This is a genomic window from Neobacillus sp. GCM10027624 (genome assembly GCF_042675345.1).
Lineage (GTDB): Bacteria > Bacillota > Bacilli > Bacillales > Cytobacillaceae > Neobacillus > Neobacillus cucumis_D.
The window spans coordinates 3736-56342 of record NZ_JBHTHD010000020.1 but is presented as its reverse complement, the minus strand read 5'-3'; the positions used below and the strand labels follow the sequence as shown (position 1 = coordinate 56342).

Genomic DNA, 52607 nt, shown 5'->3' with positions numbered 1-52607 from the left:
ATTAGGCACGCCGCCAGCGTTCGTCCTGAGCCAGGATCAAACTCTCCAAGAAAGTTGATATAGCTCATTTGTTACGTTGGCTCGTGTTCTCTATATTAATAGAAGAAACACGATAATTATTGTTTGTTGACGTTTTTGTCTGTTTAGTTTTCAAAGAACAATCTTGTTTCAGCTTCTAAAATCTCTTTCGGAAGCAACTCTATTAGAATATCATCCCATTAATGATTTGTCAACATTTATTTTTAAATCATTATTATCATTTTGTTGTTGACTCGTCATTAACGACTGCTTAAATATATTACCACCATTTCTATTGCTACGTCAACACTATTTTTCACTTTTTCAAATTAGAATTGGCTAGAATCCTTTTGAACCTTTTCTCCTACTTATATGGATTCGTTTTAAAAATATTTTTGGTAAAACCAAAATTTCGTCCCTAAACAAATAGAAGCCAATTTACGCGCCAGCGCTCCTGAATTCCACGTTCCATAATTATTAGACAAAACGATAACGGTAACCCTGTCCTTAATAAAATCCACTATTTCACATTTGAAACCAGGCAAACTGCCGTTATGCTCAATCATCGGTCTTCCAAAACTAATAAAGTTATTTGCTACTTTCCAACCGTAGCCATATTTAAAAACGCCCAATTTAGAGGTATCGATATAGCCTGTCTCCATTTTTTCAATCTCATTTGGCGAAAGGATTTTGAAATCATGGATCGCATTATTGTATCTCATCATGTCTCCGACTGTTGAAATAATATCACCCGCTCCTGCGAGCTGACTTTCATCATCACTTTCTACCGCTCTCTGCATGTTCCTATATCCGATTGCAAAATCCTTTGCATCCACCTTTCTAAAATAGGTATGATCCATACCAACAGGTTTAAAGATATTGTCCCGAAAATAGGTCTGATAACTTTTTCCAGAAACCTTTTCAATAATATAAGCAAGCATCATATACCCTGTGTTAGAATACATATATTTTGTTCCGGGATTGAAAGTCAATGTTTGTTTCTTCATTAAATTAATAAATGCTGGCAGAGTGATTGGCTTAGTTGTATCTGTTAGTTTAGAATGGTCAGCAACCCCCGAGCTGTGGGTCAGCAAACTTTGAATGGTAATTTTATCGCCATCAGGAAAATGATCTATATACTTCGATATTGGATCAGAAGTTTTCAATTTCCCGTTCTTTTCAAGCTGAAGGATGGATACCGCTGTAAAGGATTTTGTTAGCGAAGCGATACGAAATTGGGTGTTTAGTCGATTAGGAACCCCGGTTTCCTTATTGGCAAACCCATAGCCTTTTTCAAATATCGCCTTTCCATCCTTGGCAACTAACACGACACCATTAAATTGACTATCTACAGCCTCTTTATCCATAAACACTTCGAGCCTATTCTTGAGGTTACCTTGCAATCCCGACTGGGTGTTACCATATACATTAAATGCCGCTATCGTAATAATCACAAAACAGAATAAAACACTAATTACCCACTTGACTGACTTTTTCATTTGCACAGGATTGCCGCCTCTCAATTTATCTGTCTTTGTAATCAATTATACGTTTATGATTCGTTATTTCAAAAATTCGATACTTATAAAACACAAAAACCGACCCCATTTAAAAGGTCGGCTCCGCATACTACTTATTTTGTAATTCTTACGATATCTGCTTGTTTCAAATCTACTCGGCCTTGTTTTTCAAGCACGACTTTTTCACCTTCTGCTAAGTTGGTGAAAACAATTGGAGTAATCGTAGAAGTCGCATGCTCTTTTACATAATCCAAATCGACCTTTAATAATGGCTGTCCTTTTACAATACGGTCATTTTCAGACACTAATGTTTCAAACCCTTGACCCTTCAAATTAACCGTGTCGATTCCCACGTGAATAAGGATTTCGCGACCACCGTCGGATAAGATTCCAATTGCATGTTTCGTTGGGAATAGGTTAACAATTTTTCCATCAACAGGTGATACAACCGTCCCCTCTGAAGGAACAATCGCAAAACCGTCTCCCATCATTTTTCCAGCAAAGACTTGGTCTGGAACTTCAGTGATCGGTTTGATTTCTCCTTTTAATGGAGCAACAATGATTTCTTTACTAGTATTCCCGGCTGGAACAGCTTGAAGCTTAGTTTCCTTTGGCGCCGCTGCAGCTCTTGGACGTTTTCCTTCCATAATATCTTTCATTTGTCCTTTAATGGTTTCAGAACGTGGTCCAAAGATGGCTTGGATGTTATTACCTACCTCAAGAACACCTGCAGCACCTAATTTTTTCAATTGGCTTTTGTCTACTTCTTTAATATCATTTACTGATACACGCAGGCGAGTAATACACGCATCTAAATGAGCAATGTTTTTCTGTCCACCCATTGCATCCAAAATATTTGCTGCAAGGTCACCTGATCCAGCTTTTCCTGTTGGAGCGTCATCTTCTTCTTCCTCTAATTCACGACCAGGAGTTTTGAGGTCAAACTTACGGATTGCGAAACGGAATCCGAAGTAGTAAATGACTGCGAAGACAAGGCCCACTGGAATAACAATCCATGCATGTGTTTGCGGGTTAATAAGCCCAAATAAAATGTAATCTATCAATCCTCCTGAGAAGGTCATTCCGATTTTTACATTTAAAAGATGCATGGTCATAAAGGATAGTCCGGCAAAAATGGCGTGAATACCGAATAATACTGGTGCTACAAACAAGAATGAGAATTCAATTGGTTCTGTAATACCTGTTAAAAATGATGTTAAACCAGCAGAAAACATAAGACCGCCGACAACAGCTTTCTTTTCCGGCTTTGCTTCATGATAAATCGCTAAAGCAGCAGCAGGAAGACCAAACATCATAAATGGATATTTACCAGTTGTGAATGTACCGGCAGTTAGGTGTTTTACACCATCTTTAATTTGCTCCATGAAAATATGCTGGTCACCGTGAACAATTTGACCCGCTTTATTTGTATAGCTCCCAAATTCAAACCAGAATGGCGCATAGAAGATATGATGCAATCCAAATGGAATAAGAGAACGTTCAATAACCCCGAAAATAAAGGCAGAAAGCGTTAAATTTGCGTCTACCATGTTCGTTGAGAATGCATTTAAGCCAGATTGAATTGGCGGCCAAATCACAATCATAATTAATCCTAAAATGACTGAACTTGCTGCCGTTATAATTGGTACGAACCGCTTACCCGCAAAGAATCCTAAATAAGATGGGAGTTCAATTTCAAAGAATTTATTGTACATTGTTGCTGCAATGATCCCGACAATAATACCGCCAAACACACCCGTTTGCAGAGTTGGAATCCCCAATACAGATGCATAGCTTTGCGGATGTTTCGTTAAAGCATCTGCATCAATGCCTAGTGCTGTACCCATCGTTGCGTTCATGATAAGGAAACCAACAATTGCCGCTAGACCCGCAACACCGTCTCCTCCGGCTAATCCAATTGCAACCCCGACTGCAAATAACAGAGCAAGATTCCCAAAAATAACGCTTCCTGCTTGTTCCATAACTTTTGCAACCATTGCTACACCATGGTTATCTAAAAATGGTGCAAGATCTAATAAGGTTGGGTTTTGAAGTGCATTACCAATCGCAAGTAAAATCCCAGCAGCCGGCAAAATTGCAACTGGCAGCATTAATGCTTTACCGACTTTTTGTAAGACGCCAAAGGCATTTTTAAACATGATATAACCCCCAATATTTTTAATTTAGCTCATTAAGCGTTTTCATTTATGGCATAAAACCAACAAAAAAAGGCATGAGTAAAAGTAAACTGAATAAAGGTATGGGTTTAGAATGCCCCCTACACTTTATTTCAATGAATACTTTTCACTCATGCCTGATCGAATCAGTAACACGTAAAAAATAATAGCTATTTAATTTTCTTTTGAAGCCTTTGCAAATGCATTGTTAAATAAACTGCTTCTGCATCATAGACTGTCAACCTTAATGTTTGCTGCATTACCTTAATGAGCTTCCAGGAAAGATTATAGCATACTGGATATTCTTCTTTCAATAGGGAAGCAATTTTTTCTGGTTCCTCTACCCGCTCCCCCTTCTGCACTCTTTCAATCGCAAATCGGAGATGACGAACAAGACGCATATAATCAATGCTTTCTTTATCAATTTCAATATCAAGCTGTTCTTCGACCATTTCAACCAGCCTGCTTATAAGCTGAGAATGACGGTTCACATCGGAGAGATTTTTATTTGTAATCGCACTATGAATATGCAGTGCAATAAAACCAATCTCACCATCTGGGAGGTTTATTCCCGTTTTCTCTCGAATGTATCGGACGACTTCTGCCGCTACTTCGTACTCATGCCGATACAACGCTTTTGTTTCCACTAAAAACGGGTTGGACATTTCCATCCCTTGTGATGCCCTTGTAATTGCAAACATTAAATGGTCCGTTAAAGCAACATGGATATGTTCATTGAGCTGTGAATTTGTTCTTTGCTTGATCAAATCTATGGCAGAAATAATCACTTCAAGAAAATCATTATCAATAAAAGGAAGCAGCTTAATATAACTTTCTTGTTCATTTTCATTTTTTAAAACAAAAAGCTTTTCAACTGTATCAGTCTCAATAAAATTCCCCTGTTTCCGATTGAAACCAATACCTTTTCCAATTAAGACAACTTCTTCATAGGAAGGGTGTTTAGCGATTAAAACATTGTTATTCAACACTTTATCAATCAATAATTTTGCCATACCCTTTTCTCCATTTCCCTTTTCCTTAGTATCATCATCGTAAAAGAGAGAATACAGGAAGTCAACGGCAATTTTCGACTATTTCCACGGAAATCATGACCAATAGTCGACAAAAAAGGAACCTCAATCCGGGAAAGAGGTTCCTTTTTCTCACTTATTTCAAAATAAAATATACAAGAAAGATTACAAAGAAGAGATACATAATAGGATTAACATCCTTGATTCTTCCTTTTACAATCATGGTAATTGGGTAGAAAATAAACCCAATTGCAATACCTGTTGCAATGCTATAAGAAAGCGGCATGGTAATCATCGTTAAGAAAGCCGGTACGGCAATCTCAAATTTTTTCCATTCAATATCGCCTAACGAAGAAACCATCAATACTCCGACAATAATCAGTGCAGGTGCGGTAACAGCTGTAGTAACTACTGATAATAACGGGAAGAAGAAGATTGCTAAAATAAAGAAGCCCGCTGTTACTAATGAAGCAAATCCTGTTCTAGCCCCTGAAGCTACTCCTGCAGTAGATTCAATATAAGAAGTAGTAGTAGAAGTTCCCAAAACAGCACCAACCATTGTTGCAATTGAGTCAGATAACAACGCTCTTCCTGCATTCGGAAGCTTGTTGTCTTTCATTAATCCCGCTTGGTTAGCAACTGCAACAAGCGTTCCTGCATTATCAAAGAAATCAACAAACAAGAATGTCAGGATAATTCCCACCATACTTGTTGACCAGAAAGAACTGTCACTAAAGGATGAAAATACAGCACCAAATGTTGGATCTAAACTTGGTACTTTTCCGACAACTTGATGAGGAACATCAATTAAGTTAAAAATCATTCCGACAATCGCCGTGATAATCATTCCAAAGAATACGGCTCCTTTTATTCCTCTGGTCATCATGATAACCGTAACTAAGATACCAAAAATCGTTAGCAAAGTATTCCCGTTTGATAAGTTGCCTAAGCCCACAAGAGTTGCATCATTTTTTACGATAATTCCTGATTCCTGAAGTCCAATAAAGGTGATAAACAAACCAATACCTGCCCCAACGGCATGTTTTAAATCGATTGGAATCGCATTAATAATTTTTTCACGAAGTCCAGTGAGTGTCAAAACGAAGAAGAACACACCAGAAATTAATACCGCACCTAACGCATGCTGCCAAGGGATTTTATCCCCCAATACTACGGTATAAGCAAAAAATGCATTTAACCCCATCCCCGGCGCAAGCGCAAGCGGGTATTTTCCAAGGAGTCCCATGACAATTGAACCGATAGCAGAAGCAATAGCCGTTGCCACAAATACTGCTCCATAATCCATTCTTAAAGCATCCGGGAACCCTTTAATACTTGCTAAAGATAAAGTTAGTGGGTTTACCACTAAAATATAAGCCATTGCTAAAAAAGTAGTCATACCGCCCATGAATTCTTGACGATAACTGGTACCGAACTTTGCAAACTCAAAATAGTTTTTCAACCTATTTACCCCCTAATTAATCCTTTATCTAATAAAATCACCAAAAAACGCTCCGGTATCCACCGAAGCGTTGACAAAAGGCATATGTAAATAACAAAAGGACAAAAATCCCCTATTAAAAACTCACCTCGTAGTCAAGCTATTTACGGTAGCTCGGTAGAAACTTCTGGGCCCTATCCCCAAGATTATACGACACAATATGACAATTATTTAGTACGTTAGTATCATATCAAGGAGGAGGTTTTCTGTCAATAAAAAATACGAACGTTTTTTATTATTAAAATAAAAACATTCGTATTTTCCAACATTTATTTAATTTTTGTACAACTAAAAATCAGTGGGGAAGCCCCCACTGATTAAAATTTCACCTTATTCCCACTCAATCGTAGCTGGCGGCTTGCTGGTAATATCATAAACCACCCGGTTTACATGAGCAACTTCATTGACGATTCGGGTTGAAATAACTTCAAGCACATCCCACGGAATCCGTGCCCAATCGGATGTCATCCCATCAATCGAGGTAACAGCACGAATACCAATCGTGTAATCATACGTTCTGGTATCGCCCATAACCCCAACACTGCGAATGTCAGGAAGGACAGTAAAGTATTGCCAAATTTCTCGGTCTAAGCCTGCCTTTTTAATTTCCTCACGTAAGATCCAATCGGATTCACGTACAATCTCTAATTTGTCATCTGAAATTGCACCTAGTACCCGAATACCAAGACCCGGTCCAGGGAATGGCTGGCGCCAAACAATATCATCCGGAATCCCAAGTTCAGTTCCAAGAGCACGGACCTCATCTTTAAAAAGGGTATTCAATGGCTCAATTAATGTAAACTGCATGTCTTCAGGCAGACCACCGACATTATGGTGGGATTTAATCGTTTGCGCCGTTGCCGTACCACTTTCAATAATATCGGTATAAAGCGTTCCTTGCGCTAAAAACTCAATTCCTTCAAGCTTCGCTGCTTCATCGTCAAATACATAGATAAATTCGTTACCGATGATTTTACGTTTTTTCTCCGGATCTGAAACACCCTCCAATTTGGAAAGGAAGCGATCCTTTGCGTCAACCTTGATAACGTTCATATGGAAACCTTCGGAGAAAGTTTTCATAACACTTTCTGCTTCGTTTTTACGAAGTAAACCGTGATCCACAAAAATACATGTCAGTTGGTCGCCAATCGCTTTATGGATTAGGACAGCTACAACAGATGAGTCTACACCGCCACTAAGGGCACAAAGGACTTTTTTGTCACCGACAGTCTGGCGAATCTTTTCCATTTCCATTTCGATAAAGTTTTCCATCGACCAATCGCCGCTGCAATCACAAACATTGAAAACAAAATTCTTCAGAAGGTCGTTTCCATAAACAGAATGGCGGACTTCCGGATGAAATTGTACTGCGTAAAGCTTTCTTGCTTCATCACTCATAGCTGCAATCGGACAGTGTGGATTCGTTCCAACTATTGTAAAACCTGCAGGTGCTTCAACAACCAAATCACCATGGCTCATCCAAACAACCTGCTCATTTGGAAGATCCTTAAATAAAGCAGATTGATTTTGTATGGTCATGGTTGCTTTTCCATATTCACGCTGCTTTGCTTTTTCGACTTTGCCGTCAAAATGAACGGTCATTAATTGCATCCCATAACAAATCCCCAGAATTGGCAGACCCATTTCAAAAATCCCTTCATCACAACGGAAGGAATTTTCATCATAAACACTGTTTGGACCACCCGAGAAAATAATCCCTTTTGGATTCAATTTTTTGATCTCTTCTACGGTAATTGTGTGGGGATGCAGCTCACTATACACACCAAATTCACGAATTCGGCGGGTAATAAGCTGGTTATACTGGCTTCCAAAATCTAAAACAACTATCATATCCTGTTTACCTGACAATGCGGCCACCTCTTTTTTTAATTTCATGCAATTTTAATTAGTTTTTACTACAAATGAAAAAAATAAATAAAAAAAGAAAACTAGCTTTCTCCAACCCAAAAAAAAATAGGAAGGCAGAATTCTAGTTTTCTCGCAAAATCGCTCAAAAAACTTTCTGCCTTCATAGTCGGGCCATTTACGGCAGCCCGGTAGAGACTCTCGAACCCTATCATCGAGGATATATGAAGGTAACGTAAAACGAACCTTATTGAATTAAAACTTATTGTAGCAATTTGTCGTTTTTTGTTCAAGCGATTGTCTTTTTAATTAAATTTTCCCACAATTCACAGGCTTCCTTCCAACTTCCTTCAGGCAGCTGATTATGATAGAGATACTGTTCATATCTTGAGGTCAAACGTGTCATTTCACTTGTTGAAAAAAATGAGTCAACATAACTGGCATAATTTCTTAAGGTTTGATTTTCCTTCCGAATAATCCCGTATCTCTCGAGCTGTTTTAATAAAATTAAGTAGGCATGACTAATATTTTCATCTTTTTTCCTAAAACGGAATCTTAGAAGGAGGAGATACGGATACCATTTTCCACGAATTCGATAAAGAATCCCTGAAACTCCTAAGGCAACCAACAGGATAAGCGCCAGCGGCTTCCAAAGCTTTATAAAAAATACTTTTATGTCCTTTAGAAAGCCCTTTTGATCTGTAGACTTTTCAGAACTCTTCAGATTTTCCTCTTCATTTAGCGGTTTCTTTACTGGTTTCATTGCAGGTATTTCCGTTTTTGAGGTACTGCTTAAGCTTGTTGATCCATCTAAATAGCTTATTGAAACATCATTTGAAAAACCCTTCGTCGGTTCAAACGGCACCCATCCTTGATCTGGTAAAAAAACCTCTACCCATGAATGGGCATTATTATTGGTAATTTCGTAAATCTGTTTAGAAGGATCTTGCTTACTATATTGTAAAAAATCCCCTCCTGTATACCCTTTTACCCAGCGTGTCGGGATCCCTAGTGTCCGCAGCATGACTGCCATAGAGGTGGAAAAATTATCGCAATAGCCTTTTTTCGTCTCAAATAAAAATTGATCGACATAATCATCACCTATCCCTGGAAAAGCGACATCCTTTTGTTCATAGGTGTATTCCATACGACTAAAATATTTCTCCACTGCTTTTGCCTTGTCAAACCAATTGGTTTCCTTCGATGTTATCTTCCTGGCTAATTGGGTAACCCTTTGAGGAAGCAGCTCCTCAGGCAGCTGCGTATATTTTTTGTAAAAGATAGGGTCGATCACTTTAGAATCAAATTTCTTTGTTTTCCTTAAATCTTTTGCCTGATATTTTGGAATGTCGAACACAATTGTATAAAGACTCGGGACAATCGGTTGGTCATAGCTAGAAACCGCAACAATTCGTTCCATTGTTGTATCCACATTAAGCGAAATTCCGCCCACGGGATTAGGATAGAAATTTAAAATTTTCTTAACCCCTGCAGGATAGATCACATGAGGATATTGGTAATCCTGAACCGGAAATACTCTCGCCTGTTCCTTCTCCGTTTTTACAGTCTTACCCAATGGATAAACGGGTACAAAATTCCCTTCCCTAAATGGAATGGTTTCAGATCCCGGTGATATCACCCAGCCTTTTCCCGTATAGGTATCCTTAGTCTCCACTTTCCAATAATTCTTCCCATTTGCTTCTATGCGAAAAACAGTTTTATTATCGCCCAAAAATGGGCCCCCTAGTTGGGCATCATTCGTTCCATAACCAATCCTCTGGATTCCCCCACCTTTGTCATCACTGTTGTATTTCTTATCTCCTTTTAAATACGGGACCGGGTCAGGCCAGATTGGAGCAGCCTTTGGTGCAGCAATCCCAACAAGGACACTAAAAGCAATCATCCCGGCAAGGGGTATCATCCACTTTCTTGGCGTAGCATATTTTTTATCGATTTTTTCTTTTGCAATCATCCGGTAAAAGGTGAGCATTCCCATTACAGTAAACCCAAGAACAACTGTTCGAACGATCGCCGCTTTTGCACTGTAGGGTGTAAAGGTATCCAAAACGGTAATGTAGATTAACGTCATGAAGAAAAAGATAAAAATTCTTTGACGTTTTAACAGCCAATAATGGAGTAAATACACCATTAACCACAATAGAATAAAAAACAAGAAGGAACGGAATTGGTCTGATAAGTTATTCCAATCTCTTGTAAAAAGCAAGGCAGTATTATTTTTCAAATCAGCCAAAAACGCAGCCAGCCAGCCAATGTCGAAAAAGCCTTCCTGGTAATATAGTCGATTGATTGAAAAGAACACATAGAATACTTTTATCAAAAACGACAATATCCATTTTATACGATAAAATGACATCACAATTGATAAAAGTAAGAACACTATAAAGATCCAAATATGGCTCGTATCGGTTAATTGTTCAATTGGCCGAAGCCACTCCCACAAAAGGAAAAAAACCAATGCATATAATAAAAGGGTTGAAATATCCCGACTTTTCAACGGAAACTCACCTCCGAGAAAGCTAGGCTGAAGTCCCCTTCATGGATCATAATAATCCGAACCCCGCGAGCATTTGCAATCACGATGAGCGACCGTTCATTTTCGGTTGGCGATTCTTTTTCAGCTTTGATAAGAAAAATGGTGGTTGAGCCCTTTCTTCGACCGAGAAAGCTTGCCTTTTCAATAAGCGGTTTGTTCAATTGTGCGGTTACCACCATAAACGATAGCGTTTGCTGAATAAGTAACCCATCCATTTCTAACACTTTTTCCAAAGAAGAAACGCTTTTGGCTTCAATTTTTGCAAGGTGATAAAAGAGCTGTTTGAGATGCGGTTCTCCCCCTCGAATGGGAAAAGAGGCTCTTTCCTGACTGATTGTTAATAGACCCGTTTGTGCTCCTTTTTTCAATACTGCCCTTAAAAGTGAAGCAGTAAAGGAAACAATCGCTTCGAAGCGTGGATCCGGTACACAATCCATCACCACAAACACATCGTGCGATTGCCGCTGCTCAAATTCCTTTGTCATGATTTCATTCCGTTTGGCGGATGCCTTCCAGTTAATCCAGGAAAACCGGTCCCCCGGCTGGTAGTCCCTTACTCCAATTGCCATGGAAGTATCGCGCTGTACCCGCTCCCTTGAAGCAGTCATCCCTTGATCATAGTGGTTTTCAAACGGACGGTACAGAAGCTCAGAATAGGCAGGGTAAACGATGATTTTATTTTCAACTGTAAAGACCTTTTCCTTTTCGATTAAACCAAGCGGATCGCCGATTCTTACCTTAATCGATTGAAAAAGATACTCACCTCTCGGTAGTTCATCAATGGTGTATTCGTAGGAAAGCTCTTTTTTCAAACCGGCAATGAGGAGTGCGTTTTGGTTTATTTGCAATGGGGAAAAGTTTTCTCTTAGTTGGTCGGCAGCCATCAGGTAGAACAATGAAAAAGAAGATCCCCTTCGGAGGGTGATTTTAACCTTTAATGGTTCACCGGCATTGTAATCAGATTTTGGAATTTCTCTAATTACCATCATGTCCTTTAAGGAGTAAAAGGATAAAACCAAGCAATAGAAGCCAAATGGCAAAAAGCTGTAAAATAAAAACCAGCTGACAAATCCACCTTGAAACATTGCGTAAGAAAAGGTTAAGAGAATCAAGAGTAATAAAACCGTAAACTTCCAAACCTTTTTAAAAAAAATGGCTATTTTCTTCATTTATTTCACAAACCTTTGAACCGGAACTGGAACTCTGCCAACGATCCCGCTAATAACCTCTTCTGCGGAAATCCCTTCGAATTTGGCTTCTGATTTTAAAATAATCCGATGGGATAGGACGAATGGAGCTAAATATTGAATATCATCAGGAAGAACAAAATCACGCCCGTACATAAAAGCATATGCCTGAGCAACTTTCATTAAGGCAATCGATCCCCTTGGACTTGCACCTAGATAAACACTGCCATGGCCTCTTGTTCGGCTGACCACTTCGACAATATACCGCTTCATCGTATCATCGACAAACACCTCTTTAATTTCCTGTTGCAATAAAAGCAGACCTGCGAGGTCAATTACCGGTTCTAGTTCATCAATTGGCGGAATCTTTTGCGCCCGGTTTAATACCTCTATCTCCTCCCCCAAGTCGGGGTAGCCCATTTTCATTTTTAGTAAAAAACGGTCAAGCTGTGCCTCCGGGAGCGGGTAGGTCCCTTCATATTCAATTGGATTCTGTGTTGCCATCACAAAAAACGGCTTTTGGAGCTTATGGGTCACGCCATCAATCGTTATACTTGCTTCCTCCATCCCTTCCAAAAGGGCAGATTGGGTTTTCGGTGATGTCCGGTTAATTTCATCTGCAAGGATAATATTTCCCATTAAAGGACCCGGACGGAATTGAAATTCCATTTCTTTTGGATTGTAAATCGAGACTCCCGTAACATCTGACGGTAATAAATCAGGGGTGAATTGTATTCTGCGAAACTTGGCGTCTACCGATTTAGCAAGCGCCCGCACCATCATCGTCTTCCCGACACCTGGTACATCTTCTAATAGGACATGACCTCCAGCTAATAGGGAAACAAGGCTAAGTTCTGCGACGTTTCGCTTTCCGATCATTACTTTTTCAATATTCGCAAGTATTCTTTCTATTGTTGGATTCATATTTTCAAGGGACATTTTAAATCCTCCTCCGTTGTTACACCAAATGTTTGCATCATTCTAATTAATTCTATAAATGAAAAATAAATCCTGTAATAATTTACAAATAATGCAAAAAGGACGCTTCCTTAAACGGAAACATCCTTTGCCTTAGTACTTATTCTTTCACTGGAATAATAGGTAAAATTAGATGAGAAGGATATAGTTCATTATGAAAAATGGTTTGCTTGGCTTTTATTGCCTGACTACTCTCAATTAATGATTTTCCGGTATTCGGATTGGGCAAATAGTGCGGAAAACTGCTTGAAGAAATTTCAAGCGTGATTCGATGCCCTGGGAGAAACACATTGCTTGTCGCCCAAAGATCGATTTCATACTCCACCACTTCCCCCGTCAATTCTTTCTCGGGATGAAAGCCATTCCGGTATTTTGCGTTAACAATTCCCTCCGTTAAAATCAAAGCCTTTCCATCAGGAGCCGTATCGACGAGTTTGGCAGTAAAATCCGTATCCTCAGCATCAGTTGAAGCCCACAGTTTCACCTTTACCGGACCTGTCACTTCTATTGCTTCAGTTAATGGCTCAGTCGAATAAACAAGCACATCTTCTCGTTCTTCTATTTCACATTGGTCAAATGGACCCATTGTCAGCGGACCGGCAAATAAGGTACTTCCACCTTTTGTTGGTACAGGGTTTTTTGGGTCGTAAAAATAGGAATCAAAGGCTTCATTCACAGGGCACATCAGCGAAAGCTCACCATCGCCATTTTTTGTATTTGCTTTTCCTCCGCTATGCAAATAGAAATTAGTATATTGGGTTCGTGCAAGCGGCCATTCCCATTCGTCCCGCCATTCATTGATGCCCATGACAAAAATTCTAACCGGCGGTTCCGCTTCCAAACCACTATCGATTCCCTTTAACCAATGATTAAACCAGCAAATATGGAGGTCTGTGATATTCCCACCTAAATCGATCCAATCACCCGAAGCGTGCACACCGAAGGAACATTCGCCTTGAATAGAAGCAAAATATCCATGCCCCCATGGTCCGACAATCAGTTTTTGGTGTTTTCCCGTTTTGGTCATCTCTGAGTAATTGGTTAAGGTCGGGCCAATAAAGCAATCATACCAGCCTCCTAAATGATAGGCCGGAATCTGCAAGTCTTCATACTTATCGATAATACTAGATTCCTTCCAATAATCTTCATCTTCAATCGGGTGTTCCAATTCTTCGAAAAAAAATTCAGCAACCTTAAGTTCCTTTAATGGCAACCATTGATTCACCGGGGCAAACTGGTATAGTTCGTCCAATTTATTAAGCTGATCAGCAAGAATTCTTAATGCATCTGCTCTTTTTTTCGGCTCTCCATACTTTCTCATAAGTAAATCAGGTGCAATGGATTCAAGCGTCCAGGTTTCCGTAAATCCCGGCTGGTAAACACCATTTCGGTAGGAAGCACCATTTCTTTGGTCATTCAACGTCATGGCGGGAAAGATAGCAGCCAAATGCGGCGGCTTCTTCGCCGCTGCCATCAACTGTGTATATCCATAATAGGACATGCCGAACATGCCAACCTTTCCAGTTGAAAATGGCAGCGATGCCGCCCATTCCACCGTATCATACCCATCATTCGCTTCCTGTCTAAAAGATTGGAATTCCCCCTCTGACTGATACCGCCCTCTCACATCTTGTATAATCACTACAAATCCATTTTCTACAAGACGGTTTGTATCTAAGTAACGATGTGAATAATGAGGTAAATCCTTACTATAAGGAAGTCTTGTTAACAGAACCGGAAAGGTCCCTTCCTCATTTGGACGATAAATATCTGCATAGAGGATTACACCATCTCTCATTTCACATGCGACATTTTTTTCAACTAGAATCTGAATTGGTTTCATTTTAAAAGACCTCATTTCCTTTCTAAATTACCCCTCAAAAAATACGATCCCATGAGTCACCAGACTTCATGGGATTGTCACACTTTTCCTATAGGTTACTCACTTGGCTGATCGGCTCTTCTTGGATAACAGCAACTTTTTTGGTAAATACGCTGACAGCAAGCATAACAACCGTATTGACTAAAATCGCAACGACCCCGATGTCTAAATCCTGAATGAAGTGTGGCGCACTTGGAAAAATCGTAGCCATTGTTGTGCCTTGAATCGTTTGGTAAGCGACAATTGCCACCCCAACAACCATTCCTATGGCAGCACCAACCTTACTGACCGGATTTTTCTTCATGAAGCTGAAAGCTAGCGACGGGAATAACTGTAGAACAAAGCTATATGCCATCGTCAGCAATGCAATCATCGTGTTGCCGCCATAGAATGTAAAAAACAAAGAAATTAACGCAAGGACCGGAACAAAAATACGTGTTAATTTTGCAAGCTTTTGCTCTGATGTATTCGGTTTAAAGTGTTTATAAATATTTTTTGAAAGAAGCGTTGATGCCGATAGAATAAGTAAGGAACACGGAATGAGAGCTGCAAGTAAGCCGGCTGCTCCTATTACGCCGATAAACCAAGGTGGCAGCGAGGCTTTAGCAATTTTGAACAAGGCTAAGTCCGAAGCTGTGCCTTCCAAATTAGGGATTTGCAATACCGCTGTAAATCCAATAAATAGAATAAAGACGAGAACGATTTGATACAAAGGTAAAATCGCCGTGTTTTTCCTTAAAGCTGCCTCACTTTTAGAGGATAAGCTGGCACCAAAACAGTGCGGCCACATATATTGACCTAACGCAATCGTCAAACAGATCGAAACATACCAAGAGATACTTAAGCCTTTGTCAGGCATTAAAAGGAATCCCGGTTTCGCTTTATCTAGCGTCTCAAACATTGGCTGGATTCCACCGTAGTAATGAAATGGTAAATAAAATCCTAAAAAGAGAATGACAGTAAGCATTAGAATATCTTTTAAGACAGCTGTCCATGCAGATCCGTGAATACCTGAGATATAAACGAAAATCGTCACCGCAATCAGGCCAATCCAAACCGCAATCTTTGGAGGAATTGCTCCGTAAGAAGCTTCAGAAACGATAATTTGAAAGCCTTTTAATTGTAAAACAATATATGGGATCATCGAAATTACACCGATCATCGCAACAAGTAACCCTAAATTCTTACTCTGATATTTTTTAGCAAAGAAGTCGGATTGAGTGATAAGATTGTGTTTTTTAGCGTAGCGCCAAATTGGAGGCAGGATCCAAAAAGGAATGACATAGGTAATGGCACAAAAAACATAAATCGTAGGACCTCCCATACGGTAGGCTCCTCCGCTTGCACCTAAGAAAATGAAGGTCGAAAACATTTCTCCAGCCATTAAAACAAACATAATGAGCGAACCAAAATTTCTCTCTGCAACGGCCCACTGTTCGAGCTTCATATCCCGCCCTTTTCTTGCTTTAATTCCAAGGTAAATCGCTAAGCATAATGTTAAACCAATAATAATAATGGAGCTGTTCATTTATTTTTGCTCCTTTCGATCATACATGATGTTACAAGCAATCAAACATACCGAAGTTAGAATTAGCCATAATGTAGACCAAAAAACAATAAACGGTAAGCCGAAAACATAAGGTTCAATTTTATTAACCACGGTTAATGATCCAATTGCAGGCAGGATGGTCAGAAAAGCAATCCATTTCTTCATAAGCAAAATTCCTCTCCAATGTGAATTTTCAAGAAAGTATCTATCTAAAAATCATGTAGACGTTTTCAATAAAATGAATAATGAATTTTTTATATTATCAGATAATTAACGATGAAAAAAGTCCCCCTTCTATATTCGAACGAGAATTAGAAGGGGATGAATGTTACTTTATTTTAACTATTCTCATAAAACTAGCAACCCTAATATTAAATTAAGCTTTTAATGAAACAAGTGATTGAATAATCTCCACTGCACGGTCTCCTACTTCTGATGTAGAAGCTTTTCCCTTCATATCAGGCGTCAACATTTTACCCTCAACAAGCAGCTGCTCAATTGCATCGAGAACTAATTTTCCGTACTGTTCATAACCTAAAAAGTCGAGCAGTTGGCTGGCGGACCAAATCGTTGCTAAAGGATTGGCAAGACCCTTTCCAGCAATATCCGGAGCAGACCCGTGAATCGGTTCAAACATCGATGGATACGTTCTTTCCGGATTGATATTCGCACCTGCTGCAAGCCCAATTCCCCCAGCCAAGGCTGCACCCAAATCGGTCAATATATCGCCAAATAAATTGGAAGTAACAACCACCTCAAAGCGCTTCGGATCGTGAATCATTAACATCGCTGCTGCATCAACGAGATAGGAAGCGGTTTTCACATCCGGATACTCTTTGCCTACTTCTTCAAAGACCTGGTCCCAGAAAACCATGGAATAGTTCAAAGCATTTCCCTTACTAATGCTCGTAAGCGATTTTCCTTCTTTTCTTGCTGTTTCAAACGCATAGCGAATGACGCGTTCCGTTCCTTTTCGAGAAAACACACCGGTTTGCAGGACCACTTCATTCTCTTGGCCTTTAAATAACCAATCTCCTGCCCCTGCATATTCACCCTCACTATTTTCGCGGATAAACAGCATGTCCACATCTTCCCGCTTAACATCCTTTAATGGACAGGTTGCACCTTTAATTAATTTAATGGGACGAATATTGATATATTGGTCAAAGCTTTTTCTAATTTTTAAAAGTAAATCCCATAAAGAGATATGGTCAGGGACACCTGGGTAACCGACAGCACCTAGAAAAATCGCATCAAAGCTTTGTAATTTTTCAATCCCATCTTCATCCATCATCACACCATGCTTCGTGTAATACTCACAGCCCCATGGAAAATACGTGTATTCAAATTGGAGAGAATCATCCAGTTCAGCAATTTTATTTAAAACCTTAATTCCCTCCTGGAGAACTTCAGGACCAATCCCATCTCCTGGGATAACGGCAATTTTATATTTGCTCATTACTTTTCGCCTCTGTTCCAAACAATTAATTTCATTTCAGTCATTTCTTCCACTGCATATTTGAGTCCTTCACGCCCTGTGCCACTCTCTTTTACACCGCCGTAAGGCATATTGTCTACCCGGAAGGTTGGGATATCATTGATCATGACAGCCCCTACCTCAAGTGCCTCACTTGCAAATAACGCATGATCGATATTTTTCGTATAAACACCGGCTTGCAGCCCGTATCTTGAATTATTTACGTAGCCAATTGCTTCTTCAACTGATTTTACTTTATTAACAATCACGACCGGCGCAAATACTTCTTGGCAGGAAACCTTCAACAGCGGATCAACATTCGCAATTACAGTTGGCTCTAAAATACCATCAGTTAGTTTACCTCCTGCTAGCACCACTGCACCGTTTTGTTTTGCTTCTTCAATCCAGTTTAATGCGCGTTCGGTTTCCTTTTTCGAAATTAATGAAGAAATATACGTTTCTGGATCTAACGGATGACCAACCTTTAATTGCTTCGCCGCTTCTACAAATTTTTCAACAAATTGATCATATACCTCTTCATGGGCGTAGACACGCTGAAGGGAGATACATACCTGTCCTTGATTCGAAAAGGCCCCCAAGATGCAGCGGTCAATGACCTGATCAATATTCGTATCTTTATCTAAAATGACTGCAGCATTTGATCCAAGTTCCAAAGTGGTTTTCTTCAAGCCAGCTTTATTGCGGATGCCGATTCCGACCGCTGGACTTCCTGTAAAGGTAATCATTTGTACACGGTCATCTTTTATAATCGCCTCACCCACTACTGAACCTGACCCAGTCACGACATTCAATACTCCGTCTGGCAAACCGGCTTCTTTGAAAAGTTCTGCGATGTATAGAGCAGATAAAGGAGTTTGCGAAGCAGGTTTTAATACGATTGAATTCCCCGAAGCAATCGCTGGTCCAACCTTATGGGCCACTAGATTCATAGGAAAGTTAAACGGTGTAATGGCCCCGATTACGCCAATTGGTTTACGAACGGTATAACCAATTCTTCCGACCCCGCCTGGTGCAGCATCAAAAGGGATTGTTTCCCCATGAATTCTTTTCGCTTCTTCTGCGGCAAACTTATACGTTTCAATTGTTCTGGAAACTTCACCTTTTGCAAAAGAAATAGGTTTTGCTGATTCAATAGCGATTACCTCAGCAGCTTCGTCCGCTCTTTCTTTCAATAATTCTACCACTTTTTCCAGAATAGCTGACCGCTCAAATGCTGCCATTTTCGAGATTACTTGAAACGCCTCCTGCGCTGCTGAAATGGCATCCTTTGTTAACTGCTCATCCGCCATGGCAATCTCGGCGATTACTTCATCAGAATAAGGAGAGTAGAGCGGTGCATATTTATCAACCTCTACATCTCGGCCATTAATAAATAAGTGTTTCTTTTCTACAACCTTTACATTTATCATCGTCCTAACGCCTCCAATACCATTTCGTGAAATTGAACAATTGCCTTTTCCGATTGGGAATATACTCCTTGGTTAAAGGCACGGGAACGGAATCCAATTTGCTCTAATTCTACTAAGTCAACATCTTCCTGTCTTACTTGCTCAGCAAATGTAACCAAATCTTTTTCTTCTTGTGTTAGGTTTTCATCTCTAAAGTAGTAAGTATAAACCGCTAATGTATTCTCATGATCAATTGGAATCATTTGAATCGTTGCCATATTTGCTGGTCCTGGATAAATGGTTACCATCAAGTTTGGCCATAACCAATAGAACTCTCCACCCTGCATTTCAGCTTCATTCAAATCTGTTGTTCCCATTGTTTTATCTGGCTTAATCACTGATCCTTGAACGGAGTAGTTTTGGCATGTAACAATTTGGTAGTTTTTCATATCCAAAGTGGCAACAAAACTTGGGTGGGCAACATGGCAGTGGTCACACTCTAAATAGTTATCAATGAACGCCTTCCAGTTCGCTTTGATTACACGTGTTTTTTGATTGATTCTTTTTAACTCTCCTAGGAATGGAAACTTGCTTAAGCGGTCAAAGAAATCACCGTATGTTTCTTGTAAAGTTTTTGCGTTATCATCAAGGTTAACGAATATTAATGACTCCAAGATTTCCATTCTTACAGATCTTAAGCAGCGGTCGCTGACACAATGGGCATCTTCTCCGGTAAAGTTAGGAGCTTTATTCAATTCTCCATTTAAACGGAATGTCCAGCCATGGTAGCCACATTGAAGAATCTTCTTTTGTCCCGCTTCATTTTTTTCTAGCTTTGTGGCACGGTGTGGACAAACATTATAAAAAGCGCGAATGACCTCGTCCATCCCACGTGTAACAATAATCGGCTCACCTGCAACATCAGTAGTAAAAAATTGCCCTGGTTTTTCTAACTGGCTCACATGGCCGACCAACTGCCATGATTTAGCAAATACATCATTCATTTCTTGTTCTAGCACGTTTGGATCTGTATATAAATCATAGGATAATGTTCTTTCAAACGTTCGATTTGCTTTGTTTTGTACTTCATTATAGGTTGCCATTTTAATTTTCCTCCTCTAATCATTCATCATTTTTTTGATAAAATTATGTTCCTAAGAAATATTTCAGGCTGTTTGAAGGCCATCTCCCCCTTCAAAATCAATTTTTAAAATGAGTCATTTTTAATTCACCTTTGAAATCCCTAAATACAACGTGACAATAGTAATAATTAAGCGTTTACAAGATAATGAAAATTTTGTTTAATTAATTCAATGAGATTTCTCATCCATGTCTAACGACACTCACTATTAATTAATGCAAGTAACGTGCCAAAACTATAACTAGTTGAATTACCTTGAAAACTGTCAATTTTCTTTCGAATTTTGTTCAAACTTTGTTCAAATTTGAGTTGTTTTCAACTCATTTGAATTATAATCAACTCATCTTGTAATGGAGGAATCTTGAATGGTTTCTGAAACACAAAGTCCGTTCGAAATCACTGTTGAAACACTCAAAAAAATACTTGATTATTCATCTGATGAAATCTTCGTGATTGATGCACAACAACGAATCATTTTCGTTAATAGTGCCTGCGAAAGACATTACGGGTTAAAACCTGATGATGTTGTGGGGAAATACAACATTGAATTATTTGAAAAAGGATACTGGAAACCTTCCATTGTCCCTTCAGTATTTAAGGAAAAGAAAACCGTTAGTATGAAACAGACAACCTATTTAGGAGCGGAGTTACTAACAACAGCCGTCCCTATTTTAAATGATCAAAATGAAATTGAATTCGTTGTGACGACATCTCAAGCGCTGCAAAACTATAAAACAATTAAAACGGAAAAAGAAGAAGTAATACCTTCCGGCAATCCTAACAGCGCTACCCCCATCACCAATTGTGAAAAAATGAAAGATATTTTAAAGGTGTGTGAAAAAATCGCTAAGGTCGATTCAACGATTTTAGTTCAAGGTGAATCGGGTACCGGTAAGGGGGTACTGGCTCATTACATCCATAACATCAGCAGACGAAGTGACAAAACCTTCTTAAAAATAAACTGTGCTGCTTTGCCAGAGGATTTACTTGAATCGGAGCTTTTTGGATATACCCAAGGGGCCTTTACTGGGGCAAGTAAGTACGGGAAAAAAGGCTTGCTTGAAATTGCAGATAAAGGCACATTATTCCTTGATGAAATAGGTGAAATGCCTTTATCTCTCCAAGCAAAGCTTCTCCAAGTCATTCAGGAAAAACAGTTCCTCCCAATTGGCGGACAGGAAATGAAAGAAGTAGATGTCCGGATTATCGCCGCAACTAACCGTGATTTAATTGACATGGTGCATAAAAACCAGTTTCGCGAGGACTTATTTTACCGCCTAAATATTATTGATATCCAGCTTCCGCCGCTAAGGGAACGAAGAGAAGATATTATTCCGTTAACCTATAATTTCTTATATAAATTTAATAAAAAATACGAAATGAATAAAATCATCTCGCAGGAATGCTTGGATCTATTTTTTTGGTATTCCTGGCCAGGTAATATCCGCCAGCTTGAAAATGTGATGGAGAGATTGGTCGTCACCAGTGATTCCATCATCCATACAAGCGAACTACCTGATTTAATCTTAAAAAACATAAAACCGCAAACGCAGCATATCCTGCCTGACAATCTTGATGATGCGATTGAGCATGTGAAGAAAACGCTTGTTGTACAATCCTATAAAAAACATAAAAGCTCAAGAAAAGTGGCTAAAGATTTAAATATCAGCCAAACGAGGGCTGTGAAGCTGATTAGTCAGTATTGCGGGGATGAGATTTTATAATCAAAGAAATTCTAGCTACTAAACTTAAAAAATGATAATTTTATCCCCTATAACCCTAAATTCAATCCTTTAAAAAAGTTCGAATATTTGTAACACCATTTATAGATGAGAGATGGCATAATCAAATACAGATATGACTAAAGGAAAATTTAGGAGGCGGTTTTAGTTGTTCAAGTTTATCGTTTTTGTAGTTTTAATCCCGATTACAATTTTTCTGTTGAGCGCTTTTATTAACGGATTGTTTGAGTTAAGTCATGAAGAAAAGGAAAACAGGAAAAGGCTCATTAGAGAAGGAATTGAGGGGTATCTTGATCAGACGTTTGGATATGGAACGGCTAAAATTTTCAAATCGATATTTGATGCCGAGGGTCTATTAAGCTATGTTATTTATTTGCCTCATTATGAGTGGCTTAAATCTACAAGATACCAATGGTTCGAAGTTTCACTTTCAGATAGAGGCTATACTCATAGAGAAATTAAAGCGTAATCCAATCATCTTCACACCCCAGAAAAGGGGTGTTTTTTATTTGTACGCTACAAAAAGTAATGTAGAATAAGGTGAGCGTGATTATGGGATTCTATACCAAATTACTATTCGTGTGATGGAATTGCGAGTGGGGTGTCGGACACTCCCCTTTTCCCTTCAACAGGAGGTCCTTACCAATGCTTTACCTTTTAGCCGAACAAGTGGAGCGTGTTGGTTTCCTTATTGCAATGGCCTTTTTGCTTTCAAGGCAGCAAAAGCTCCGCCATTTTATGCATTATCAGGGAGAAAAACAAAATATATGGTATTTCATCCTATTATTTAGCTTTTTCGCCATATTAGGCACCTATTCGGGACTACCGGTAACAGGGATTGGTTTTCATGAAACACCTTGGATTCATAAAATTTCAGGCTGGGAAGCTATTGCTACCGCAAGGACCATTGGGGTCGTGATTGCCGGATTATTCGGCGGGGTTCGAGCCGGGGTTTTTGTCGGTTTAATTGCCGGAATCCATCGTTATTTATTAGGTGGCTTTGTAGCCATACCTTGTATGATTGCTCCTATCCTTCAGGGGCTTTTTTCCGGACTGATGAAAAATTCGTTTAAAAAAAGATACCGACATATTTCTTCCATCCAAATGTCCTTTATGGTCGGCTTTATTGCCGAAACCTTACAAATGCTGTTGATCTTACTGCTTGCCCATCCATTTGATAAAGCACTTGCTTTGGTTATGTTAATTGGCATTCCCCAAATTCTTTCCAATAGTCTCGGGGTTGCGGCGTTTTTTGTAATCCTGATTCAGGTTGCTCTTGAAGAAGAAAGAATTGGGGCAGAGTATGCTCAAAAGGCGCTGCAAATTGCCGAAATGACCTTATCCTATTGGCGGAAACCCCTTCCTGAAGCAGTGAGAGAAATTAGCCAAGCCCTTATTCGGGAAACCGCGGCCATTGGTGTTGCCTTTCATCAAAAAGAGAAATTAATCTTTCAGCAAGGAGTAACTACTCCGTTTGAAGTCGATTTACCGATAGAATATAACACAAAAAAGATTGGTCTTTTCCGCATGTTTTATGAGAGGGAGCAAGACCACAAAACAGCTGAAGGAACTGCCATTTTAAAAGGATTAAGTCAATTGTTTAGCCAGCAGTACGCCCTCGCAGAAGCGGAGAGGCAGGCACATTTAGTGACCAATGCAGAGATTAAAGCACTACAGGCGCAAATGGACCCGCATTTTTTATTTAATGTATTGAACACAATTAAGTCCTTGATTCGAACCTCGCCTGATGATTCAAGAAAATTAATCACACAACTGGCAAAATACTTACGAAAGAATATGCAAAATAGGAATCAAGATTTAATCACGATAAAAGAGGAATTAGCCCACGTCGAAATCTACCTAAGCTTGGTTAAGGCACGATTTGGGGAAAGGTTTGAGGTTGAGTGGGAGCTCGATCAACAGGATTTGAACTACACGATTCCACCTTTAACGATACAACCATTAGTAGAAAATGCAGTCATACATGGAATTAGTGAAATAAGCGGTTATGGTTTAATTAAAATTAGCGTCAAAAAAAAAGCGAATGGGGTTCTGATTCAAGTGATTGATAACGGAAAAGGAATGGTCTCCCAAGTTGAAAATGGAGAACAAGAGGAACATCTGGGTGTTGCACTTGCCAATATCCAGCAGCGTCTGCTCTACCATTTTGGAGAAAACTCCAATTTCTCTATAGAGTCACATATAGGGAAAGGAACCAGTGTATCTTTTATTCGACCCATTGATGAAACAATCTAAATGCTAGAGGTGGTTTATGATGAAAGTACGTGTATTAATTGCGGATGATGAGCAGCCGGCACGGGAAGAGTTAGCCTATATGCTTGGTGAAATTTCGGGGATAGAACTCGTTGCTGAGGCATCCACTGGGATGGAAGCGGTCAAAAAAGTCAAAGAGTTAAAGCCGGAACTAATGTTTTTGGATATTAAGCTCCCCGATTTAACCGGATTGCAAGTGGCTGAACTGATCAATGAATTAGACGTTCCTGTACAGATTGTCTTTTTAACAGCCTATGACCATTTTGCCATTGAGGCATTTAAATTGAGAGCGTTTCATTATCTTTTAAAGCCGTATGATTTAGAAGATATCATGGAAGTATTCGATACTTATTCTAATTTTTTAAAGGAAAACCAGCTTAAAGCCGCTTCTTCTAAAAATAAATTAGCCATTGAAACAGAAAATGGAATCACCTATTTATCACCAAAGGAAATTTACTTTATTGAGAAACAAGGGCGCGAAGTGATCATCCACACAAAAACTGAAACCATGAAAGCTCTTTTTACACTTAGTGAACTGTATGAAAAGCTCGAACGTTTTTCCTTTTTCCGAACACATAAAAGCTATTTGGTTAATTTAGAACAGATTAAAGAACTGAGGACTTGGTTTAATGGCTCATATAATATTATTATGGATGACCAAGAACAATCAGAAGTGCCTGTCAGCCGAAATTATGTGAAAGATTTACGTCAAAAAGTGGAATTATGACATCTTACATACAGTTTTCAACATGATAGGACAGATATAAATTGCTTCCTAAAATTGACTGATATAATCAAATCAGGAAATGAAAACGCATTCAAAGGAGGCGGCACACTTGAAAGTATTAATATTTGTTTTAGTTCTTATTCCTTTCCTCGCACAATTGGTAGCGTTGCCATTAGTGAATAACATCCACCCTATGATTCTAGGTTTTCCATTATTTCATTTTTGGCTGCTCATCTGGATGATTCTTACTCCAGTATTTACATGGGTAGTTTACAAAATTCAGAAGTCTAGGGGGGAAGTTGGAGAATGAAAGGGAATTTAACCGCTCTTATTATTACTTCTATCATTGTGTTGATTGTAATCGGTATTGGTTTTTTTGCAGGGCGGAGCAAAGAATCTCGCAGCTCTGTTGAAGAATGGTCTGTCGGAGGCCGTCGTTTAGGAAGCTTATTCGTATGGTTTTTGATTGGGGCAGACGTTTATACAGCGTATACCTTTTTAGGATTAACCAGCTCCGCTTATTCTGGTGGAAGTATCGCATTTTTTGCGACTCCATATGTTGTTTTAGCGTATCCACTTGCCTATTTCTTTTTGCCAAAAATTTGGAAGGTTGGTAAAGAACATAATTTTACTACCCTTGCTGATTATATTAAGGGTCGATTTGACAGTAAATTATTTTCAGTTTTAATCGCGATTAACGGAGTATTAATGTTAATTCCGTATATTGACTTACAATTAAGCGGTATCCAAGATACGTTAAGAATAGCAGGTACAGGCTATATTAATATCACCTTTGTTGTGGTTGTATCGTTTTTACTTGTTGCATTCTATACCTTCTTTGCCGGGATTAAAGCACCAACCTATACAGCCATTATTAAAGATATTTTAGTTTGGGTCATTATGTTATACATGGTTGTTTCCATTCCAACGATTCACTTTGGCAGCTGGGGCAATATGATGCAAACTGCAGTTGATAAAACACCGCACATGCTTTCTTTACCAACTTCAGGGCCGAAAGGGATGCTTTGGTTCTCCACAGCAGCACTAATCTCAGCAATGGCATTATTTATGTGGCCACATACCGCAACAGGTGTATTTAGTTCAAGAAGCGGTGAATCATTACGAAAAAATGCAATTGTTCTTCCTTTCTATAACATTGTCTTAATGCTTGTTACATTTTTAGGGATTACAGCCTTTTTAGTTCTTCCAAAAGGAACGGATCCACGTTTTGCATTCTTAGAACTCATTCATCTATCCTATGGCGGTACCATGCAAGGATTGGCTTATTCTACGATTGCATTGGCATCATTAGTACCATGTTCGATTATGGCCATTGGGGCATCCAGTTTATTTGCTAACAACATCTACCGCGATGTCATTAATCCAAAAGCATCATCATCCAGGATGACGATGGTTACTCGTTACATGGTATTTGTAGTGATTGGACTAGCCTTATTATTTGGTTTATTATTCCCGAATGCCCTTATTTCCTTACAATTAATGGGTGTTTCTGGTATTGTTCAAATTTTCCCTGCTGTCGTTTTCAGTCTATACTGGAGAAAGCTTTCAAAAGAAGCAGCCCTTACCGGTTTTATCGTTGGGATGGTCGTGATCGCTGTTCTTTATGCCACCCACCAATCGTTCGGGGCTTATGAAGGATTTTGGGGGCTTATCGTTAATATTCTTTGCATTCTGATCTTAAATCCAATTTTTGCGAAACGGGCACAGGAGAGAAATAATCCTGTTATGGAAACATTGTTTGGCAAAAAGGGAACGAAATTAGTTAAGGAACAGAAAATTGGATAATTCATTTTGAATGGCTGTTAAACTTGATTGTTGATTTCCGCTCCAATCAACGCAGTCAATATCAATATTGTCCTTTAACACAGCCTTTTGAATAAAAAAGATGTGAGATCGCTTTCGATTTCACATCTTTTTATTTGGCTGGATTCGCTTTTCCCTCAATTGGATGGGGATACGTCCCCATACGAATTTCGTATGTACTAAAGATCTTTCCGTATAAATAAGCAAAACTCAATTGTAAACCGGAAGCGATGTAAAAAGGCAAGGACAGTGAACCTAGTCCAAAAAGATAGCCGGAAATATACGGTCCAACCGACATAGGCAGCCTCATAGAAAAGACATTGATGCTTGATGCGAAGCCTCGGCGCATGTCACGAGTCAAACTTACACTTAGCGCTTGCTGTGCTCCTTGTGTACCTCGGTTTAAAGCTGTTCGGATCATATACAATACTGAGACAAGAGCATAGGAAGAGAGTAAGGGCATTAAGATCAGCATTAGGCTGGCTATAAAACGAATTAACACAATCGATCGGATGGTCCCGTGTTTATGGGATAATCTTGCTTGTAAAATCGAGGTCATACCCGTTACAAAAAAGGTGAGAGCCAATGTACCGCCAATTTGAGAACTGCTTGCCCCAAATTTGGCCGCAAACCAATAGGACATCATCGGTCCTGTCAGTCCGATGGCAATCCCATTAAGGATGTTAATAGCAGCCAATTTCATAACTGCCGAATTTTCTTCGTGTAAGATTTTCTTTTCTTGATTCCCGGACTCTTCCATTATGTATCCTTGTTGCCTCTTAACCTTCTCTTCTCGAATGGTTAAAATGATAGAGGCCGTAATCAGTGATAGAATGAAGATAAAGATAAATAAAGGCCGATAAGAAGATCCTCCTGGCAGGATATTTTTCCATAGAGCTGTGGTCCCCGCCAGCGCCGCACCCGCCGCCATTCCGAAAAAGCTGAGCGCATTATTTAGACTGTATAGTCTTCCACGCTCCGTTTTTGGGATAAAAGCCGCCAGCCAAGCCTGCTCCACCGGGGCACACGGACTTGGGGAACCCGCATCCGCTTTTCCAAAACCGGAAAGTGTAATCGCAATAAACAATAAAATAGTGTTTGTAGATAATACCCCAATCAATGCACATCCGGCAGTTACTAGTTCAGAAACAAGAAGAAACGGTTTTCTCCCCCATCGATCACTATAGATGCCTATGACTGGGGCTAGTCCAACACCGAGTAACCCTCCGGCAGCAAGCACACTTCCAATTGCAGCGGTGCTCCACCCCAGCGCATCAAGATACAAAGCTAACTCAACAACCATCATGCCTTGTCCAATGCTTCTTATTGCATTGACTAACATAAGTTTTCTAGCTGACGGATGGATTTGCCCAATGGCCGTATCCATTTTCTTATTAAACATAAACTTCACTCTTACCACTTCTTTTCTATTAGGGTGGTTCTACTCAAAAGGGTTCCAAAACAAATTGTTATTTATTCACAATCGAGCGACATCGGTTCCCCCTTTTACCCACCGCTTTTCGCCTTTTACCCACCACTCCTCATTTAAACTACTGAAAATCAGGTTTTCTTCTTTGAGAATGACCTTTTTAGAATTTGGCAAAAAATAAAATTCCATTTTTAGTAAACAAAAAAAGTGCCAAAGGTTATGTATCTGCCTCCTTTTAGCACCAAATTTAAAATATTTATTTTTGTATCGGTCTTTTTGATACGGATTGATCTACAAGATGTCTTCGATAGATTATTGATGATGACTTTATGAAAGTTTTACTATTAGCCTCCTGTATAGCTTTTTCAACCAGATCATGGTTTGGCGCCCATTGGCAGACTGGGTCAGTCGCATTAGCGTCCCCCGTTAAAGCAAAAGCCTGACACCGGCAGCCGCCACCATCTTGGTGCCGCATATCACATGAACGACAAGGTTCAGGCATCCATGCTTCACTGCGGAAATGGTTAAAGGCCCCTGATTTATACCATATTTGCTCTAGGGAAGCCTCACGAACATTCTCAAAGGATAATCCCTCAATCATCCCGGCGGTTGGGCAAGGAAGAACATCCCCATTCGGCGCTACCGTAAGACCAATCGCACCCCATCCTCCCATACAAGGCTTGGGTGCCGAAGCGTAATAATCTGGAATAACCCAAATGATTTCCATTTTTCTCTCAAGGCGTGCTTTAGCAGCTTCATAGATTTCACTTGCACGCTCAATTTGATCCCAACTTGGCAGCAACCTCTCCCGATTAAGCAAAGCCCAGTTATAATACTGTGTATTGGCAAGTTCCAGACGCTCAGCTCCCATTTCCTCCGCAAGCTTAATGATTTCATTCAAATGATCAAGATTCAACCGGTGTAATACAACATTTAATGATAAATGCAATTCTGCTTCTTTTACTGCAATGGCTGCTTCCTTTTTCCTCTCAAAGGCTCTATATCCACCAATGAAGTCGGAAAGCTTTGCTTCCCCTGCCTGGAAGCTTACCTGCACATTTTCAATTCCAGCTTCTTTGAGCTGAGCGGCTTTTTCAGTTGTCAAACCTATACCGCTTGTAATGAGATTGGTGTACATCTCTAATGAATTAGCGTGACGGATCAGCGTCTCCAAGTCGTTGCGCAAAAGTGGTTCACCACCAGAAAAGTGAACCTCTACCACTCCTAAATCGGCAGCCTCTGACAAGACACGGCACCAGTCTTGAGTCGTAAGCTCCATTATCTCCGCGGCCATTTTTAATGGGTTTGAACAATAGGGGCAATGCAACGGACAGCGATGGGTCAACTCCGCGAGAAGTGAAAACGGCGGCCCCACCCTATTATTGCTCTTGGTAATCGACTGTTCCATGTTTATGGATCACCACCCATCCTTGAACCTCCATCTCCCGAAGAAATTCGGTAATGTCTTCTTTCATCTCATTTAAATCAGGTAAAGCATCTGTACTCAATTCTTCTGTGCCTGCCTGTAATGAACTCCTTAAATCTTCGGCGATGGTGTGCACCGTTCGACTCCCATCACATAGCGTAAGGATCGATGCGGCGGTTTCGTTTAGGACCACAACCCTTTCCGGTAATAAGAGGAGATGTTTCTCTCTTACCTTATCAAATTTTAATCGCGCCTTTGTGGCGAGTTTTGGAAAGCTGTTAGTTAAAATTGGCTCCACCACCAATCTTTTAATCTTAAAATATCGGTCACAAATTAGAGGGATATGCCTTTTCAATAGCATCAAGCTGTGCCCACAACACATCACACTTGAATTTTAAGGCTTTGACTGCGCGCTGTTGCTCTTCAGGAGATTGACAATAAGCCAAAACAAGCTTAAGGGCGCAATCTGAATCGCGCGGGGCTTGCGTTAGGCGATTTTGAAAATACTCAAAACCTTTACTGTCAATCCATGGATACAAACGATCAAGTATCTTCATCCGCTTGGAGATGAGGTCAGGCGAAAATAATTCAGTTAACGAGGAAGCAACCGCTTCAATCCACGGTTTTGTCCTTGCGAAGTTCACATAGGCGTCGACGGCAAAACGTACACCCGGTACAACATGGTCCTCTCGTTCTACTTCCTCCCTTGTCAACCCTACAGCTTCTCCTAATCGAAGCCATGCTTCAATCCCTCCATCTTCTCCTTCTGTACCATCATGGTCAATGATTCGCTGAATCCATTCACGTCTCATCTCCCTTGATGGCAGAATCGAGAGAATCGCTGCATCTTTAATTGGAACTGATTTCTGATAATAAAATCGGTTTGCAACCCAGCCGCGAATTTGTTCCCGGCTTAATTTCCCCTGATGCATGGCCAAATGAAAAGGATGTTTGTCATGATAAAAAGAACGCCCCACGTCCTTTAAACGCTCTGTAAATTCATCCTTTGTCCAAAGTGAATCTCCTTTTTGATACAGAATCTTTTTCTTGCCAATGAGCTCACCTTGTTCCGGCATCCTCATACCTCCACTTCCATTCCGTCATAGGCAATCTCAAAACCAAGTCGCTCCAATGTAGATCTTTCCTCGGAGTCCTTCTTCAAAATAGGGTTGCTATTATTAATGTGGATCAGAATTTTCCGTTCGGCTGGGAATGATCCTAGCCTTTCCGCGATCCCCACCGAACCACTAATCGGTAAATGCCCCATGCTTCTTGCGTCGCGTTTAGTCGCACCCATCTTGACCAATTCTTCTTCTGACCAAAAGGTGCCGTCGACCATTAAGATATCAGCTTTCCTCAGGCAAGCCTCTATATCCGGAGTGATGTCTACTAATGTAGGGAAATAAGCAAGACATTTGCCGGAACTTGGATTATGAAGAACCAACCCAACCTCCCAAAGGTCGTCTAGCAGCTCATCCTTCAGATTTGACTGGGCATAAAGCGGTGGCTTTCTTGACACCGGGATTGTTTCTACGATTATCGTCCCTTCGCCAAAAGCTCCTACCCGTTGCCCGATATTTGGCTGAAGCGACTGCCATTCCCACGAGCAATAGTTTTTTAGCATTGGGAAAACCGGAAAAGCGGACTGCAAACACCTTCTAACAATCTCAGTTCCGTAAATGGTCAGAAAAGAGCCCTCTCGCAGTGACAACAGCCCAATTGTATGATCGAGTTCAGCATCTGTTAAAATTACACCAGCGAGAGAGGTCTCTCTTATTCCAGGGCCCGGATGCAGCGCAGAGAATGATTCAATCTGTCTGTGAACATCCGGGCCTGCATTAATGAGGTACCAATCCTTTTCATTTGCACTTACTGCAAGAGAAGACTGTAATAATGGTTGAAATTCATGATTCCCTTCGCGAACACCGCGGCAGTTTGGACATGCACAGTTCCACTGAGGAAATCCCCCTCCCGCTGCTGTTCCTAAGACTCTAATTCTAATTTTCCTTCAGTCCTTTCGCCCGAGATCTGAGTATCTTTATGACTAATTTCCTGCCGTTTTGCAAATACCTTTCCTACTTGCCACCCAATCACAATATTGGTCAGACCCATAAGAGGAAATAGTATATAATCTCCGATTGGATCCGGAAGGAGGAGATCAACAACAAGCCACCCTCCAGCTGTTGTACACCCAATAATCGCTCCTATCAGTGCTTTTAGATAACGGTTCTTTCCCATTTGCACAACCTCCTCGATTTGCCGTTAAAAAATAAGTAAAAGAGGCAAGCAGGTCTATTCTACTTGCCGATGTAGATATACATCGTCACCTCTGAAGCTGTATTAATTACTTTATACTCAGGCTTCACCCACATATATTTCTCCCCCTTTCATGTCTAACAATAATCATCATTATTCATGCTGTGTCTCATTTTCCCTTTCAACTTAATCTTATGTTGGCAGAAACCCCAAAATAACTAGAATTTCGACCTGAAGTTGTCCAAAAATGCTACGGACTTTTGCAATATATAGCAAAAAAGGACAAGTTTCTTTCGCACAAAATAAAAACCTGAGTCCGTTTAATAAGACTCAGGTCCTTAAAAATTACTCGCAAAATTTTCCTTAGTGATAAGGAATAGTTACTTCTTACCTGCTAACCATTTGGCCAGCACTTTCGCTTGGTCCTCTGAAACAAGGCCTCCCGGCATACGGCCGCCTCCGTTGACAATTTGTTTATAAATATCATCTTCAGACATGGCTGAACCAACGTGCTGGAGATTTGGTCCTGCTCCGCCCTCAAGGTTTTCACCATGACAGGAGACACAGCTCTTCTTATAAATAGCCTCTGGATTAATACTAGCAGGCTGCTTCTTATCTGCTTCTTTATTACCGTGGCTGCCATGATTGGCATTTTGATTTTTTCCTTGTTCTTGTGCGCTTTGTTCTTGTATTACTGTTTTATCTCCGCCAAGACCATAGGTAACAACCTTTGTGCCGGTAACAAAAGTAACATATTGTTTCCCGTTATCCATATAGATTGTCGGCGCCATCATGATCTGTGCTCCGCCGCTTTTCATATTCCATAATACTTTGCCCGTTTTGATATCCATAGCGTTAACAGTTCCATCCAACTCTCCATAGAAGGCAAGTCCTGTAGCTGTACTTGTAAACCCTCCCCGCATTGGATCTTTCGTCCTAATCTGATAGGCCTTCTTACCGGTATTCACATCAATCGCAGTGATCGTGCCGGATATATCAACCCCTTTAGGAGACAGCGTAATCGCAGTTCCTGGGAATAACCCATTTTTTTGCTCAACTTCCTTTTCATCTTTTGCTGCTACCCCAATAGATGGTTTGTTGATACCAGGAATTAATACATAGTTTGTTTCCGGATCATACGTTTCTGGAGCGTAATTTTGTCCGCCTTCTGCACCTGGCCATTGCGGCACCGCTTTGCTTTCGTCTGTCGGTGGCGGTGTGTGCTTGATTTTTACAAATGGAACACCATCATAAATGGTATCCCCTGATTTTGCATCCCAGGCATACCATTTTCCGTTCTTACCGCCATGGACAACAATTTTTCTATCTTTACCATCCACCTTGGCATTAAGAATCATCGGAGTGGATGCTGCATCATAATCCCACACATCATGATCCATTTCTGACTTTGCCCAAACCAATTTACCCGTCTTACTATCAAGTGCAACAACTGAGTCAGTATAAGGATTGTTACCAGGCCGATTCGCTCCAAAAAAGTCTGGAGCTGGATTTCCTGTTCCAAAATACATGACATCGGTATCCTCGTCAAAGGCCATTGGGTTCCAAACAGCACCGCCCCCAGTGTATTTGCCCTTCACCCAGTCTTTTCCTCTTTCAGGCACAGTCCAGAACGGTTGATCCCAGGCCGTACTCAAATCGCTAGCTTTAAAGGCCATAACAAAACCTCGAATTCCATTATCCCCGCCGCTGCTGCCAACATAGACGTTTCCTTTGTAATACATTGGGGCCATTGTTTCATAATACCTATTTTCAAGTGTGACCCCTTTCATCGTATCGATATCCCAGAAATTAACCATTTTTACTAATTTCCCAGTCTTCGCATCAAGTTTTACCAACCGATTATCTGCAGTAAGTACAAAAACATTTCCTTCTGCAACCGCGACACCACGGGTTGCGACAACTTCCAAAAGACTTAGATCGGCTTTATCAAGATGATCTTGTACATCTTTTGGTGGCGTCCATTCCCAAATCTTCTTCCCATTTGAAGCATCCATTGCAAACACTCGGTTCAATGATGTCGTGACATACATGACACCATCTTTGACAACTGGGAAATCCTCAGCGGCGCTTGGTGCTTTATTATCCCAGTCTTTTAAATCCTTCTGCCAGACAATTCCTAAATCCTTTACATTGTCTTTTGTAATCTCTTTATAAGGGACATGTCTAGTATGTTGATAGTCATACCCCCAAAGTGGAAAACCGGTATCTTTTTTTGTCTCGGTGGTTTGTTTTTCGGCTGTATCCTGCTTGTTTTCCTTCTTCGTTTGACAACCAGCAAGTAACAACATTACCGCCAAGAAAGCCGTGCTGGTCACCTTTACATAACGCTTCAACTTCAAGAAAAGACCTCCTATACTATGATTTCATGAGTGGTCAAATCATTCCCCTAATCTCCTCTTTTAGGTTTTAAAGTTTCCCCTATATAGAAGATACTTATATTGTTTAGACCTAACTCTTCTTCTAGATTTAGAAAAAGCTGCCTAAATTATGCGAAAAAGGAAACAGTTTAGATATATAAATGCAATTTTTTTTGCTTTCTGATTATAGATGATGGATTAAGCATATTTACAAAAAATGGAGACAACCTATATGTGAGGATGTTCCTTTTGGAATCCTTAAAATAACGAAAATAAATTAGGCGGTGGTTCTATGAAATTTTTCTTAAAAGTTAAAAATGGTTTTGGATGGCTAATTTTATTGCTTTGCTTAGGTTCGACAATTACATTTTCTCAAAGTGCAAAGGCGGCTCCAGGAAAAATAATCGGATCTGCCGAAGATCATGGAATTAAACTGACAATTAATAATTACGAACTAAAAAACTATGGTCAAGAGATGGTAGTTTATTATACGGTTCAATCAAAATCGGGGAATCCGATGGAAGGGAAGAGTCTAATTAATAAACCGGATTTTACAATTGGAGATCGGTTTGTTCAAGGTATTGACTCTTGGCATAAAAAAGTAGGCAGCCAGCAATATCAAGGTGCGGTTAAGGTGGAATTGCCACAATATCGGCCTGCAGTATCGGATGTAGAATTTAATACTGATGCGATCTTTAATCAAAAAGGTAATTGGACAATTACCTTTCAGATAAAAAAGTAATCGTACATAAAAAAGACTACCTCTATTTGTTAGGAGGTAGTCTTTTCATTATTTATTAATGGGGCAACGTATGTAACCTTTTTGACTATAAATTACATTAAGCTGGCCTTTAGGTACGAGTGTGTAATAACAAGAAGCACCCCATTCCAACAAAATAAGGGGCATCTTTTTCACAATTTGTATAATTTAGGAATCCTGTGGGGCACCATATCCTTGTTCTTATCAAATTTTATCCTCTAAAGGAGGGGAACAAACTGGGACATTTCATGTTCAGTAATTCACTACATATTAAGATTTCAAAGTGTGAGGAGGTATTTTCATGAGGCGCTTTTTAAAGGCAACAGGTTCAGTTTTGATTGCCAGTATGGTTATGGTTGGCTGTCAATCGAATAATAACAAGAATAATGCAAATAACAAGGAAGAGACCAAGGAATCCAACCAGACAAACCAGGCAAAGGAAACAGGATTCCCAAATTGGGGTTATGACATTCAACATACCCGACATGTGCCCTATAAAGAGATTACAAAAGATAATGTAAAAAAGATGGGGATTGTTTGGCAGCAGGATATCGTGGAATGGAATAAGGATGTTCCGAATTTACAAGAGGATTTCCCTGTTGTACAAAACGGGGTCATGTTTGTAACGAGTGCAAAAAACCATGTGTTTGCAATAGATGCCGCAAGCGGAAAGAAACTTTGGGCATGGACACCTCCCAAGGAGGTACTTGATCATCTTAATAGTTTACCATGGCAATCCAACGTGGCAAGCAGAGGTGTCGCAGTGGCCAATGGAAAGGTATATGTCTTGATGATCGACAATCGGCTGGCCAAACTTGATGCCAAAACCGGAAAACTGGAAAAAATGGTTAACTTCTGGGATCATGTTCCCTCCATTAAATTAGAAAACCGATATTATGAATCTTCAGCTCCAATGTATTATGATGGCAACATTTATGTTGGGAGCAGCGGCGGTGATAATGGTACTCGAGGCTTTGTTTGGGCATTTAAAGCAGATAGCCTCGAACCACTCTGGAAAGAACCGTTTTGGACCGTTCCTGAAAGAGGAACGGGCTGGGCGAAGGGGAAATATACGGGCGGAGGTTCCGTATGGACACCGATGTCGTTCGATCCAGATACCGATATGATGTATTTTGCAGTAGGAAATCCAGCCCCTGACTTTTACGATGCGGATCGAAAAGGAAAAAATCCATATACGGATTCCATCGTTGCCTTGGACAGTAAAACAGGGAAATTTAAGTGGGCTTCGTCCGAAGTTGATCACGATGTATGGGATTATGACGCTGCCGCGACCCCAATGGTTCTTAATGCCAAGGTCGGCGGGAAAAAACAGAAGATTATAGTGGAAGGCGGAAAAAACGGGAAATGGTATGCATGGGATGCCAAAACTGGAAAAACCATTTATGATGGTGTACCGTTTGTCAAAATTCAGCACTCCGCACTACCAACCGATGAGAGTAAAGTTAAACTTCAATGGCCGGGTACGCCAGGTGGCGAGAGCTATGCTCCAGAGACGTATGATCCCGATACCAACTATGTGCTGATTCCAGGTATTAATTACCCGAATTTAATGTTAGCACCAAAAGATGCGAAAGAGATTGCGAAAGATAACAATACCTTCCCTGGTACGAAAATCCTTCCTTTACCACATGACGTTGATACTTCTGGTACTATTACTGCTATCGACGTTAATACAGGTAAAAAGGTCTATCAACTCAAAACGGATGATCCGATGTATGGCGGATTCACAAGTACTGCTACGGGCCTTGCTTTTTACGGTGAATTGGACGGAACAGTGAATGCTCTAGATATTAAAAAAGGAAAAATATTGTGGAGCATGGAAAGTGGAGGAAAACAAATCAAAATGGCGCCTTCTATTTATACCGTTGACGGCAAACAATATGTCGCGATGATTACTGGTGGAACAAGGGTCGTGGTCTATGGCCTCGGCGGTAAGGAAAAGGCTGCAGCCCCTAATAAAAATGCCAAATTACAAGGGCAAGCCGATGTCGTTATCGACCCGGAAAAGGTTTACAAAAAAAGTTGTGTTTCCTGTCATGGAGATAATCTTCAGGGTGCAACAGCTCCAAATCTTCAACACATCGGTAAATCAATGTCCAAAGAAGACATATTGAATCAAATCTTAAACGGCGGCGACCGCATGCCAGCAGGCCTTGCTAAAGGTGCAGAAGCAGAAGCACTAGCAGAATGGCTGTCCAAAAAGAAATAATGGTTTTCTTGAAGCAGTCCGAGTCCAATCACCTTATTCGGACTCAGATTGTTTCAGGAATAAAGCGGCGAAACCTATAAACGAAATAAAAGGATGGTGGTAAAATGAGAAACCTATCGAAATATACTTTGTGTTTCAGTAGTGTCGCCTTATTCATTTGCTTGCTCATCAGCTTCGTCTCCCCTGCTTCTACTAGTGCCGAATCCCAAAATCAGGGCTTAGGTTCTGCTGAAGATAACGGAATCAAGCTAACAATCGATGGCTATACCATTGTAAACCACGGTCAAAACATTAGGCTGAATTATACGATTCATTCAAATTCAGATGTTCAAGTAGATCCGAATACCAGAAGCCTAATGGAAAGTCCGCATATTTGGATTGAACACACATTAGTTCGTGAAACTTCCGATACGTTTAAAAAGGTAGGGAAAAACGAATATAAAGGAACAATCGAAGCACAACTACAGCATTACAGACCTGAAAGTCCTCATATGACATTTGATACTCATGGGATTTTCAATCAAAAGGGCGATTGGACAATTAGATTTGTCCTTAATAATGCTGAATTCTAATAAGATCTTGAAGCCAAAAAAACATCCCGTATCAACCTTTAAAATGGTACGGGATTTGACTTTTTGACATATTGGTTTTTTCTGCGTTCCAAAGAAACAAAAAGCTATTTAGAAACTGCTAATTTTGTCGATATCTAATCAGAATTTGTAGATATTTCCCGGGAATCTGTAGAAATTTGAAATATAATTTTTAGATTACTTGCAAGTTATATCACCCAGCGATACAAAACAAAAAAGAGCCGATTAGCCCTTTACTCACCTTTTCTAGTAAATAAAAAGGTTTTGTATTCATCTTTATGTTATATCGCCCAGCGATACGATACAAAAAAGGATACAATCGACCAAATCAAAGGATCCCTATTAAGGATAACACTGGTTTTAATTGAATTCCTCAAAGGCTACCTGTCCTTAATTAATCATTTTCTTCGAGTTCTGTATTTTGTTTAGATTCATATCGCTTAAATAGATTTTCAATACATTTTTGCATTGTTAAGCAAAAAAAAAGCCTTAGATAGGCATCTTATTTTCGGAATATGGAGAAAAGTCCCCCCCATTTTTCTTTTGGCTTTTGTATCGCTTGTTCTAAACGTTTATTAAAATCATTTTGTGAACTCCATTCTCTTTTCTGTTCGTCCCGCAAATTTTGTATTTCTTTTTGTAAGAATTCACTTTTTTGTATTTCTTGTTGAAGCAATGTTTCGTATTGGTTCTTTTGTTGTTCAGTTAATTTTTCAATTTTAGCTTGAGTTTTTTGCGATGAATTTCCAATAGTAGAACTTATTACATGATGATCTTGTTGGAGCCGGGAAACCGTTATTTTAAGCTGAGACATATCGTTTGTCAGTTGGACATTCATTTCACGCGAGGCTGCCAATTCATTTACTAAAAACCTTAAAATCTCTTTTATTTGATTGGGGTCTTCAGGTAGATGTTCATATGTATCGGATATGGAAACCTCTGTTTCATTGGACCCTTCTAATTTTTCCTTCTGTTGATACGCAAGGTCTTTAGCTGTATCGTCCAGGGGCTTGTCCGTATCGCGTAACGCTATAAGCGCTCCTATGTCAGATTGAACAAATATACGCCGATCACCATCTTTTAAAAACTCATATCCATTCCGCTCTAAGATTTGTCCATACTTTCGGACAGTGGGTGTTGCAATCCCCACTTCTTCTGCCACTTCTTTAGAAGAGAAAGCTCTTTCATTAGGTTGTATATCACGTCGCATATCTTATCTCCTTTTCTATTAAATATGAAGGCTTTTAGATTTATTTTCAAGTGTTATATCGCCAACCGATACGAAATGGTAGAACTGTCCCTTTAATCTCTTCAGTTTTTTAACAGAAGTTTATTCAATTCACGTACTTGATCATAAGATTTCAATAGATATTCAGGTACCAGTGTTCTTCCATATTCCCAAGCATTCTCTTCGATTTCTGCTAAAAGCTGTTCCTTTTCTTTCTCTTCACCATAAATGAGAGTCTTTAAAACTCTTGTATTTTTCCTAAATTCTAAATAATAACCAAGCTGAAGATAAAGAATAAGTTTCACAAAGTTTTCATCTGTTTCTTTAATCTTAAAGTTAAGCTTACCGTTATATCCGTTAATTTGCAGGTAGTTAAACTTTATCGTATTTGTCGCTACGTTATAACTCATCGGTGCAGTGAGTTTATTGCTGGATTCAACATTTATATTAAATTTGAGCTCTTGTAATGTACTTTTAATGATCTTCTCAATATTCCACATATAAAGCATTTTTCTTCACCCTTCCTAAAAACATTTTCAGCAATCGCAAGAAAACCTGATCTTGCTTCAATTTATAATATCTTTACAAAAAGTTGTTTTAATTTAAATTGAAGCATTCTATCTTTATTGGTAATTTATTAAACGAATTTTTACGAAAGTTGCTGCCTTTTCCAAAACAAATATTAAATTGTCACATTGCAGTCGTTTTAACATTAATATACGCCGCATAATGTGACAAGAGTAATTTATCTTAATTTGTTATGGAACTAAACTGTACCGCTGAACGGGGAAACGATCTATTTTTTTAAAAGTGACTTGAAATGGAAACTAAAATACTTTTGAAGAGATTTATTTAATCGTAGTGGAATTATTTATGTAGAATGGAAGAAAGGCCTCTCACCAATTTAGTAAACTGATGAAAAGCCTTCTGTTGTAGGGCATTTTTTCTTTCTATGCACTCACTTGTCAATTTATAAAGGAAGACAAAGAAACCTTTATTGACTTAAAACCTTTCTATTAAAAGGTTTTATAATATTTATTACAACATGCCGCCCATATAGTTTATAGCGGTCACCATAGTAGAAACAACCACTTAACATCAACTTTCTACACGTAGGTGCGATAGTGCTCCGAGATAGTTTTTAGATCCTTTTACAGAATGAGCTGCTTCAGTTAAAGCGGACCTTAAATATTTGTAGTATGCCTTAATAGGGCACATACGGTTTGATTAGGGGGGAAGCCTTGAGAGAGATTTCCCTACATTTTTCATTCGATGAATTAGATAGGTTGTTCATTTATATTTTCCACTATTCAGGAGATATTATTCTATGATGTATTAATTGAAAACAGGAGGTTGTTCTAATGGAAGATAAAACAAATATTCCTTTAACTGCTGCGGAAATGGCTGGTTTATGGACTCAATACATAGGCGATACAATAGCTGTTTGTATCGACAGCTATTTCTTAGAAAAAGTAGAGGATAAAGAAATACGCCCTATTATTGAGTGGACCCTCGATACAACAAAAGAGAATGTTTCTATCTTGCAGGAACTGTTTCAAAAAGAGAATTTCCCGATACCCATTGGATTTACGGAACAAGATGTCAATACAAAAGCTCCAAAACTTTTTACAGATACATTTTTCTTAAAGCATCTAAGTCAAATGGCTGTATTTGCAATGACAGCCAGCAGTGCGGCACTAACAGTTGCGACACGTCCAGATGTTGTTACTTTTCATAAGCGCATACTGAATAAAGGGGTTGAATTGCAGGACAGAACACGCGATTTAATGCTAAAACAAGGGATTTATGTAAAACCTCCTTCAATACCTATTCCTGATAAGGTGGATTTTGTAGAAAAACAATATTATTTAACCGGTTTTTTTGGGAAAAAGAGGTCTATTAATTCACTAGAAATCACTCATTTATACTTAAATACTCTAATAAATGCTATCGGTAAAGAAATAGTAACGGGCTTTGCTCAGACTGCTCAAAATGAAGATGTAAAACAGTATTTTTTAAGAGGGAAAGAGCTTTCCCAAAAATATGTAGATATATTTAGCAATTTTTTAACCAAGGAGAATCTCCCTGCCCCTATAAGTTTAGGTTCGGCTGTTTTAGATACAACCGCAAGTATTTTTTCAGATAAATTAATGATGTTTCATGTTACCACCATGGTTGCAGCAGGAATTGGATATTATGGAACGTCATTAGCAGCAAGTCTAAGGAGAGATTTAGGACTTAAATATATGTCATTGATCCCAGAAGTCGCGCTGTATGTCGAAGATGGAGCCAACATTATGATTAAACACGGCTGGATGGAGGAACCTCCGCAAGCAGTCGACCATGACAAATTAATACAGAATTAACGCAATGAATCCCTATAAAAAATTATTTGGGGCCTTGTTCTTCCTTGGTTTGGTCAGTTATTAAATGGAAAATACGTAAAGGCCATCATACTCATCTTTTTTGGAATATTATTGATTCCAGTTTGGGCTTCCTATGTTGTCCATTATACAGGGATTAGTCTTTGGTTTTTTATTGAATTTGAGGAAATTAAAGTAGTTTAACAAAATATAAACCATCATCAATTACAAATGCTTAAAGTAAATAAATAGTTCAAAGGGTCTTCCAATTAAAGATCCTTTTTTAATGCCGATAAAAATCTTCGTAGCAAACTTTCACCGATATAGTAGAATATTGTGTTAGCTGTGGGCACATCTTGAATACGCAAATTTTAACAACACAAAAAACCACTCCCTAAATTTTATAGGAAGAGGTTTTTGCTATTGATATAAATTATTTACATGACTACTTCTCAAAAGGGAGAAAAATAGCTATAACTATTTCTCAGATGAAAGGCTCAAAAGCCTTACATCATGCCGCCCATTCCACCCATGCCGCCCATGTCAGGCATTGCAGGAGCTGGTTCTGGCTTGTCAGCAACAACTGCTTCAGTTGTTAAGAACATAGCTGCAACAGATGCTGCGTTTTGAAGTGCAGAACGAGTTACTTTCGTTGGGTCAACGATACCAGCTTCAATCATGTTTACCCACTCGCCAGTAGCAGCATTGAAGCCTGTGCCTACTGCTTCACGCTTTAAGCGATCAACGATAACTGATCCTTCAAGTCCTGCATTTTGAGCGATAGTACGAACTGGCTCTTCCATCGCACGTAATACGATGTTGATACCTGTAGCGATATCGCCTTCTGCTTGGATCTCAGCTACTTTGCTGTATACATTTAGAAGGGCAACACCACCACCGGATACGATACCTTCTTCAACAGCTGCACGAGTCGCATTCAAAGCATCCTCGATACGAAGCTTACGCTCTTTTAATTCTGTTTCAGTTGCAGCACCAACTTTGATTACTGCTACACCGCCAGCTAATTTAGCTAAGCGCTCTTGTAATTTTTCACGGTCAAATTCAGAAGTCGTTTCTTCTAATTGTACACGGATTTGGTTCACACGAGCTTGGATTTCCTCAGTTGAACCAGCACCTTCAACGATTGTTGTGTTTTCTTTTGTCACAACAACTTTAGAAGCACGTCCTAAAGATGTGATAGTTGCAGTTTTAAGATCGCGGCCAAGTTCTTCAGTGATTACTTCACCGCCAGTTAATGCAGCGATATCTTCAAGCATTGCTTTACGACGGTCACCAAAGCCAGGAGCCTTAACAGCAACTGCATTGAATGTTCCGCGAAGCTTGTTCACTACTAATGTAGATAATGCTTCACCTTCAATATCTTCAGCAATCAATAATAATGGCTTACCTTGTTGAACCACTTGCTCAAGAACTGGTAAGATTTCTTGAATGCTGGAGATTTTCTTATCAGTGATTAAGATATATGGATTTTCTAATACAGCTTCCATTTTATCGGTATTGGTTACCATGTAAGCTGAAACATATCCACGGTCAAATTGCATACCTTCTACAACATCTAGCTCAGTTGTGAATCCTTTTGATTCTTCAATAGTGATAACGCCGTCGTTGCCAACGCGCTCCATTGCTTCAGCGATTAACTGACCCACTTCAGTATCATCGGAAGAAATAGCGGCTACTTGTGCGATAGACTCTTTGCCTTCAATTTGTTTTGAAATTGATTTTAACTCACCAACTGCCGCAGCAACTGCTTTTTCAATCCCTTTACGGATTCCCATTGGGTTGGCACCTGCAGTTACGTTCTTTAAGCCTTCGCGAATCATCGCTTGAGCAAGAACTGTTGCAGTAGTTGTACCGTCACCGGCAACATCATTTGTTTTGCTTGCTACTTCAGCAACAAGCTTTGCACCCATGTTTTCGAATGCATCTTCTAATTCGATTTCTTTAGCGATGGTTACACCGTCATTGGTGATTAAAGGTGAACCAAATTTTTTCTCAAGTACCACGTTGCGTCCTTTAGGTCCAAGAGTTACTTTTACTGCATTTGCAAGTGTATCTACACCACGAAGCATTGCGCGGCGCGCTTCTTCACTAAACATAATCTCTTTAGCCATTGTTCAAAAAACCTCCTCTAAATTTTTAAAACTTATATTTTTTAATTTTCCTTATTCGCCGATAACAGCAAGGACATCGCTTTCACGTAGTAATAAATATTCTGTACCCTGGTATTTCACTTCTGTACCAGCATACTTTGAGAAGATAATACGATCGCCTACAGAAACTTCAAGTGCTACACGCTCGCCATTTTCAAGCACACGGCCAGTACCTACGGCAACAACTTTTCCTTCCTGAGGCTTTTCTTTAGCTGAGTCTGGTAAAACAATACCGCTTGCAGTTTTTTCTTCTGATTCAACAAGCTCAATGACAATGCGATCACCTAATGGTCTTAACAAATCAAACAACCTCCTCAAAAATATATGTAATTCTGACATTATTAGCACTCCTCATACATGAGTGCTAACACAATTATTATAATAATGAATTTGACAATCTTTTGCAAGTTTGATGTATATATTTTTTCATAAAAAAATATAAAAATGAAAGCTTTTTTGTACAACCTTACAAGTATATGATACCAATGGAAATCTATACATTTCTTTTTAAAAAGTTTCTAAATTGAAACAAGACTGGTTTTAAGAGTAGAATGAAGAATACACAGAAAATCTTTGAGTGGATGTTAAAAGGAGAGAATTAGTTGAAACGGGAATATTGGATAATCTTAATTGTTTATATTGCCATGCAGTTTTCAAGTCTTGCAGGAGTCCCATTACTAATGTACGGCTTTAAATTATCCGGGATCAACGGGAGGCTTGCAGTCCCCGTTTGGCTGGTGATCAGCTTTACCTTAGCACTTATTATTACGCTTATTATTTTACGGAAAGAAATGAGGAACAATAGGAACGAAAGAGGAACCTCTTTGGGTCTCTCGATTATTTGGGCATTTTTTGGTGTCTTCTTAGCACTCTTTGCGCAAGCGATCGCAGCAAATATTGAACGGTTGATTGGTGTCGAAATGGGCTCAGAGAACACAAAGGATATTATCCATATTATTGAGGAGTTCCCGCTTGCCATCCTGGTCAGTTCTATTTTCGGCCCGATTCTTGAAGAAATAGTGTTTCGAAAGATTCTTTTTGGCACATTGCATAAACGTTTTAACTTTTTTATATCGGCCATCATTAGCTCGGTTATTTTTGCTTTAGCGCATATGGAACTGGAGCATATTCTCCTTTATTCCGCAATGGGCTTTACTTTCGCTTTTCTTTATGTAAAAACAAAACATATCTTAGTACCGATTTTTGCTCATGTGACAATGAATACAATGGTTGTCATTGTTCAGTCCGCTTACAAAGACGATATTGAAAGATTAATCCGGGATGCAGAGTCGATGCAAAACTTTATCGGAGGATTTTTATGAGACGTTCACCTTTGTTTTCCAGCGTGATTTACTTCCTGCTCGGAAGTTTATTTACATATTTCGCCATTCATGATGTAAATCAAAATGGCTGGGGATTTTTTAGCTATCTGCTTGTCATATTAGCCACATTTGATTTCGGCTCCAGCCTTAAGTTATTTTTCTTTTATATGAAGTATAAGGATCAGTTGAAAAAATAAAAAAAGTTGCCCCAAATTATGTTTGGGACAACTTTTTTTAATAGAAAATAGACTTTTCCTTGAATAAACTAGTAATTTCGATAGCTTTTTTCCGGCAGAAAATTTTTATCTGCGATAAGATGAACTTTATCTGCGATAGTCAACGATTTATCTGCGATAAGCGCCATTTTATCTGCGTTCCTCCCCCATTTATCTGCGTATCGATTACTCCTCAAATTTCTCTTTCTGCGCCAACTTCCTTTTTCAACACCATCCGTTCTTTCCCCATTGTAAAAATGAGAAGAAACGCTATTCCAGCCGGGACGAGAGCCCATGTAAAGGTTTGAACAATAGAGCTTGAGAGGGCCTCGGTGATTTTTTCTAAAATTTGCGGCGGTATGTGACTTCGTGCCTGCTCTTGCAATAATGCACGTGAATCACCAAATCCGTCTTTTGGCATTGGTCCCATTCCAACAAAAGCATCTTCTAGATTTCCTTTAAAGCTATTCCGCTGAATCGTACCAAAAATCGTAATTCCAATCGTCATCCCCAAGGAACGGATAAAGTTGCTTGTAGAGGTTGCAGAGCCCCTCTGCATCATTCCAAACGGATGAATCGCCGCCATGCTTAACACGGAGAAAGAAAATCCCACCCCAAAACCAATGATAACCATATAAAGGGTAAGTACCCATCTGCTTGTATCAACGGTTAAGGTGCTTAATAATAATATCCCTGCTATTAAAATCACACCGGATAAAAACATGATATTGCGGTAGCTTAACTTTGTAGTTAAAAAACCACCGACTTGTGCCGTTACCACCGACCCAAGCATCATCGGCAAGAGGATTAACCCTGAATTTGTAGCACTTCCGCCATAAACGCCTTGGACAAAAATTGGTATATAAACAGTTGCTGCCATAAATGCAGCTCCATAAAATAAACCAACTAGCGTACTACCGGCAAAAAGGCGATGCCGGAACATGGTGAACGATATAATTGGATCCTTTGCCCTCGTCTCCACAAACAAAAAGATGAGAAATAGGACCGCAAATCCGATAAATAAACTTATGATCGTACTTGAATTCCAATCATATTTCTGTCCCCCAAGCTCAAGAGCAAACATCAAGCAGACAACGGCACCAATCAATGTAACGGCGCCCCACCAATCAATTGCCTGCTTTTGATGAATGGGAGATTCCTTATAGAAGGCAATGATAAAAATAAACGAGAGAATCCCAAGCGGCAAATTGATATAGAAAATCCAATGCCAGCTAATATGGTCGGTAATATACGCCCCTAACAGGGGTCCGAAAATACTGGAGAGACCAAAAACTGCTCCGAACAGTCCGCCCATTTTCCCGCGCCTTTCAGGAGGAAACAAGTCAAACATAATAGTAAACGCAATCGGTACAAGTGCACCGCCGCCGACTCCCTGAATCGCGCGATACACACTTAGTTGGGTAATTGTTTCTGCTGTCCCACATAAAATCGAACCAGCCATAAACAAAATCAACCCCATGATAAAAAACCTTTTTCGACCATACATATCCGACAATTTACCGAATATCGGCATCCCTGCCATCTCCGCTACCATATAGGCGGATACCACCCATACAAAGTTCTCAAGCCCTCCGAGGTCGCCGACAATCGTTGGCATTGCCGTTACAACAATGGTATTATCCATTGAAGCCATCAAAATTCCGAGCAGCAGACCGGCGACCACAAATCCTAATTTACTATTTTTCGCTACCATCCCATTCTCCTTTAAATCTTCTTCGACGTTTTTACTGTTGCATTTGAATCTTGTATAAAATCATCTTTATACTCTACCAATCCGATTATACAGCCGGGGCCAATTTTAACCGTATTTCCTCTCACAGTTTCCGCCTTCGTATTTTCTAAATAAAGGTCGTCTCCTTCAACCACCTTTGCTATAAGGCTACCTTCCTCACCTACAAAAGGTAAAAGAGAGTTTCTTTTTCTTTTTATCGTGATTTTCCCGCCGCCGATTTCCTCCGCACGGCTTTCCCCGAACCGTAAAGAAATTTTAATCGTATCAGCATTTAATAACCCTTTGATTTCAAACCCGCCACTTGAATCGAACGTTTCATATTCAACATCGCCCGCAACTGCAATACTGCCTTTAATATTGGCTGTATCACCATTAAGGTCTTCTCCAACCTCAAGTGTTCCCAGGATTTTTATTTTTTTCAAATAAGCTTTGCCGCCAATTTCCATTGTACCCATTACCAGCAAATCTTCTAACTGGGCATTCCCTTTTACCTCTGCCTCACCTAAAACCTTCATCGAACCTGTTTTGAGATTTTCCGCAACCTCCGTTGTTCCATAAACCTTAAACACGGAAGCTTCAACATCATCAACGATCGTACCCTCGCCTCGGACACTGATTTTATCATATCTTCCGCCGGGATAGCTCCCTGAGCCGTTAATAATCAGATTTTCTTTACTTTTCATCTCCCTTATCCCCCCTCATTACATTTTTTTGCTTTCGCCCACAACAGCACTTGAATCAATAGAAAGTTCATCTGTATATTCGACAACGTCAATTTGACAATTTTGGCCAATGGTTACATGGTTTCCCCGCACTACCGCAGCCTTCGTATTTTCAAGGTGGATCGTATCACCCTCAATGATTTCCACCCTTAATTGAGTTTGAAAAAGAGATTTAAATAATCCCAGCCAAGACGGCTTATATTTCACAACAATCGATTGCCCGCCAATTTCCTTCGCCTGGCACTCTCCAAAAATCTTAATATCCACTTCATCCGCATTTAACAGGCCGCCAATCGTAAACATCGATTCAGCATTGAAAAGTTCTGCCTCACAATCCTCTTCCACTGTCAGCTTACCTTTTACCTTTATTTCTTCTGCTTTAACTTTGCCGCCAACAGAAGCTTTTCCTGAAACCTTAAGTTTTTCAACTAATAGGTTTTTTCCAATCTTTGCAGTGCCATCAATAGAAAGGTCTTTAGCCGCAACGGTTCCACCTATTTTGGCCATCCCATTAATTTTGGCCGTTTCAGTGTGGATGTTCCCCTTGACCGTCCCTGTTCCATTACATTCAAATCCCTTACATTCGACATCGCTGTTTACCGTTCCCTTTCCGTTGAGTGTTACCTGATGAAACTGTCCGCCATTCGATGCCCCGAAGCCATTTATAACCAGGTCCCCCTTTTTTTGCATCTCCATTCCCATTCTCCTTTATAATAATTTCGATTTCACTTCTTCCATACAGGCCATTAGCGACAGCTGAGCAACAATTTTCATTCCTCGTTCAAAATGAAAGGACTCTGTATTGATTAACAAAAGACAGGAGGATACCCCCAACTTTCTCGTAATCACCAGTTCGGCACTTTTTTGCTTGATCATTGATGTTTGATCCTTTAACACCTGGAGTACCATTTTTCCTTCTTCGAGATTAATTTGACCTGATTGCAACAGCTTTTCTAACACAAACACTTCAAGCATTCTTGAAAAATTAAATTGTAAACTGCCATTTTCATTCTCTAAGTAAAAATTTATAACCGTTTCTGAAACAATGTTACGCCTTATTAAATCATCTTTAGTTAAATTTAAGTCAGATATATTGGGAGAAAACATATCGGCAAGTTCATCCAGTGATAGATTTTCTTTCATCGTTTGAATTTTATTGATTCGATCTAAGATTTTTTCTTTTGGAAAAAAGGTTTCCTGTCCGGTAAACGTTGATTTCCGGATAAACCAATCCTCCGGGATCAAGTCCTTCCGTTTCCACCTATACAGCTGCCCATAGGAGATTCCTGCTAATTCCAATAACTCTTTTTTCGATATTAACTCCTCGTTCATTGTAATGGCCCCTTTCTTATTCTTAATGTAACATAACACTGTTACGTTGTAAAGGTGGCTTTGTTTTATCAAATAAAAAAACCTTCCCATTTTTATGGAAAGGTTGATTCTCAAATTTATTCTGCAATTTCCGCTGTTGGGTAATGCTTTAAAAAGTAAACAAGTGATTGAAGCTCTACAGCAAGGTCGATGTGATGAACCCTGATGGAAGATGGTATATTTAAACGGGCGGGTGTGAAATTTAAGATTCCTTTCACCTCAGCACTCACAAGCCGATCCGTAATGATCTGCGCCACCGGAGCCGGAACGGTTAGAATCGCAACCTGAATATTTTCCTCTGTAATATACTTCTCCAAATCATCCATATGATAGACTGGGACATCACCGATGGTTGTACCCATTTTATTCGGGTCTACATCAAAGGCGCACGTAATTTTTGTATTATTATTTTTTAAAAAATTATAGTTTAAAAATGCTGTTCCAAGATTACCAACGCCGATTAACGCAACCTTTGTTAATTCATCCTGGTCCAATGTCTTTCGGAAAAAGGTCAATAAATAATTCACATTGTAGCCATAACCTTTTTTCCCAAGGGCGCCAAAATAGGAAAAATCCCTGCGGATTGTTGCTGAATCCACTTTTACCGCTTCACTTAATTCTGCTGAGGAAACTCTTTGTTTCCCTGAAGCATACAGATTTTGAATAAATCGATAATATAAGGGTAGTCGCTTTGCTGTTGCTTGTGGAATTTTCATTGTTTCGTTTGTCATATTCCTCCTGCACCCCCGCATAAATAGTTTCGTTCATGTTTTAAAAAACATTAGTTCTTTTAAAATCGCCGTTTTTGCCGCCGGTTTTTTCTACTAAATAAGTCGGTCCAATCACCATGCCCTTATCAATTGCTTTACACATATCATAAACGGTCAGCGCACAAGCAGATGCAGCTGTTAGCGCTTCCATTTCAACACCTGTATTCCCTTTTGTTTTAACGGATACGGCAATACCTAATTTATACATCTCTTGCTGATCAGGTTCCCAGGAAAAAGAAATATTCACCCCTGTTAATGGAATCGGATGACACATCGGTATAATGTCCCATGTCTTTTTGGCCGCCATAATACCAGCAACCTGTGCGACTGCCAGGACATCTCCTTTTTTCATCTCATTGTGGGTAATTTTACCAAATATTTCTTTACTGACGGTAATACTGGAATGAGCTAATGCGGTGCGGGCAGTTTCCGGTTTATCACTAACGTCCACCATTTTCGCTCTGCCCTCTTCATTAAAGTGAGTAAATTCTGCCATATAAAAAATTCCTCCTTTCAAATCATACACTATTTTTCAGTCTATGTGTGTGAAACTTTGAGCGAATCATTCTTATATTTTTAACATTTTCCCAACATTTTCGGCAGATGCGCCCTTTGCGGCCTGCGTTTTATTGCCGACACTCTAGGAATACGGTACACTAGTTCTATGTAATAGAGGTGAAAAAACAATGATTTTATTGCAAGTGAATCAATTAGCAAAATATTATGGTGCTGACCTTATTTTATCGAATATAAAACTAGAATTACAAACACGGGACCGTGTCGCTTTAGTTGGACGAAACGGTGCGGGAAAGTCGACGTTGTTAAAGATTATTGCTGGACACCTGTCACATGATGGCGGAGAAATCATCAAGCCAAAAGAAGTGACCATTGGGTATTTAGCGCAAAATACAGGATTAGAGTCTAATTTGTCCATTTGGGAAGAAATGCTGACTGTATTTGAATCATTGCGCGCGATGGAAAAAAGTTTGAGGCAGCTTGAAGAACAAATGGCTGACCCTGCTGCAATCGCAGATACAAGCAAATATGAGCGGATTCTAAAAGACTATGACCAGCTTCAGGTAAAATTTAAGGAACAGGGTGGATACCAGTATGAGGCGGATATTCGCTCCGTGTTACACGGGTTAAATTTCCCTGATTATTCCTTAATGATTGCCTCTTTAAGCGGTGGTCAAAAAACCCGTTTGGCCTTAGGGAAATTGCTCCTGACTAAGCCAGATATTTTAATTTTAGACGAACCTACTAACCATTTAGATATCGATACCCTCTCCTGGCTGGAGCAATATTTGCAAAGTTACGATGGGGCGATTCTAATTGTATCGCATGATCGCTATTTTTTGGACAAGGTCGTGACACAGGTCTACGAGGTTTCTCGAAAGCAAATCCAAAGATATACTGGCAATTATAGTACTTACCTTGAACAAAAAGCGGCAAATTATGAACGTGACCTGAAGCTTTATGAAAAACAGCAGCAGGAAATAGCAAACTTACAGGATTTTATCCAGCGAAATTTAGCCCGGGCCTCAACAACAAAACGAGCCCAGAGTCGACGGAAAAAACTAGAAAAGATGGATGTAATCGATCGCCCGGTGGGGGATGAAAAGTCAGCTTCCTTCTCGTTTGAAATTGAGAAGCAAAGTGGAAATGATGTCTTAACCTTCGATTCACTGGCTGTCGGATATAACGGCGAAAGAATTTCAGAGGGAATTTCCTTTCGAGTATTTCGGGGGGAAAGCATTGCCCTGGTGGGCCCTAATGGAATTGGAAAATCGACGCTATTAAAAACACTCATTAGGAAGCTTCCTGTATTAGCCGGAAATATCCTCTATGGGACAAATCTTTCAATTGGTTATTATGACCAAGAGCAAGCGGAATTAACCTCCAATAAGCGTGTTTTAAATGAACTGTGGGATGATTATCCACTAAAAAGCGAAAAGGAAATCCGCACAGTTTTGGGCAATTTCTTATTTTCCGGAGATGATGTTTTAAAAATTGTTTCTACCTTGAGCGGCGGCGAGAAAGCACGGCTTGCTCTTGCGAAGTTAATGCTGGAAAAAGCGAATCTATTAATTTTGGACGAGCCTACCAACCACCTGGATTTGGATAGCAAGGAAGTTCTTGAAAATGCTTTAATCGATTATCCAGGAACTATTTTGTTTGTTTCCCATGACAGATATTTTATTAACCGTATCGCTACAAAGGTTGTCGAGCTGAGCCGGGATGGCAGTTTAGAGTATCTGGGAGATTATGATTATTACTTAGAGAAGAAACTGGAGCAGGAGGAGATTGCGGCACTTGAGGCTGTGGCTTCGGCTGCTGCTAAAAAAGCCGGACAGGAGGACGCTTCTGAAAAGAGCAGTTATCAACAGGATAAAGAAAGTAAGAAGCTCGAGCGGCAGCGCAAACGTAAGTTAGAAGATATTGAGATGAAAATTGAAGGTCTCGAGGACCAAATTCAAGGTTATGAGGAGCAATTATGTGACCCGAATGTTTTCCAGGATCACGAAAGGGTGTTAGAAATTACCCAGTTGAATGAAAAAGCAAAAGCCGAACTCGAACATTTAATGGAAGAGTGGGCAGCGCTTGCGGAATAAAATAGTTAGTCCTTCATCCAAGTGGTGAAGGACATTTTTGTTGGATTTTCTCAGGGCTTTGGGCTTCATCGCCTTCATGAAGACCTTTTTCTGGGCTCTTGCGATGAGTTTTGGCTTTCATCGACTTCATGAAGACCTTTTTCTGGGCTCTTGC

45 protein-coding genes and 2 riboswitches are annotated in these 52607 nt (G+C 39.7%); of the genes, 13 read left to right on the top strand and 32 right to left on the bottom strand.

Features of this window, described 5'->3' with window-relative positions; translation table 11 throughout:
- Nucleotides 1-401: 401 nt before the first annotated feature.
- From ACFQZ9_RS26315 to ACFQZ9_RS26250, 14 genes are all read right to left on the bottom strand, one after another.
- The gene (locus tag ACFQZ9_RS26315) at nucleotides 402-1517 is read right to left on the bottom strand and encodes a serine hydrolase domain-containing protein (protein ID WP_498946363.1); all 1116 of its coding nucleotides are present in this window, start codon (nucleotides 1515-1517) and stop codon (nucleotides 402-404) included.
- Between the two features lie 134 nt (nucleotides 1518-1651).
- Nucleotides 1652-3697 carry a PTS sugar transporter subunit IIABC gene (gene ptsG, locus ACFQZ9_RS26310; RefSeq protein WP_498946360.1) on the bottom strand — a complete coding sequence of 682 codons (2046 nt, stop codon included), beginning with the start codon at nucleotides 3695-3697 and terminating at the stop codon, nucleotides 1652-1654.
- A 188-nt stretch (nucleotides 3698-3885) separates the two neighbouring features.
- Nucleotides 3886-4728, bottom strand: a complete 843-nt coding sequence (gene glcT, locus ACFQZ9_RS26305) for a glucose PTS transporter transcription antiterminator GlcT (RefSeq protein WP_498946359.1) — start codon at nucleotides 4726-4728, stop codon at nucleotides 3886-3888.
- Nucleotides 4729-4882: 154 nt separating this feature from the next.
- A complete protein-coding gene (locus tag ACFQZ9_RS26300) occupies nucleotides 4883-6208 on the bottom strand; it encodes an NCS2 family permease (protein ID WP_498946358.1) in 1326 nt (441 codons plus the stop codon).
- Between the two features lie 111 nt (nucleotides 6209-6319).
- Nucleotides 6320-6421, bottom strand: a riboswitch (purine riboswitch).
- A 156-nt stretch (nucleotides 6422-6577) separates the two neighbouring features.
- Nucleotides 6578-8143 (bottom strand): glutamine-hydrolyzing GMP synthase, encoded by a 1566-nt coding sequence (gene guaA, locus ACFQZ9_RS26295; RefSeq protein WP_498946357.1) that lies wholly within the window; start codon nucleotides 8141-8143, stop codon nucleotides 6578-6580.
- A 116-nt stretch (nucleotides 8144-8259) separates the two neighbouring features.
- Nucleotides 8260-8361: riboswitch (purine riboswitch) on the bottom strand.
- A gap of 41 nt (nucleotides 8362-8402) precedes the next feature.
- On the bottom strand, nucleotides 8403-10628 hold the full coding sequence (locus tag ACFQZ9_RS26290) for a transglutaminase TgpA family protein (RefSeq protein ID WP_498946356.1): 2226 nt from the start codon (nucleotides 10626-10628) through the stop codon (nucleotides 8403-8405).
- Nucleotides 10625-11836 (bottom strand): DUF58 domain-containing protein, encoded by a 1212-nt coding sequence (locus tag ACFQZ9_RS26285; protein ID WP_498946355.1) that lies wholly within the window; start codon nucleotides 11834-11836, stop codon nucleotides 10625-10627. The genes ACFQZ9_RS26290 and ACFQZ9_RS26285 overlap by 4 nt, the downstream gene beginning before the upstream one ends.
- Nucleotides 11837-12793 (bottom strand): AAA family ATPase, encoded by a 957-nt coding sequence (locus ACFQZ9_RS26280; protein WP_198313640.1) that lies wholly within the window; start codon nucleotides 12791-12793, stop codon nucleotides 11837-11839.
- A gap of 139 nt (nucleotides 12794-12932) precedes the next feature.
- Nucleotides 12933-14675 carry a CocE/NonD family hydrolase gene (locus ACFQZ9_RS26275; protein ID WP_498946354.1) on the bottom strand — a complete coding sequence of 581 codons (1743 nt, stop codon included), beginning with the start codon at nucleotides 14673-14675 and terminating at the stop codon, nucleotides 12933-12935.
- Between the two features lie 88 nt (nucleotides 14676-14763).
- Nucleotides 14764-16242 carry a sodium:solute symporter family protein gene (locus ACFQZ9_RS26270; protein WP_498946353.1) on the bottom strand — a complete coding sequence of 493 codons (1479 nt, stop codon included), beginning with the start codon at nucleotides 16240-16242 and terminating at the stop codon, nucleotides 14764-14766.
- Nucleotides 16243-16428 carry a DUF3311 domain-containing protein gene (locus tag ACFQZ9_RS26265; protein ID WP_133339619.1) on the bottom strand — a complete coding sequence of 62 codons (186 nt, stop codon included), beginning with the start codon at nucleotides 16426-16428 and terminating at the stop codon, nucleotides 16243-16245. It abuts the gene before it with no gap.
- Between the two features lie 211 nt (nucleotides 16429-16639).
- Complete coding sequence (locus ACFQZ9_RS26260; protein WP_498946352.1) at nucleotides 16640-17722, bottom strand: tartrate dehydrogenase; 1083 nt, start codon at nucleotides 17720-17722, stop codon at nucleotides 16640-16642.
- Complete coding sequence (locus ACFQZ9_RS26255) at nucleotides 17722-19170, bottom strand: aldehyde dehydrogenase family protein (RefSeq protein ID WP_498946351.1); 1449 nt, start codon at nucleotides 19168-19170, stop codon at nucleotides 17722-17724. The genes ACFQZ9_RS26260 and ACFQZ9_RS26255 overlap by 1 nt, the downstream gene beginning before the upstream one ends.
- Nucleotides 19167-20252 (bottom strand): aromatic ring-hydroxylating oxygenase subunit alpha, encoded by a 1086-nt coding sequence (locus ACFQZ9_RS26250; protein ID WP_498946350.1) that lies wholly within the window; start codon nucleotides 20250-20252, stop codon nucleotides 19167-19169. The genes ACFQZ9_RS26255 and ACFQZ9_RS26250 overlap by 4 nt, the downstream gene beginning before the upstream one ends.
- A gap of 403 nt (nucleotides 20253-20655) precedes the next feature.
- Between ACFQZ9_RS26250 and ACFQZ9_RS26245 the strand changes: the two genes are divergently transcribed.
- The 6 genes from ACFQZ9_RS26245 to ACFQZ9_RS26220 all read left to right on the top strand — a co-directional run bounded on the left by ACFQZ9_RS26245 (nucleotide 20656) and on the right by ACFQZ9_RS26220 (nucleotide 26839).
- The gene (locus ACFQZ9_RS26245) at nucleotides 20656-22014 is read left to right on the top strand and encodes a sigma-54 interaction domain-containing protein (protein WP_198313647.1); all 1359 of its coding nucleotides are present in this window, start codon (nucleotides 20656-20658) and stop codon (nucleotides 22012-22014) included.
- A 166-nt stretch (nucleotides 22015-22180) separates the two neighbouring features.
- Nucleotides 22181-22501, top strand: a complete 321-nt coding sequence (locus ACFQZ9_RS26240) for a hypothetical protein (RefSeq protein ID WP_498946349.1) — start codon at nucleotides 22181-22183, stop codon at nucleotides 22499-22501.
- A gap of 176 nt (nucleotides 22502-22677) precedes the next feature.
- Entirely contained in the window at nucleotides 22678-24288 is a 1611-nt protein-coding gene (locus ACFQZ9_RS26235; RefSeq protein ID WP_498946348.1) for a LytS/YhcK type 5TM receptor domain-containing protein, read from the top strand.
- 16 nt (nucleotides 24289-24304) lie between these two features.
- Entirely contained in the window at nucleotides 24305-25033 is a 729-nt protein-coding gene (locus ACFQZ9_RS26230) for a LytR/AlgR family response regulator transcription factor (RefSeq protein WP_498946347.1), read from the top strand.
- A 109-nt stretch (nucleotides 25034-25142) separates the two neighbouring features.
- The gene (locus ACFQZ9_RS26225; protein WP_498946346.1) at nucleotides 25143-25343 is read left to right on the top strand and encodes a DUF3311 domain-containing protein; all 201 of its coding nucleotides are present in this window, start codon (nucleotides 25143-25145) and stop codon (nucleotides 25341-25343) included.
- On the top strand, nucleotides 25340-26839 hold the full coding sequence (locus ACFQZ9_RS26220) for a sodium:solute symporter family protein (protein WP_498946345.1): 1500 nt from the start codon (nucleotides 25340-25342) through the stop codon (nucleotides 26837-26839). The genes ACFQZ9_RS26225 and ACFQZ9_RS26220 overlap by 4 nt, the downstream gene beginning before the upstream one ends.
- A gap of 130 nt (nucleotides 26840-26969) precedes the next feature.
- Here ACFQZ9_RS26220 and ACFQZ9_RS26215 read toward each other — a convergent pair whose 3' ends face one another.
- The 8 genes from ACFQZ9_RS26215 to ACFQZ9_RS26180 all read right to left on the bottom strand — a co-directional run bounded on the left by ACFQZ9_RS26215 (nucleotide 26970) and on the right by ACFQZ9_RS26180 (nucleotide 34328).
- Entirely contained in the window at nucleotides 26970-28259 is a 1290-nt protein-coding gene (locus tag ACFQZ9_RS26215) for an MFS transporter (RefSeq protein ID WP_498946344.1), read from the bottom strand.
- Nucleotides 28260-28542: 283 nt separating this feature from the next.
- Nucleotides 28543-29694, bottom strand: coding sequence for a pyrroloquinoline quinone biosynthesis protein PqqE (gene pqqE / locus ACFQZ9_RS26210; RefSeq protein ID WP_498946343.1), 1152 nt, complete (start codon nucleotides 29692-29694; stop codon nucleotides 28543-28545).
- Complete coding sequence (gene pqqD, locus ACFQZ9_RS26205; RefSeq protein ID WP_498946342.1) at nucleotides 29666-30010, bottom strand: pyrroloquinoline quinone biosynthesis peptide chaperone PqqD; 345 nt, start codon at nucleotides 30008-30010, stop codon at nucleotides 29666-29668. The genes pqqE and pqqD overlap by 29 nt, the downstream gene beginning before the upstream one ends.
- 28 nt (nucleotides 30011-30038) lie before the next feature.
- A complete protein-coding gene (gene pqqC / locus ACFQZ9_RS26200; RefSeq protein WP_198313655.1) occupies nucleotides 30039-30788 on the bottom strand; it encodes a pyrroloquinoline-quinone synthase PqqC in 750 nt (249 codons plus the stop codon).
- A gap of 2 nt (nucleotides 30789-30790) precedes the next feature.
- Nucleotides 30791-31708 carry a pyrroloquinoline quinone biosynthesis protein PqqB gene (gene pqqB / locus ACFQZ9_RS26195; RefSeq protein WP_498946361.1) on the bottom strand — a complete coding sequence of 306 codons (918 nt, stop codon included), beginning with the start codon at nucleotides 31706-31708 and terminating at the stop codon, nucleotides 30791-30793.
- Nucleotides 31696-31950 (bottom strand): hypothetical protein, encoded by a 255-nt coding sequence (locus tag ACFQZ9_RS26190; RefSeq protein ID WP_498946341.1) that lies wholly within the window; start codon nucleotides 31948-31950, stop codon nucleotides 31696-31698. Before ACFQZ9_RS26190 ends, pqqB begins: the two co-directional genes overlap by 13 nt.
- A 59-nt stretch (nucleotides 31951-32009) precedes the next feature.
- Nucleotides 32010-32084 (bottom strand): pyrroloquinoline quinone precursor peptide PqqA, encoded by a 75-nt coding sequence (gene pqqA / locus ACFQZ9_RS26185; protein WP_141770422.1) that lies wholly within the window; start codon nucleotides 32082-32084, stop codon nucleotides 32010-32012.
- Between the two features lie 264 nt (nucleotides 32085-32348).
- A complete protein-coding gene (locus tag ACFQZ9_RS26180; RefSeq protein ID WP_498946340.1) occupies nucleotides 32349-34328 on the bottom strand; it encodes an outer membrane protein assembly factor BamB family protein in 1980 nt (659 codons plus the stop codon).
- A 310-nt stretch (nucleotides 34329-34638) separates the two neighbouring features.
- Between ACFQZ9_RS26180 and ACFQZ9_RS26175 the strand changes: the two genes are divergently transcribed.
- The 3 genes from ACFQZ9_RS26175 to ACFQZ9_RS26165 all read left to right on the top strand — a co-directional run bounded on the left by ACFQZ9_RS26175 (nucleotide 34639) and on the right by ACFQZ9_RS26165 (nucleotide 37908).
- Complete coding sequence (locus ACFQZ9_RS26175) at nucleotides 34639-35088, top strand: hypothetical protein (protein ID WP_498946339.1); 450 nt, start codon at nucleotides 34639-34641, stop codon at nucleotides 35086-35088.
- A 319-nt stretch (nucleotides 35089-35407) separates the two neighbouring features.
- Nucleotides 35408-37336, top strand: coding sequence for an outer membrane protein assembly factor BamB family protein (locus tag ACFQZ9_RS26170; RefSeq protein ID WP_498946338.1), 1929 nt, complete (start codon nucleotides 35408-35410; stop codon nucleotides 37334-37336).
- 104 nt (nucleotides 37337-37440) lie between these two features.
- Nucleotides 37441-37908: a hypothetical protein gene (locus tag ACFQZ9_RS26165; protein ID WP_198313660.1), complete on the top strand. Its 468-nt coding sequence runs from the start codon at nucleotides 37441-37443 to the stop codon at nucleotides 37906-37908.
- 520 nt (nucleotides 37909-38428) lie between these two features.
- On the opposite strand, the gene ACFQZ9_RS26160 is transcribed toward ACFQZ9_RS26165, so the two are convergent.
- Together ACFQZ9_RS26160 and ACFQZ9_RS26155 are read right to left on the bottom strand one after the other, a co-directional pair.
- Nucleotides 38429-39136 (bottom strand): hypothetical protein, encoded by a 708-nt coding sequence (locus tag ACFQZ9_RS26160; RefSeq protein ID WP_498946337.1) that lies wholly within the window; start codon nucleotides 39134-39136, stop codon nucleotides 38429-38431.
- A gap of 101 nt (nucleotides 39137-39237) precedes the next feature.
- Entirely contained in the window at nucleotides 39238-39663 is a 426-nt protein-coding gene (locus tag ACFQZ9_RS26155) for a hypothetical protein (RefSeq protein WP_198313664.1), read from the bottom strand.
- Between the two features lie 852 nt (nucleotides 39664-40515).
- Between ACFQZ9_RS26155 and ACFQZ9_RS26150 the strand changes: the two genes are divergently transcribed.
- Complete coding sequence (locus ACFQZ9_RS26150; RefSeq protein ID WP_498946335.1) at nucleotides 40516-41520, top strand: DUF3231 family protein; 1005 nt, start codon at nucleotides 40516-40518, stop codon at nucleotides 41518-41520.
- Nucleotides 41521-42023: 503 nt separating this feature from the next.
- Here the strand turns inward: ACFQZ9_RS26150 and groL are convergent.
- Together groL and groES are read right to left on the bottom strand one after the other, a co-directional pair.
- The gene (groL, locus tag ACFQZ9_RS26145; RefSeq protein WP_198313666.1) at nucleotides 42024-43649 is read right to left on the bottom strand and encodes a chaperonin GroEL; all 1626 of its coding nucleotides are present in this window, start codon (nucleotides 43647-43649) and stop codon (nucleotides 42024-42026) included.
- Nucleotides 43650-43700: 51 nt separating this feature from the next.
- Nucleotides 43701-43988 (bottom strand): co-chaperone GroES, encoded by a 288-nt coding sequence (gene groES / locus ACFQZ9_RS26140; protein WP_026573991.1) that lies wholly within the window; start codon nucleotides 43986-43988, stop codon nucleotides 43701-43703.
- Between the two features lie 302 nt (nucleotides 43989-44290).
- Between groES and ACFQZ9_RS26135 the strand changes: the two genes are divergently transcribed.
- Together ACFQZ9_RS26135 and ACFQZ9_RS26130 are read left to right on the top strand one after the other, a co-directional pair.
- Nucleotides 44291-45010, top strand: coding sequence for a CPBP family intramembrane glutamic endopeptidase (locus ACFQZ9_RS26135; protein WP_498946333.1), 720 nt, complete (start codon nucleotides 44291-44293; stop codon nucleotides 45008-45010).
- Nucleotides 45007-45207: a YdiK family protein gene (locus ACFQZ9_RS26130; RefSeq protein WP_026573993.1), complete on the top strand. Its 201-nt coding sequence runs from the start codon at nucleotides 45007-45009 to the stop codon at nucleotides 45205-45207. The genes ACFQZ9_RS26135 and ACFQZ9_RS26130 overlap by 4 nt, the downstream gene beginning before the upstream one ends.
- Nucleotides 45208-45418: 211 nt before the next feature.
- Here ACFQZ9_RS26130 and ACFQZ9_RS26125 read toward each other — a convergent pair whose 3' ends face one another.
- The 6 genes from ACFQZ9_RS26125 to moaC all read right to left on the bottom strand — a co-directional run bounded on the left by ACFQZ9_RS26125 (nucleotide 45419) and on the right by moaC (nucleotide 50337).
- Nucleotides 45419-46939: an MDR family MFS transporter gene (locus ACFQZ9_RS26125; RefSeq protein WP_498946332.1), complete on the bottom strand. Its 1521-nt coding sequence runs from the start codon at nucleotides 46937-46939 to the stop codon at nucleotides 45419-45421.
- A gap of 11 nt (nucleotides 46940-46950) precedes the next feature.
- The gene (locus tag ACFQZ9_RS26120) at nucleotides 46951-47661 is read right to left on the bottom strand and encodes a cytoplasmic protein (RefSeq protein ID WP_498946331.1); all 711 of its coding nucleotides are present in this window, start codon (nucleotides 47659-47661) and stop codon (nucleotides 46951-46953) included.
- A gap of 18 nt (nucleotides 47662-47679) precedes the next feature.
- Nucleotides 47680-48396 carry a polymer-forming cytoskeletal protein gene (locus ACFQZ9_RS26115; protein ID WP_498946329.1) on the bottom strand — a complete coding sequence of 239 codons (717 nt, stop codon included), beginning with the start codon at nucleotides 48394-48396 and terminating at the stop codon, nucleotides 47680-47682.
- A 12-nt stretch (nucleotides 48397-48408) separates the two neighbouring features.
- On the bottom strand, nucleotides 48409-49032 hold the full coding sequence (locus tag ACFQZ9_RS26110) for a YhbD family protein (protein WP_198313671.1): 624 nt from the start codon (nucleotides 49030-49032) through the stop codon (nucleotides 48409-48411).
- 116 nt (nucleotides 49033-49148) lie between these two features.
- The gene (locus tag ACFQZ9_RS26105) at nucleotides 49149-49802 is read right to left on the bottom strand and encodes a redox-sensing transcriptional repressor Rex (RefSeq protein WP_198313672.1); all 654 of its coding nucleotides are present in this window, start codon (nucleotides 49800-49802) and stop codon (nucleotides 49149-49151) included.
- 40 nt (nucleotides 49803-49842) lie between these two features.
- Nucleotides 49843-50337 carry a cyclic pyranopterin monophosphate synthase MoaC gene (gene moaC / locus ACFQZ9_RS26100; protein WP_198313673.1) on the bottom strand — a complete coding sequence of 165 codons (495 nt, stop codon included), beginning with the start codon at nucleotides 50335-50337 and terminating at the stop codon, nucleotides 49843-49845.
- A gap of 190 nt (nucleotides 50338-50527) precedes the next feature.
- On the opposite strand from moaC, the gene ACFQZ9_RS26095 reads away from it, so the two are divergent.
- On the top strand, nucleotides 50528-52453 hold the full coding sequence (locus ACFQZ9_RS26095; RefSeq protein ID WP_498946328.1) for an ABC-F family ATP-binding cassette domain-containing protein: 1926 nt from the start codon (nucleotides 50528-50530) through the stop codon (nucleotides 52451-52453).
- Nucleotides 52454-52607: the final 154 nt, after the last annotated feature.

Bases quoted from the DNA above. Each gene is read 5' to 3' on its own strand.
- ACFQZ9_RS26190 (WP_498946341.1), bottom strand. From the start codon at position 31,950: ATGGGAAAGAACCGTTATCTAAAAGCACTGATAGGAGCGATTATTGGG.
- ACFQZ9_RS26165 (WP_198313660.1), top strand. From the start codon at position 37,441: ATGAGAAACCTATCGAAATATACTTTGTGTTTCAGTAGTGTCGCCTTA.
- ACFQZ9_RS26255 (WP_498946351.1), bottom strand. From the start codon at position 19,170: ATGATAAATGTAAAGGTTGTAGAAAAGAAACACTTATTTATTAATGGC.
- ACFQZ9_RS26170 (WP_498946338.1), top strand. From the start codon at position 35,408: ATGAGGCGCTTTTTAAAGGCAACAGGTTCAGTTTTGATTGCCAGTATG.
- ACFQZ9_RS26105 (WP_198313672.1), bottom strand. From the start codon at position 49,802: ATGACAAACGAAACAATGAAAATTCCACAAGCAACAGCAAAGCGACTA.
- ACFQZ9_RS26275 (WP_498946354.1), bottom strand. From the start codon at position 14,675: ATGAAACCAATTCAGATTCTAGTTGAAAAAAATGTCGCATGTGAAATG.
- ACFQZ9_RS26150 (WP_498946335.1), top strand. From the start codon at position 40,516: ATGGAAGATAAAACAAATATTCCTTTAACTGCTGCGGAAATGGCTGGT.
- ACFQZ9_RS26265 (WP_133339619.1), bottom strand. From the start codon at position 16,428: ATGAAGAAATGGATTGCTTTTCTGACCATCCTGCCTGCAATTGGATCA.
- ACFQZ9_RS26230 (WP_498946347.1), top strand. From the start codon at position 24,305: ATGATGAAAGTACGTGTATTAATTGCGGATGATGAGCAGCCGGCACGG.
- ACFQZ9_RS26215 (WP_498946344.1), bottom strand. From the start codon at position 28,259: ATGTTTAATAAGAAAATGGATACGGCCATTGGGCAAATCCATCCGTCA.
- ACFQZ9_RS26220 (WP_498946345.1), top strand. From the start codon at position 25,340: ATGAAAGGGAATTTAACCGCTCTTATTATTACTTCTATCATTGTGTTG.
- pqqC (WP_198313655.1), bottom strand. From the start codon at position 30,788: ATGCCGGAACAAGGTGAGCTCATTGGCAAGAAAAAGATTCTGTATCAA.
- ptsG (WP_498946360.1), bottom strand. From the start codon at position 3,697: ATGTTTAAAAATGCCTTTGGCGTCTTACAAAAAGTCGGTAAAGCATTA.
- ACFQZ9_RS26110 (WP_198313671.1), bottom strand. From the start codon at position 49,032: ATGAACGAGGAGTTAATATCGAAAAAAGAGTTATTGGAATTAGCAGGA.
- ACFQZ9_RS26160 (WP_498946337.1), bottom strand. From the start codon at position 39,136: ATGCGACGTGATATACAACCTAATGAAAGAGCTTTCTCTTCTAAAGAA.
- ACFQZ9_RS26260 (WP_498946352.1), bottom strand. From the start codon at position 17,722: ATGAGCAAATATAAAATTGCCGTTATCCCAGGAGATGGGATTGGTCCT.
- ACFQZ9_RS26235 (WP_498946348.1), top strand. From the start codon at position 22,678: ATGCTTTACCTTTTAGCCGAACAAGTGGAGCGTGTTGGTTTCCTTATT.
- ACFQZ9_RS26155 (WP_198313664.1), bottom strand. From the start codon at position 39,663: ATGCTTTATATGTGGAATATTGAGAAGATCATTAAAAGTACATTACAA.
- ACFQZ9_RS26315 (WP_498946363.1), bottom strand. From the start codon at position 1,517: ATGAAAAAGTCAGTCAAGTGGGTAATTAGTGTTTTATTCTGTTTTGTG.
- ACFQZ9_RS26095 (WP_498946328.1), top strand. From the start codon at position 50,528: ATGATTTTATTGCAAGTGAATCAATTAGCAAAATATTATGGTGCTGAC.
- pqqE (WP_498946343.1), bottom strand. From the start codon at position 29,694: ATGGAACAGTCGATTACCAAGAGCAATAATAGGGTGGGGCCGCCGTTT.
- ACFQZ9_RS26250 (WP_498946350.1), bottom strand. From the start codon at position 20,252: ATGGCAACCTATAATGAAGTACAAAACAAAGCAAATCGAACGTTTGAA.
- ACFQZ9_RS26125 (WP_498946332.1), bottom strand. From the start codon at position 46,939: ATGGTAGCGAAAAATAGTAAATTAGGATTTGTGGTCGCCGGTCTGCTG.
- moaC (WP_198313673.1), bottom strand. From the start codon at position 50,337: ATGGCAGAATTTACTCACTTTAATGAAGAGGGCAGAGCGAAAATGGTG.
- ACFQZ9_RS26245 (WP_198313647.1), top strand. From the start codon at position 20,656: ATGGTTTCTGAAACACAAAGTCCGTTCGAAATCACTGTTGAAACACTC.
- ACFQZ9_RS26115 (WP_498946329.1), bottom strand. From the start codon at position 48,396: ATGGAGATGCAAAAAAAGGGGGACCTGGTTATAAATGGCTTCGGGGCA.
- glcT (WP_498946359.1), bottom strand. From the start codon at position 4,728: ATGGCAAAATTATTGATTGATAAAGTGTTGAATAACAATGTTTTAATC.
- ACFQZ9_RS26175 (WP_498946339.1), top strand. From the start codon at position 34,639: ATGAAATTTTTCTTAAAAGTTAAAAATGGTTTTGGATGGCTAATTTTA.
- ACFQZ9_RS26270 (WP_498946353.1), bottom strand. From the start codon at position 16,242: ATGAACAGCTCCATTATTATTATTGGTTTAACATTATGCTTAGCGATT.
- ACFQZ9_RS26130 (WP_026573993.1), top strand. From the start codon at position 45,007: ATGAGACGTTCACCTTTGTTTTCCAGCGTGATTTACTTCCTGCTCGGA.
- groL (WP_198313666.1), bottom strand. From the start codon at position 43,649: ATGGCTAAAGAGATTATGTTTAGTGAAGAAGCGCGCCGCGCAATGCTT.
- ACFQZ9_RS26120 (WP_498946331.1), bottom strand. From the start codon at position 47,661: ATGAAAAGTAAAGAAAATCTGATTATTAACGGCTCAGGGAGCTATCCC.
- ACFQZ9_RS26285 (WP_498946355.1), bottom strand. From the start codon at position 11,836: ATGAAGAAAATAGCCATTTTTTTTAAAAAGGTTTGGAAGTTTACGGTT.
- ACFQZ9_RS26280 (WP_198313640.1), bottom strand. From the start codon at position 12,793: ATGTCCCTTGAAAATATGAATCCAACAATAGAAAGAATACTTGCGAAT.
- guaA (WP_498946357.1), bottom strand. From the start codon at position 8,143: ATGAAATTAAAAAAAGAGGTGGCCGCATTGTCAGGTAAACAGGATATG.